At 65.1% G+C, this 55621-nt stretch carries 53 protein-coding genes and 1 pseudogene (2 of these 54 cut by a window edge); 22 read left to right on the forward strand and 32 right to left on the reverse strand.

Annotated features, from left to right (window positions below):
* A protein-coding gene (locus tag AAG821_RS06020) for a hypothetical protein (protein WP_341911849.1) crosses the window boundary here: on the forward strand, nucleotides 1-141 show its end. The gene continues 435 nt to the left of window position 1, outside the view; 141 of the gene's 576 nt are visible here — the last part of the coding sequence; the start codon falls outside the window, past its left edge; the stop codon is at nucleotides 139-141.
* Between the two features lie 7 nt (nucleotides 142-148).
* On the opposite strand, the gene AAG821_RS06025 is transcribed toward AAG821_RS06020, so the two are convergent.
* The gene (locus tag AAG821_RS06025) at nucleotides 149-961 is read right to left on the reverse strand and encodes an SPOR domain-containing protein (RefSeq protein WP_341911851.1); all 813 of its coding nucleotides are present in this window, start codon (nucleotides 959-961) and stop codon (nucleotides 149-151) included.
* A gap of 84 nt (nucleotides 962-1045) precedes the next feature.
* Here AAG821_RS06025 and AAG821_RS06030 point away from each other — a divergent pair, with 84 nt between their 5' ends.
* A complete protein-coding gene (locus tag AAG821_RS06030; protein ID WP_341911853.1) occupies nucleotides 1046-1267 on the forward strand; it encodes an acetyl-CoA carboxylase biotin carboxyl carrier protein subunit in 222 nt (73 codons plus the stop codon).
* Between the two features lie 18 nt (nucleotides 1268-1285).
* Here the strand turns inward: AAG821_RS06030 and AAG821_RS06035 are convergent, their stop codons facing one another.
* The 4 genes from AAG821_RS06035 to mtnA all read right to left on the reverse strand — a co-directional run bounded on the left by AAG821_RS06035 (nucleotide 1286) and on the right by mtnA (nucleotide 5815).
* On the reverse strand, nucleotides 1286-2005 hold the full coding sequence (locus AAG821_RS06035; protein WP_341911855.1) for a formylglycine-generating enzyme family protein: 720 nt from the start codon (nucleotides 2003-2005) through the stop codon (nucleotides 1286-1288).
* A 64-nt stretch (nucleotides 2006-2069) separates the two neighbouring features.
* The gene (locus tag AAG821_RS06040; protein ID WP_341911857.1) at nucleotides 2070-2642 is read right to left on the reverse strand and encodes a septation protein A; all 573 of its coding nucleotides are present in this window, start codon (nucleotides 2640-2642) and stop codon (nucleotides 2070-2072) included.
* A 6-nt stretch (nucleotides 2643-2648) separates the two neighbouring features.
* Nucleotides 2649-4703 (reverse strand): bifunctional aldolase/short-chain dehydrogenase, encoded by a 2055-nt coding sequence (locus AAG821_RS06045; protein ID WP_341911858.1) that lies wholly within the window; start codon nucleotides 4701-4703, stop codon nucleotides 2649-2651.
* Nucleotides 4704-4720: 17 nt separating this feature from the next.
* Nucleotides 4721-5815, reverse strand: a complete 1095-nt coding sequence (gene mtnA / locus AAG821_RS06050; protein ID WP_341911861.1) for an S-methyl-5-thioribose-1-phosphate isomerase — start codon at nucleotides 5813-5815, stop codon at nucleotides 4721-4723.
* 108 nt (nucleotides 5816-5923) lie between these two features.
* On the opposite strand from mtnA, the gene AAG821_RS06055 reads away from it, so the two are divergent.
* Both AAG821_RS06055 and AAG821_RS06060 read left to right on the forward strand, forming a co-directional pair.
* Complete coding sequence (locus AAG821_RS06055; RefSeq protein WP_341911863.1) at nucleotides 5924-7096, forward strand: MFS transporter; 1173 nt, start codon at nucleotides 5924-5926, stop codon at nucleotides 7094-7096.
* Nucleotides 7093-8064, forward strand: coding sequence for an NADPH:quinone oxidoreductase family protein (locus AAG821_RS06060; protein ID WP_341911865.1), 972 nt, complete (start codon nucleotides 7093-7095; stop codon nucleotides 8062-8064). The genes AAG821_RS06055 and AAG821_RS06060 overlap by 4 nt, the downstream gene beginning before the upstream one ends.
* A gap of 30 nt (nucleotides 8065-8094) precedes the next feature.
* Here AAG821_RS06060 and AAG821_RS06065 read toward each other — a convergent pair.
* The 3 genes and pseudogenes from AAG821_RS06065 to AAG821_RS06075 all read right to left on the reverse strand — a co-directional run.
* Nucleotides 8095-9636: pseudogene (locus tag AAG821_RS06065) on the reverse strand (ATP-binding protein); the annotation flags it as partial.
* A 358-nt stretch (nucleotides 9637-9994) separates the two neighbouring features.
* The gene (locus AAG821_RS06070; RefSeq protein ID WP_341911889.1) at nucleotides 9995-11125 is read right to left on the reverse strand and encodes a type III PLP-dependent enzyme; all 1131 of its coding nucleotides are present in this window, start codon (nucleotides 11123-11125) and stop codon (nucleotides 9995-9997) included.
* Between the two features lie 507 nt (nucleotides 11126-11632).
* Nucleotides 11633-12274 (reverse strand): FecR domain-containing protein, encoded by a 642-nt coding sequence (locus AAG821_RS06075; protein ID WP_341911867.1) that lies wholly within the window; start codon nucleotides 12272-12274, stop codon nucleotides 11633-11635.
* A 368-nt stretch (nucleotides 12275-12642) separates the two neighbouring features.
* On the opposite strand from AAG821_RS06075, the gene AAG821_RS06080 reads away from it, so the two are divergent.
* From AAG821_RS06080 to AAG821_RS06100, 5 genes are all read left to right on the forward strand, one after another.
* On the forward strand, nucleotides 12643-14742 hold the full coding sequence (locus tag AAG821_RS06080; protein WP_341911869.1) for a TonB-dependent hemoglobin/transferrin/lactoferrin family receptor: 2100 nt from the start codon (nucleotides 12643-12645) through the stop codon (nucleotides 14740-14742).
* A gap of 65 nt (nucleotides 14743-14807) precedes the next feature.
* Nucleotides 14808-15860 (forward strand): ChuX/HutX family heme-like substrate-binding protein, encoded by a 1053-nt coding sequence (locus tag AAG821_RS06085; protein ID WP_341911871.1) that lies wholly within the window; start codon nucleotides 14808-14810, stop codon nucleotides 15858-15860.
* Nucleotides 15857-16762 (forward strand): ABC transporter substrate-binding protein, encoded by a 906-nt coding sequence (locus tag AAG821_RS06090; RefSeq protein ID WP_341911873.1) that lies wholly within the window; start codon nucleotides 15857-15859, stop codon nucleotides 16760-16762. The genes AAG821_RS06085 and AAG821_RS06090 overlap by 4 nt, the downstream gene beginning before the upstream one ends.
* A complete protein-coding gene (locus AAG821_RS06095; protein ID WP_341911875.1) occupies nucleotides 16759-17808 on the forward strand; it encodes an iron ABC transporter permease in 1050 nt (349 codons plus the stop codon). Before AAG821_RS06090 ends, AAG821_RS06095 begins: the two co-directional genes overlap by 4 nt.
* Nucleotides 17805-18599, forward strand: coding sequence for a heme ABC transporter ATP-binding protein (locus tag AAG821_RS06100; RefSeq protein WP_341911877.1), 795 nt, complete (start codon nucleotides 17805-17807; stop codon nucleotides 18597-18599). Before AAG821_RS06095 ends, AAG821_RS06100 begins: the two co-directional genes overlap by 4 nt.
* Before the next feature lies 1 nt (nucleotide 18600).
* On the opposite strand, the gene upp is transcribed toward AAG821_RS06100, so the two are convergent.
* Genes upp through AAG821_RS06120 form a run of 4 tightly spaced genes read right to left on the reverse strand, consistent with a single transcriptional unit; the run spans nucleotide 18601 to nucleotide 23324 of the window.
* Nucleotides 18601-19239 (reverse strand): uracil phosphoribosyltransferase, encoded by a 639-nt coding sequence (gene upp / locus AAG821_RS06105; RefSeq protein WP_341896705.1) that lies wholly within the window; start codon nucleotides 19237-19239, stop codon nucleotides 18601-18603.
* Nucleotides 19240-19261: 22 nt separating this feature from the next.
* Nucleotides 19262-20494 carry a URC4/urg3 family protein gene (locus AAG821_RS06110; RefSeq protein ID WP_341911879.1) on the reverse strand — a complete coding sequence of 411 codons (1233 nt, stop codon included), beginning with the start codon at nucleotides 20492-20494 and terminating at the stop codon, nucleotides 19262-19264.
* A gap of 5 nt (nucleotides 20495-20499) precedes the next feature.
* Nucleotides 20500-21780 (reverse strand): GTP cyclohydrolase II, encoded by a 1281-nt coding sequence (locus AAG821_RS06115; RefSeq protein WP_341911881.1) that lies wholly within the window; start codon nucleotides 21778-21780, stop codon nucleotides 20500-20502.
* Nucleotides 21777-23324: a carboxyl transferase domain-containing protein gene (locus tag AAG821_RS06120; protein WP_341911883.1), complete on the reverse strand. Its 1548-nt coding sequence runs from the start codon at nucleotides 23322-23324 to the stop codon at nucleotides 21777-21779. Before AAG821_RS06120 ends, AAG821_RS06115 begins: the two co-directional genes overlap by 4 nt.
* Nucleotides 23325-23546: 222 nt before the next feature.
* On the opposite strand from AAG821_RS06120, the gene AAG821_RS06125 reads away from it, so the two are divergent.
* Entirely contained in the window at nucleotides 23547-24014 is a 468-nt protein-coding gene (locus tag AAG821_RS06125; protein WP_341911885.1) for a carboxymuconolactone decarboxylase family protein, read from the forward strand.
* Nucleotides 24015-24020: 6 nt separating this feature from the next.
* Here the strand turns inward: AAG821_RS06125 and AAG821_RS06130 are convergent, their stop codons facing one another.
* The 7 genes from AAG821_RS06130 to AAG821_RS06160 all read right to left on the reverse strand — a co-directional run bounded on the left by AAG821_RS06130 (nucleotide 24021) and on the right by AAG821_RS06160 (nucleotide 29968).
* Nucleotides 24021-24443 carry a PaaI family thioesterase gene (locus AAG821_RS06130; RefSeq protein WP_341916231.1) on the reverse strand — a complete coding sequence of 141 codons (423 nt, stop codon included), beginning with the start codon at nucleotides 24441-24443 and terminating at the stop codon, nucleotides 24021-24023.
* Entirely contained in the window at nucleotides 24440-25030 is a 591-nt protein-coding gene (locus AAG821_RS06135) for a TetR/AcrR family transcriptional regulator (RefSeq protein WP_341912726.1), read from the reverse strand. The genes AAG821_RS06130 and AAG821_RS06135 overlap by 4 nt, the downstream gene beginning before the upstream one ends.
* Before the next feature lie 78 nt (nucleotides 25031-25108).
* A complete protein-coding gene (locus AAG821_RS06140) occupies nucleotides 25109-25891 on the reverse strand; it encodes an SDR family oxidoreductase (RefSeq protein ID WP_341912728.1) in 783 nt (260 codons plus the stop codon).
* Nucleotides 25892-25942: 51 nt separating this feature from the next.
* Nucleotides 25943-27178: a Zn-dependent hydrolase gene (locus tag AAG821_RS06145; protein ID WP_341912729.1), complete on the reverse strand. Its 1236-nt coding sequence runs from the start codon at nucleotides 27176-27178 to the stop codon at nucleotides 25943-25945.
* A 114-nt stretch (nucleotides 27179-27292) separates the two neighbouring features.
* On the reverse strand, nucleotides 27293-28417 hold the full coding sequence (locus AAG821_RS06150; protein ID WP_341912731.1) for a CaiB/BaiF CoA-transferase family protein: 1125 nt from the start codon (nucleotides 28415-28417) through the stop codon (nucleotides 27293-27295).
* Nucleotides 28414-28815, reverse strand: coding sequence for a rhodanese-like domain-containing protein (locus tag AAG821_RS06155; protein WP_341912733.1), 402 nt, complete (start codon nucleotides 28813-28815; stop codon nucleotides 28414-28416). The genes AAG821_RS06150 and AAG821_RS06155 overlap by 4 nt, the downstream gene beginning before the upstream one ends.
* A gap of 34 nt (nucleotides 28816-28849) precedes the next feature.
* Nucleotides 28850-29968 carry a hypothetical protein gene (locus tag AAG821_RS06160; protein WP_341916232.1) on the reverse strand — a complete coding sequence of 373 codons (1119 nt, stop codon included), beginning with the start codon at nucleotides 29966-29968 and terminating at the stop codon, nucleotides 28850-28852.
* A 122-nt stretch (nucleotides 29969-30090) separates the two neighbouring features.
* Here AAG821_RS06160 and AAG821_RS06165 point away from each other — a divergent pair, with 122 nt between their 5' ends.
* A complete protein-coding gene (locus AAG821_RS06165) occupies nucleotides 30091-30966 on the forward strand; it encodes a transglycosylase SLT domain-containing protein (RefSeq protein WP_341912737.1) in 876 nt (291 codons plus the stop codon).
* Between the two features lie 13 nt (nucleotides 30967-30979).
* Here AAG821_RS06165 and AAG821_RS06170 read toward each other — a convergent pair whose 3' ends face one another.
* Nucleotides 30980-31918, reverse strand: coding sequence for a 2-hydroxyacid dehydrogenase (locus tag AAG821_RS06170; protein ID WP_341912739.1), 939 nt, complete (start codon nucleotides 31916-31918; stop codon nucleotides 30980-30982).
* Nucleotides 31919-32002: 84 nt separating this feature from the next.
* Nucleotides 32003-33043: a glycosyltransferase family 1 protein gene (locus tag AAG821_RS06175; RefSeq protein ID WP_341912741.1), complete on the reverse strand. Its 1041-nt coding sequence runs from the start codon at nucleotides 33041-33043 to the stop codon at nucleotides 32003-32005.
* A 208-nt stretch (nucleotides 33044-33251) separates the two neighbouring features.
* On the opposite strand from AAG821_RS06175, the gene AAG821_RS06180 reads away from it, so the two are divergent.
* The 4 genes from AAG821_RS06180 to AAG821_RS06195 are packed head-to-tail and all read left to right on the forward strand — an operon-like array spanning nucleotide 33252 to nucleotide 37104.
* Nucleotides 33252-34364 (forward strand): polyamine ABC transporter substrate-binding protein, encoded by a 1113-nt coding sequence (locus tag AAG821_RS06180; protein WP_341912743.1) that lies wholly within the window; start codon nucleotides 33252-33254, stop codon nucleotides 34362-34364.
* Nucleotides 34365-34367: 3 nt separating this feature from the next.
* On the forward strand, nucleotides 34368-35453 hold the full coding sequence (locus tag AAG821_RS06185; RefSeq protein ID WP_341912745.1) for an ABC transporter ATP-binding protein: 1086 nt from the start codon (nucleotides 34368-34370) through the stop codon (nucleotides 35451-35453).
* Nucleotides 35450-36313 carry an ABC transporter permease gene (locus tag AAG821_RS06190; protein WP_341912747.1) on the forward strand — a complete coding sequence of 288 codons (864 nt, stop codon included), beginning with the start codon at nucleotides 35450-35452 and terminating at the stop codon, nucleotides 36311-36313. Before AAG821_RS06185 ends, AAG821_RS06190 begins: the two co-directional genes overlap by 4 nt.
* The gene (locus tag AAG821_RS06195; RefSeq protein ID WP_341912749.1) at nucleotides 36310-37104 is read left to right on the forward strand and encodes an ABC transporter permease; all 795 of its coding nucleotides are present in this window, start codon (nucleotides 36310-36312) and stop codon (nucleotides 37102-37104) included. The genes AAG821_RS06190 and AAG821_RS06195 overlap by 4 nt, the downstream gene beginning before the upstream one ends.
* On the opposite strand, the gene cobD is transcribed toward AAG821_RS06195, so the two are convergent.
* On the reverse strand, nucleotides 37101-38144 hold the full coding sequence (cobD, locus tag AAG821_RS06200; protein WP_341912750.1) for a threonine-phosphate decarboxylase CobD: 1044 nt from the start codon (nucleotides 38142-38144) through the stop codon (nucleotides 37101-37103). The two genes, AAG821_RS06195 and cobD, sit on opposite strands and share 4 nt — an antisense overlap.
* Between cobD and cbiB the strand changes: the two genes are divergently transcribed.
* Nucleotides 38125-39141 carry an adenosylcobinamide-phosphate synthase CbiB gene (gene cbiB / locus AAG821_RS06205; RefSeq protein WP_341912752.1) on the forward strand — a complete coding sequence of 339 codons (1017 nt, stop codon included), beginning with the start codon at nucleotides 38125-38127 and terminating at the stop codon, nucleotides 39139-39141. The two genes, cobD and cbiB, sit on opposite strands and share 20 nt — an antisense overlap.
* Here the strand turns inward: cbiB and AAG821_RS06210 are convergent.
* The 6 genes from AAG821_RS06210 to glmU are packed head-to-tail and all read right to left on the reverse strand — an operon-like array spanning nucleotide 39125 to nucleotide 46272.
* Nucleotides 39125-40585 (reverse strand): cobyric acid synthase, encoded by a 1461-nt coding sequence (locus tag AAG821_RS06210; RefSeq protein ID WP_341912754.1) that lies wholly within the window; start codon nucleotides 40583-40585, stop codon nucleotides 39125-39127. The two genes, cbiB and AAG821_RS06210, sit on opposite strands and share 17 nt — an antisense overlap.
* Before the next feature lie 7 nt (nucleotides 40586-40592).
* Complete coding sequence (cobU, locus tag AAG821_RS06215) at nucleotides 40593-41126, reverse strand: bifunctional adenosylcobinamide kinase/adenosylcobinamide-phosphate guanylyltransferase (protein ID WP_341912755.1); 534 nt, start codon at nucleotides 41124-41126, stop codon at nucleotides 40593-40595.
* Complete coding sequence (gene gor / locus AAG821_RS06220) at nucleotides 41123-42478, reverse strand: glutathione-disulfide reductase (protein WP_341912757.1); 1356 nt, start codon at nucleotides 42476-42478, stop codon at nucleotides 41123-41125. The genes cobU and gor overlap by 4 nt, the downstream gene beginning before the upstream one ends.
* Entirely contained in the window at nucleotides 42465-43070 is a 606-nt protein-coding gene (locus tag AAG821_RS06225; RefSeq protein ID WP_341912759.1) for a protein-tyrosine-phosphatase, read from the reverse strand. Before AAG821_RS06225 ends, gor begins: the two co-directional genes overlap by 14 nt.
* A complete protein-coding gene (gene glmS, locus AAG821_RS06230) occupies nucleotides 43067-44893 on the reverse strand; it encodes a glutamine--fructose-6-phosphate transaminase (isomerizing) (RefSeq protein ID WP_341912760.1) in 1827 nt (608 codons plus the stop codon). Before glmS ends, AAG821_RS06225 begins: the two co-directional genes overlap by 4 nt.
* 11 nt (nucleotides 44894-44904) lie before the next feature.
* Nucleotides 44905-46272 carry a bifunctional UDP-N-acetylglucosamine diphosphorylase/glucosamine-1-phosphate N-acetyltransferase GlmU gene (glmU, locus tag AAG821_RS06235; protein ID WP_341912761.1) on the reverse strand — a complete coding sequence of 456 codons (1368 nt, stop codon included), beginning with the start codon at nucleotides 46270-46272 and terminating at the stop codon, nucleotides 44905-44907.
* Nucleotides 46273-46400: 128 nt separating this feature from the next.
* Here glmU and gph point away from each other — a divergent pair, with 128 nt between their 5' ends.
* A complete protein-coding gene (gene gph / locus AAG821_RS06240) occupies nucleotides 46401-47069 on the forward strand; it encodes a phosphoglycolate phosphatase (RefSeq protein WP_341912762.1) in 669 nt (222 codons plus the stop codon).
* 5 nt (nucleotides 47070-47074) lie between these two features.
* Here the strand turns inward: gph and AAG821_RS06245 are convergent, their stop codons facing one another.
* From AAG821_RS06245 to maiA, 3 genes are read right to left on the reverse strand one after another with little or no spacing between them, the layout of a single operon-like run.
* Nucleotides 47075-48466, reverse strand: a complete 1392-nt coding sequence (locus tag AAG821_RS06245; RefSeq protein WP_341912763.1) for an ATP-binding protein — start codon at nucleotides 48464-48466, stop codon at nucleotides 47075-47077.
* Nucleotides 48467-48480: 14 nt separating this feature from the next.
* On the reverse strand, nucleotides 48481-49527 hold the full coding sequence (locus AAG821_RS06250; protein WP_341916234.1) for a TAXI family TRAP transporter solute-binding subunit: 1047 nt from the start codon (nucleotides 49525-49527) through the stop codon (nucleotides 48481-48483).
* On the reverse strand, nucleotides 49517-50158 hold the full coding sequence (maiA, locus tag AAG821_RS06255) for a maleylacetoacetate isomerase (RefSeq protein ID WP_341912767.1): 642 nt from the start codon (nucleotides 50156-50158) through the stop codon (nucleotides 49517-49519). Before maiA ends, AAG821_RS06250 begins: the two co-directional genes overlap by 11 nt.
* 230 nt (nucleotides 50159-50388) lie before the next feature.
* On the opposite strand from maiA, the gene thiS reads away from it, so the two are divergent.
* On the forward strand, nucleotides 50389-51378 hold the full coding sequence (thiS, locus tag AAG821_RS06260) for a sulfur carrier protein ThiS (RefSeq protein WP_341912769.1): 990 nt from the start codon (nucleotides 50389-50391) through the stop codon (nucleotides 51376-51378).
* Nucleotides 51379-51398: 20 nt separating this feature from the next.
* Nucleotides 51399-52031, forward strand: coding sequence for a DedA family protein (locus AAG821_RS06265; protein WP_341912770.1), 633 nt, complete (start codon nucleotides 51399-51401; stop codon nucleotides 52029-52031).
* Nucleotides 52032-52040: 9 nt separating this feature from the next.
* Here AAG821_RS06265 and AAG821_RS06270 read toward each other — a convergent pair whose 3' ends face one another.
* Nucleotides 52041-52484 carry a MarR family winged helix-turn-helix transcriptional regulator gene (locus AAG821_RS06270; RefSeq protein ID WP_341912772.1) on the reverse strand — a complete coding sequence of 148 codons (444 nt, stop codon included), beginning with the start codon at nucleotides 52482-52484 and terminating at the stop codon, nucleotides 52041-52043.
* A gap of 118 nt (nucleotides 52485-52602) precedes the next feature.
* Between AAG821_RS06270 and hppD the strand changes: the two genes are divergently transcribed.
* The 3 genes from hppD to AAG821_RS06285 form a co-directional block, all read left to right on the forward strand.
* Nucleotides 52603-53670 (forward strand): 4-hydroxyphenylpyruvate dioxygenase, encoded by a 1068-nt coding sequence (gene hppD, locus AAG821_RS06275; RefSeq protein WP_341895976.1) that lies wholly within the window; start codon nucleotides 52603-52605, stop codon nucleotides 53668-53670.
* A 27-nt stretch (nucleotides 53671-53697) separates the two neighbouring features.
* The gene (locus AAG821_RS06280) at nucleotides 53698-54849 is read left to right on the forward strand and encodes a homogentisate 1,2-dioxygenase (protein ID WP_341912773.1); all 1152 of its coding nucleotides are present in this window, start codon (nucleotides 53698-53700) and stop codon (nucleotides 54847-54849) included.
* A gap of 122 nt (nucleotides 54850-54971) precedes the next feature.
* On the forward strand, nucleotides 54972-55621 hold the 5' portion of the coding sequence (locus tag AAG821_RS06285; RefSeq protein WP_341912774.1) for a fumarylacetoacetate hydrolase family protein. Its footprint extends 337 nt past the window's final position; the window shows 650 of its 987 coding nt (coding positions 1-650); the start codon lies at nucleotides 54972-54974; the stop codon falls past the right edge of the window.

Raw genomic sequence — 55621 nt, forward strand, 5'->3', positions numbered from 1 at the left:
GACCAGAACAAGACAACGCCGGCCGGTATCGCCGAACTGCTAGCCGGCCTGCGGAAGATCGTGGCGAGATATCCGCGCCCCCTGCCGCCGCCCAGACCACCCGGTCAGTCCCAGGCCCGGCCAGCCGAAGCGTCGCACTGAACTCTGATCAGTCCTTCACGCTGGCGCAGTAGCGCGTCGAGGAGCGGATCTTGGCGCAGGCCGCATCGGCATCCTTGCGCTCGGCAAAGCCGACCAGCATCAGGCGCGCAAACGTGCCGCGATTGGGCGTATCGACCCATTCGACCTGCGGATCGAACTGGCCATAGAGGGCCGGATTGGCCCGCAGCAGCTCTTGCCATTCATTGATGGCGGCCGATTCCGTGCGGTGCGAGGCCAGATGCGCGCGCCAGCCCGTGAGCCCGGCGCTGGTCATGTCCTTCATGCTGCCGGCCATCTCCGGCGGTGTGGGCTGGGCACCGGTGGCGGCAGCCATCTGCTGCTGTTCTGCCGCCAGGGCCGGATTGTCGGCCGCAGCTGGCGATGGCCGGTAGCCCGCGGGCAGTGCCGGCGCGATAGCCACCACGGTGGCAGCGGCCGGCGGCATGGCTGCAGCGGATGTGGACGACGCGGCCGCCGGTGCGCGCGCAGCCTGCCGCGGAGCAGGAGCTGGCGGCTTCGTGGCCGGTGACGGCACCAGCGCCATCTCGGCGGCCCGCTTGGCAGCCTCTTCCTCGGCCACCTTCTCCGGATCCCTGTAATTCACCGGGGTGGTGTTGGTCTGGTTCAATGCCTGGTTGGTGGTGGCGCGCTGGCCGGCCCAGTTCGCCTGCGACACGCTGCCGGGCGGCGGCAGCAGCACCTCGGGGGCCGGCGGATCGGACGGATACATGCCAAGCTCGACCTGCAGTTCCTGCCAGCTCTGACAGGCACTCAGCAGGCCAGCGGCCAGTATCACCGCTATGACGTTACGGCAGGGCATCGACTCGTTCTCCACAGCCCGCATTTTAGGCTGACGCAGGATGACGGGCCAAGGTAGAAACATGGTTAAGACCATGGAGGATCAATGCCCGTACTCGATATCAAGGCCGACGTCACCGGCAAAGTCTGGAAGCTTGAGGCCGCCCTGGGCGCCAGCCTAGCGGCCGGCGACATCGTGATGATCCTGGAATCGATGAAAATGGAAATCCCGGTCGAGGCGCCGAAAGCGGGCCGGCTTGCCACGCTGACCGTGGCCGAGGGCGACAGCATCAAGGAAGGCCAAGTGCTGGCCAGAATGGAAATCTAGGGCTGGAGATTTGAGGCGTCAGGCCGGCGCGTCGTAGGCGCAGCGGAAGCCGACATAGACCGCATAGAAGGCCGCCGGCTTGGAATAGTTCGCCTCGGCCTTCATCTGCTCCGGGCCATACCACCAGGAGCCGCCCATGGTGCGCTTCTCGCCGCCACCCGTGTCATTCGGATGATCGGCCACCCATTCCCAGACATTGCCGCCCATATCATAGAGGCCGTTGACGCCAGGCGCCGTCTGTCCCACCGGCGCGCTGCGTGGCCAGCGGTCGGGCGTCGACATGTTGGCGCCATCCGGGCTGTCGCCGGTGGGAAAGGTATAGCGCTGGCCAGTGACGAAAGGCGTCGGCGGGTCGCGCCGCGTCTCCACATAGGCGGCCTGCAGCCATTCCTGCACGGTGGGCAGGCGACCGCCATGGGCGCGACAATAGGCCTGCGCCTCCGCCCAGGTAACATGCACGGCGGGATGCGCCTCGGTATCGGGCGCTTCGCCGAAAGGCCAATAGACGGTCCAGCCCGCACGCCGGACCCAGCCGGCGGCATATTCATAGCCGCCGCCCTCGCGCTCGGCCGCAGTGACCATGCGCGCCGCCTCGGCATGGCGGCGGAACTGCGCGATGCTGACCTCGATGCGGTCGATCAGAAAAGCGCCGATGCGCTGCTTGTCGGCCGGCTGCGCAAGCGCGACACCCGGGGCCAGCAGGCCTGCAAAGATGTATGCAACTGCCTTGATCATCATGGCCCGAATGGTAGGGCGCAGGCAGCGCTCGTCAAATCGCAAACCAGTGAACGGAACGGCGGTCTCAGCCTTCGCCCTGTCCCGACTTTTCCATCGGCTTGTGGCGCAGGATCAGCGGTGTCTGCGCCAGCATGAAGGCCACCGTCAGGCCGATCAGGCCAAAGACCTTGAAAGCCACCCAGAAATCCGTGCTCTGCGTGCGCCAGACGATTTCGTTCAGGCCGGCCATTGCGGCGAAGAACAGGCCCAGCCGCAGGGTGAGCTTGCGCCAGCCGTTCTCCGTCATCTGCAGCGATGTGCCCAGCACATACTGCAGCGGATGCCGGTTGATGGCATAGCCGCCGAGCAGGATCACGGCGAAGATGGCATTGACGATGGTCGGCTTCATCTTGATGAAGGTTTCATCCTGCAGCCACAGCGTCAGGCCGCCGAAGATGCCGACCACCACGGCGGTTACCAGCGGCATCATCGGCACGCGCCGCAACAGCACCAGCGACACCAGCAGCCCCACCGCCGTCGCCGCCAGCAGAACGGCCGTGGCCGGCAACAGCCCCTCGGCACTGTAGACGATGAAGAACAGCGCCAGCGGGCCGTATTCGGTGGCGGGCTTGAGCCAGCGCGGGGCAGTGCGGGTCATGGCAGCTTAACGCAATGCGGCGGCGATATTGCCGCCATCCACAGTGGCGACCGCCGCCGTGGTCTTGGCGGCCACCGCCAGCTGCACGAAAGCCTGTGCCACATCGGCGGCCTTCACTTCGCGCGCCAGAAGATTACCCGACATATAGTCCTTCTCGCTGACACCGCGAGCCTTGGAACGCTTGGCCACCATCTCGTCGGTGAGCAGGCCCGAGCGGATGCGGTCGGCATTCACCGCCGAGGAGCGGATGCCCTGGGCGCCGTAATCGAGCGCATACTGGCGCGACAGGAACAGGGTGGCCGCCTTCGGGAGTCCATAGGGGCCGAAATCGGGGCCCGGATTCACCGCCTGCTTGGAGGCGTTGAACAGCAGGCAGCCGCCGGTCTTCTGCTGCAGCATGACTTTCACGGCAGCCTGCGCCACCGACTGGTGGCTGAAGAAATTCAGCTCGAAGCTCTGCCGCAGCAGCGCATCGGGCACCTCGCCGATCTTGCCGCCCCAGGCATTGCCGGCATTCGACACCACGATATCGACACCGCCGAAATGCTGCACCACTTTCGCAAACGCCGCCTGCACCGCGGCAGGCTTCGTCACGTCGCAGGCAATGCCGATACCGCCAAGCTTCTTCGCCACGGCAGCCGCTTTCTCACCATCGAGGTCGAACACGGCAACTTCGGCGCCCTCGGCCGCAAAGGCTTTGGCCGTGGCCGCACCGATGGCGCCGGCACCGCCGGTGACCACCACGACCTGGCGCGACAGCGGCTTCTCGCCACCCTTGCCCAGCTTGGCCTGTTCCAGCGACCAGTATTCGACATCGAAGATGTCGCGTTCCTTGATGCTGGTGAAGCGGCCAATGGCTTCCGCGCGCGTGATAATGCTGACCGCCATCTCTGCCACATCACCGGCGATCACGGCATCCTTGCGGGTCTTGCCGACGCCGACCAGGCCGAGGCCGGGGATCAACAATGCGCGCGGCATCGGATCGAGCATGATCTTCTTCGGCACCGCCTTGGCATTGTGGCGCTCGAAATAGGCCTTGTACTTCTTGATATAGGTCTCGAGCGCCTTCTGCGCCGCCGCAGCAAAGACATCGAGTTTGCCGGCTTCCGGCGCCGGCAGCACCAGCGGCCAGGGCTTGGTGCGGATCACGTGATCGGGCGTCACCGTGCCCGCCTGGCTGTAGCGCATCACATCCTTGCCGCGCGCGAAGGCCTGGATCTCGTCGCTGTTGCGCAGGTTGAAGACCCAGCGCTTCACCTCGCCGTCATCGCCGACGGGGATGCTAAGCAGGCCGCGCAGGATGGGCAGCACATCCTCAGGCGAGGCAACCTTCTTCGGCAACGCCTTGCCCGATACGAACACCGTCTTCTTGCCCTTGGCCAGATGACGTTCGGCCTTGGAGACAAACTCGATCATCAGATCGTAGGCTTCCTTCGCTGTCTCGGCGAAGGTGAAGATGCCATGCTTGAGCAGGATCAGACCCTGGCAGTCCGGATTGGCCTTGAAGGCGGCAGCCGCCTTCTTGGCCAGGCCAAAGCCCGGCATTTCATACTCCACCAGCGCAACGCGCTTGCCATAGAGCTTGCGGCAAATCTCATCGCCGTCGGGCTGGTCGGTGATCGCCAGCACGGCCGAGGCATGGGTATGGTCGATGAACTTGTGCGGCAGGAAAGCGTGGAACAGGGTTTCGACCGAGGGATTCGGCGAACTGGAGTCCAGCAGATTGCAGCGCTGGATATTGACCATGTCTTCATCAGTCAGGGTCTTGAGCGCGATCAGCTCCTGCAGCGGCGCCAGCTTCACCGCCGGCAGGCCCGGCGGCTCGATCACCGCCATATCCCAGCCCGAGCCCTTCACGCAGAGCACATCCACCGGCTTGCCCAGCGGATCGGGCATCGTGGTCTTCACCGAGGTGTTGCCGCCGCCATGCTGCACCAGATCCGGCACACCGCCGAGCAGGCGGGTGGTGTAGGTGCGCAGCGCCAGATCCTTGTTCACGCCCTGCTTGGCGTAATGGGCAATGGCGGCCTTGGCGTCGCGGTCGGACCAGAGATTCTTCATGGGGCAGTTCCTGAGATTTACGCGAATTCGGGATAGAGTTTGGTCAGGCCGGCTTCCGAGGCGGCGCAGACGCCGCGTTCGGTGACAAGGCCCGTGACCAGGCGCGCCGGCGTGACATCGAAACCGAAATTGGCCGCCTTGCTGCCTTCGGGCGTGATGGTCACCGGCACCACCTCGCCAGAAGCCGTACGGCCGCTCATGATGGTGACCTCTTCCTGGGCGCGTTCCTCGATCGGGATTTCCTTCACGCCGTCGCGGAGCGTCCAGTCGATGGTGGAATGCGGCAGCGCCACATAGAACGGCACGCCGTTGTCATGGGCAGCCAGCGCCTTGAGATAGGTGCCGATCTTGTTGCAGACATCGCCCTCGCGCGTGGTGCGGTCGGTTCCGACGATGCACATATCGACCTGGCCATGCTGCATCAGGTGGCCGCCGGCATTGTCGACGATCACGGTATGCGGCACGCCATGGCTGTTCAGTTCCCAGGCGGTCAGCGAGGCGCCCTGGTTGCGCGGCCGCGTCTCGTCGACCCAGACATGCACCGGAATGCCGGCATCATGCGCCTTGTAGATCGGCGCAATCGCGGTGCCCCAGTCCACCGTGGCAAGCCAGCCGGCATTGCAATGGGTCAGGATGTTGATGGTGCGTTTGCGACCGGCCTTTTCGTAGAGACCGGCAATGATCTTATGGCCGTGGTCGCCGATGGAAGAGCAAGTGGCGACATCGTCCTCGGCGATCTCGGATGCGACCTTGTAGGCGATGGCGGCGCGGTTGGCGGCCGGCTGGTTGTGCAGCGCATTGCGCACGCGATCCAGCGCCCATTTCAGGTTGATCGCGGTCGGCCGCGTCTCGTTGATGATGTGATAGGCTTGTTCCAGCGTGGCATCCGTAGGGTCAGCGCGCATCGCCAGCGCCATGCCATAGGCACCGGTGGCACCGATCAGCGGCGCGCCACGCACCACCATGGCCTTGATCGCATGGGCGGCCTCTTCCCAGGTGGTCAGGGTGGTGGTGACGAAGGCATGCGGCAGCTTGGTCTGGTCGATGATCCCGACCGACCAGCCGTCGCCGTTGACCCAGATGGTGCGGTAGGCTACGCCCTTGACCTTCATGTCTCGCCCTTCAAACGGCCCGAAAATTGCGCGGAAAGTAGCGGACCCGGCCTTGCTGAGCAATGCCGGAAGCCGGCCCAAACCGGCTTGTCACACAGGTTTTGCCTGATGTTGGCTGTTCTGCTTTTGACCGTCGTGATCGACCTGATCGGCTTCGGCCTGATCCTGCCACTCCTGCCATTCTACGCGACCAGTTTCGGCGCCTCGCCCTTCACAATCGCCCTGCTGGCCGCCGTGTTTTCCATTGCCCAGTTCCTGTCGGCGACGCCGCTGGGCGGGCTGTCGGACCGCGTCGGCCGCCGCCCGGTTTTTCTGGGCTGCATGGCGCTGACCGTGATCGGCTATGTTTCCCTCGCCTTTGCCGACACCCTGCTGACCATTTTCCTCGCCCGTATCGTCGCCGGCATCGGCAGCGGCAAGATCGGCATCGCCCGGGCCATCATCGCCGACAGCACGCCGCCCGAGCAGCGGGCGCGCGGCATGGGCCTGATCGGCGGCGCCTTCGGCATCGGCATGATCCTCGGGCCGCTGATCGGCGGCCTGCTGATTGGCCCCGATCCGCTGCACCCGAACTATGCCCTGCCGGCCCTGGCGGCGGCCGGCACCTCGGCCATAGCGCTGTTGCTGGCCGTGCTGACCGTTCGCGAAACGCGGCCGGACGCACCGCATACCCTGTCTGGCATACCGCTGTGGCGAAATCCCTTCGCCCCCCTGTCGCACCTGGGTCCGGCGGTGCTGGCGCTGATCGCGATCAATTGCAGCATAAACTTCGTCTTCTCCCAGATCGAAGTGCTGTTCCCCCTCTTCGCTGCCGCGCGGCTCGACTGGCATGCTTATGAAGTCGGACTGGCCTTCACCTTTATCGGCATCATCGTCCTGTCGATGCAGGGGTTCCTGATCGGGCCGCTGACCCGCCGGTTCGGCGAGCGCCGGCTGCTGACGATCGGCATCATCAACCTCGCCATCGGCACCGCGATGGCGCACTGGATCGTTTCCACGCCAACCATGGGCCTGTCGATCCTGCTCACCGCATCCGGCGTTGCCATGATCGGCCCGACCATCAACAGCCTGGCCTCACGCAGCGCCGGAGCGACCCAGCAAGGTATCGCGCTGGGCACGATGGAATCACTCGCTGCGCTCGGCCGCACCTTCGGCCCGCTGTGGGGCGGCTGGCTGTTCGATCATGTGGGCATCGACATTCCCTACTGGATCGGCGGTGCGATCCTGGTGGCAACGCTGATGATGGGCTGGCGATACATCCATCCGAAGCAGGCGCCATGACGGCCGGCAGCTACCACGCCATGCTGTGCCAGCGGCTCGGACCGCCGGATGTACTGGAGATGGCAGAGCTGCCGCGCCAGCCGCTGAAACCCGGCGAGGTGCGCATCGCCGTGCGCGTGGCCGGTGTCAACTTCCCCGATCTGCTGCAGGTGGCCGGCCAGTATCAGCACAAGCCGCCTCTGCCCTTCGTGCCCGGCTTCGAGGCGGCCGGCGAGATCATCGACCTGGCGGGCGATGTTCAAGGTTGGCAGGCCGGCGATGCCGTGCTGCTGCGCGGGACCGGTGCCTATGCCGAAGAGATGATCGCGCCTGCCGCCGCGCTGCTGCCCAAACCGGCCGACTGGAGCTGGGACGAGGCTGCCGCCTTTCCGGTCGCCGCATCAACCGCCTGGGTGGCGCTGCTGCCGCGTGGGCGGCTGCAGGCCGGTGAAACCCTGCTGGTACTCGGCGCTGGCGGCGGCACCGGGCTTGCGGCGGTCAGCCTTGGCGCCGGCTGCGGCGCCCACGTGGTGGCCGTGGCCTCGTCGCCGGTGAAACGCGCCGCAGCCCAGGCCGCTGGCGCAGCGATCTGCCTTGATCCGGCGGTAGCCGGCTGGGAACAGGCCGTGCAGGCTGATCTGGTGTTCGATCCGGTCGGCGGCGCGCTCTTTACCACCGCCTGGAAGGCCCTGAAACCGGGCGGCCGCTGGCTGGTGGTCGGCTTTGCCGGCGGCACCATTCCGCGTCTGCCGGCCAATCGCCTGCTGCTGAAGGAAGCCGAACTGATCGGCGTGCGCGCCGGCGAACAGGGGCGCCGCAATCCGGCAGCGGCGAAGGCGCTGGATGCCGGCCTGCGCGCCTGGCTAGTCGGCAGCGAGCGGCGGCGTCCGTTGATCGGGGCCGTCTATCGGCTTGATGAAGCTGCTACCGCCCTGCGCCAGCTGGCCGACCGCAAGGCCGTCGGTAAACTGGTTCTGCACCCCCGCTAGCGGACCCGGGCGATGGCGCTCCGGCGGCAGCGTCACGCTGACCGTGGTGCCCTCACCCAGCTTGCTTTCAATGAACAGCTCGCCGCCATGCAGCTCGACCAGGCTGCGCGACAGCGACAGGCCGAGCCCGGTGCCTTCATGGCTGCGCGACAGCGCGTTGGCCACCTGGCTGAACGGCTGCTGCACGCGCTCGATATCCTCATCAGCGATACCGATACCGGTATCGGCCACCGATATCTCCAGCTGGCCATCGGCCTGCAGGGCACAGCGGATCTCGACACTGCCGCCCTGCGGCGTGAATTTCACCGCATTGCTGACCAGATTGATCCACACCTGACGCAGGCGCCGCATGTCGCCCCACAGGGCCGGTGACGGCTCGGGCAGTCGCTTTTGCAATGTGATGCGGTTTTGGGTGGCACGTTCGCGCACCAGCAGGATCGCGGCTTCCAGGCTTTCGTTCAGATCGATCCACTCGTCATCCAGCGTCATCTTGCCGGACTCGACCTTGGCCATGTCGAGGATGTCGTTGATCAGGGCCAGCAGATGCTCGCCGCTCTGCACGATATCGCGGCAGTATTCGCGATACTTGGCATTGCCCAGCGGCCCCATCATCTCGTCCAGCAGCACCTGGCTGAAACCAAGGATGGCATTCAGTGGCGTGCGCAGCTCATGGCTCATATTCGCCAGGAAATCGGACTTCGCGCGGTTCGCCGCTTCCGCCTGTTCCTTGGCCAGCATCAGTTGCTGCTCGTTGCGGCGCTGCAGGCTGACATCGCGGAACATGCCCTCGATCATCACCAGGCCGCCGGATTCATCCGTCACCCGGCGCAGCGTCTTGGACACCCAGACCGAACTGCCGTCACGGCGCCGCATCTCCGAGCGGAAGTCGCGCGCCAGGCCATGGCGCTCCAAGTGCTTGATCAGTTCCTTGCGGCGCTCGGGGTTCACATACAGCTGGTCGCCGGCCCGGGTCACGGTGGCCAGCATCTCTTCCGGCGAAGAGAAGCCAAAGATGGCGGCACCGGCGCGGTTGATCGCCAGCACGCGGCCTTCCGGCGTCACCTGCACGATGCCTTCATGCACGTTGTCGAAAATCTGCCGGTATTTGGCCTCGGCCTGGCGCAGGCGGATCTGCGCCCGCTTGCGCACGGTGATATCGGTGAAGACCGAGACATAACCGATGCTGCCATTGGTCGAGGGCAGCCGGCGCCAGTCGAAATTCAGCCAGGTGCCATCGGTGAGGCGCACCTCCTGCTTGCGGTCGGCCTTGGTCGAGGCATCGATATAGGCATTGACCCAGGCCGAGGCCTCTTCGGCCCGGATGGTCAGCACGCCGCGCGAAATCAGCAGGCCGAGGAATTCCTTCGCCGGCAGGCCCGGCTGCATCAGATGCTCGGGCAGGCCGAACAGTTCCGCCAGGCGACGGTTGACCTGGACCAGGTTGGGGCCGGCATCCCAGACGGCGAAACCCTCGCCCATGGTGTCGAGCGCCGCATGCAGCAGGTGATTCTCGGTGGCGACGGCTTCGGGAGTTTCGTCCACGGCATCGCGATGGCGTGCCAGCGACGCCATGAATTTGTCTTCGCCGAATGGCGGGTGTGTCACCAATCTCCCCCTGCCCGAACTGTCGCGCGGATCGGCAAGCCTGTTTTCCAACGGCACTGCAACCGCTGCATCCCACCAAGCTCCCGACCTGTTAAGCCGATTCTTATCGTTATACGCGTTTTTCGAGCGCAAAATTTGTCACACAGGCAGCCCGCCATCGCAACAGAAAAGCAGCAATTTCACTGATTGCTTCGGTATTTAGGCAAACGCCAGTTGGGCATTTTCGGCGCGCTATACACACGCAGGTAGCAAAGCCCACGAAAAAAGGCCGGCCGCTTGCGCGGCCGGCCCTTTCAAACCCACTCGGAACCGTCGAAACGCTTGCTTAGATGCAGTAGCTCTTCAGCGGCGGGAAGCCGTTGAAGCCGACCGACGAATAGGTCGTCGTATAGGCCCCGGTGGACAGGATCTGGATCTTGTCGCCGACTTCCAGCGCCAGCGGCATCTGGTATTCGGCCTTCTCGTACAGGATATCGGCGCTGTCGCAGCTCGGGCCGGCGAGCGACACCGGGCCGGTCGGCCCGCCGTCGCGCGGCGTCACGATGCGATACTTGATCGCCTCATCCATGGTTTCGGCCAGACCGGAGAACTTGCCGATATCGAGATAGACCCAACGACGGTCGTCGTCATAGTCCTTCTCCGAGATCAGCACCACTTCAGCCTGGATCACGCCGGCATCACCCACCAGGCCGCGGCCCGGCTCGATGATCATTTCCGGCAGATTGTTACCGAAGTGATCGGTCATGGCATTGCTGATGGCCTGGGCATAGGCCTCCAGCATCGGGATGTCCGTGCGATACTTCGCCGGGAAGCCACCGCCGAGATTGACCATGCGCAGGTCGACATCAGCCTGCTGCAGCACGGTGAACATCTGCGCCACCTGCGCGACAGCCTTGTCCCACTGATTCAGGTCGGTCTGCTGCGAGCCGACATGGAAGGAAATGCCATAGGGGTCGAGACCCAGCTCACGCGCCTTGACCAGCAGGTCGGCCGCCATGCGCGGGGCGCAGCCGAATTTCTTCGACAGCGGCCATTCGGCACCTTCGCATTCCATCAGCACACGGCAGAACACCTGTGAGCCCGGCGCCACTTCAGCCAGCTTCTGCAGTTCGCAGAGCGAGTCGAAGGCGTACAGGCGCACGCCCTGCTCATAGGCCCAGGCGATGTCGCGCTTCTTCTTAATGGTGTTGCCGAACGAGATGCGGTCCGGCGTCACGCCCTGGTCCATGCACTGCTTGATTTCGTTCGCCGAGGCGGTGTCGAAATTCGAGCCGAGGGTGCGCAGGCGGCGCAGGATTTCCGGGGCCGGATTGGCCTTGATCGCGTAGTAGACCTTGGCGATCGGCAGCAGGCGGCGCAGTTCGCGGTAGTTGTGCTCGACGACATCGACGTCGACAACCACGAACGGCTCGGCGTCCTTCGCTTCCGCGAGGAAACGCTGGAGCTTCGGGGTCAACTGACCCTGCTCGACACGCTTTTGCGAGTTGCGTCGCAGACGGGTATTGGTGCGGCCACCATTGGCTGCAAGCATCGAAACCTCCCTCTCGGACCGGCTTTGAACCGGCACAGCTCAAGCGCTGTGCGACCAAAAAGGACGCGTTCGTCGTTGCATAACCTGCCAGGGGCCATCGGCACGTGCGGGTGCGTCGTTGAAGCGGTATTTACAACATCTCCCCCCCATTGCAATAGGAAATTGCCCCGCGGGGAAAATTTTTTGCCCGTGCCGTGCTTTGCGTGTCACAGCGGCGCAGTGGCGACAGGTCAGCCCGCTACAAAAAAAGCCGCATGGATTGCGGCTTTTTTGCATCTCGGTCTGCTGCAAAAGGCGGCCTGCGCGCAGTTGGCGGCAGCAGATAAAATTTCGGTAAGCGGTCGTGTCGCGGACCTTGGGAGATGCCGTGACGCGGCGGCAGCGGCCTCGCCGGCCCGAGACTCTGGCACGAGTCTCTCGGCCGGCAGGCGCTCAGCGCGAGGCGATCTGGCTGGTCAGGCCGATGAAATCCTGCAGGCGCTGCGGTGCCAGCGTCGTCGGCTGGCTGGGTACGGCATAGCCGGTCAGCCGTGTCGCATCGCCGATCTTCTCCAGCTTGACGGTGTGGCCACCCAGGCTGGCAACTTCGGCGCGACCGGCGCTCAGCAGCGCGATTTCCGTGCAGTCGGGCAGGATATGGCCCGCTACGGTAGCCGTCCGCACCGTCACGGTGCCGCCCGGCAGCACAACATAGACCCGGCCCGGATTGGCGGAGTCGAGGTGGAAGCTGCCGCGCTCGAGCCGCAGCACCACGCGGTCGGCGGCAAATTCGTCGACGGTGATGGCGCTGTTCGGGCCGATGATCACCGAAGTGCGGTCATCCAGCGTGAACTTCATCCCCGAACCGGGACCGCTGGTCAGCCGGTGGCCGAGCACAACCGGCAGGCCGCGACGGCTTTCCTGACCGACCACGCGGGCAGCCGGGCTGACGACGGCGACGGGCGCTACCAGCAGGTCGGTGGGCGATGCAGCCCGGGCCGAGCCGGCCCAGGCAGAAGCCGCGATGCCGGCGACGGCGGCAACAGCGACGGTAAGAGAGACGCGCAAAGCGCGATTCAGAAGATTGGCAGCCATGACGCGGCACCTCGGGTTGTCGGATTGCGCGACTATGCCGGGGGCGCGGTCAGAATGCTGTGATGGCGGATACGAGACGACACAATGCTGCAATCGCCCTTGCAGGGCCTTCCCCGCCGACAGGCGGCACGCGGACCCAATGCTGCCGGACCTGCCCCGGGGCTCCTCGTCGCCTGCATGGGATCTCCGGCTCAAGTCCTACATTCCAATGGTCTTTTTCATTGTTAATAATGATTCGTAGTTGCAAATCAATTCTGATCGTAATATGACCCCCACAGCCAGCCCCCCAGCCGCGTCAGCGCGCCAGGCAGCCAGCCTCTGCACAACAGCATCGGCGCCGCCCGCGCGGCCAAATATGGGGAAGCACTGTGTCCAAGACATCAGACCTGAATCCGTCTCGCAATCCGCGGCTGGGCCCGCATCTGGGCCGCTTCGCCATGGCGGTATCCCTGCTCGGCGGCAGCAGCCTGCAGCCGGCCTTCGCCCAGCAGGTCGCCGATGCGATGCTCAACCCGGTCACCATCACGGCAACCAAGACCCCCCATAATGTCGACGAGGTTCCGGCGCACGTCACCGTGCTCGACAACGAATACATCGAGAACCGCAACCCGACAAAAATGGACGACCTGCTGCGCGATCTGCCCGGCGTCGAGATGTCGGGCGGCCCGCGCCGTCTCGGCCAGGATGTCAGCATCCGCGGCATGGGCGGTCAGCGCGTGGTCACCACGCTGGATGGCGCACGACAGAACTTCAATGCCGGCCATAAAGGCCGCTTCTTCCTCGACCCCGACCTGCTGCGTCAGGTGGAAATCGTGCGCGGCAGCAATTCGGCATTACATGGCTCGGGTGCCATCGGCGGCGTGATCGCGATGGAGACCAAGGAGGCTGGCGATTTCCTGAAAAGCGGCCAGACCATGGGCTTCCGCACCAAGTATGGCTACAGCGACGGGTCGAACGAGAATTACTACAGCGCCGGCGTCTTCGGCCGCTACGAAGATAAGGTCGATATCCTCACCAACTACTCGTATCGCGACACCAACACCCTGAAACAGGGCGATGGCCGCGAGCTGCCGATGTCATCGGAAGATCTGCGCGACTTGATGTTCAAGGCGACCCTGCGGCCCGCGGAATTCCACAAGGTCAGCATCACCGCCCTCAACTTCAAGGAAGACGGTCTGACGCTGACCAATCCGGATGGCACGTTGAGCGCGACTGAAAATCCGGCCGTCGATCGCCTGACGCGCATGAGCACTCAATCGCTGAACTACGCTTTTGCCAACCCTGACATGCCGCTTTTCAACCCGACCTTGAAGGTTTACCGCAACAGCCTGCATATCAACGAGCGGCGCGTACCGACCTACCGTTTCGATACCACGCACCTGCTGACCAACGGCTTTGATGTCTATAATACCAGCTACTTCGATACCGGTGCGCTAAAGCACGCGATCACGTTTGGCACCGAGTATTATACCGATACGCAAAAAGCGACCCGGCAGAATTCGGCCACGACTGTGAACGGCCTGCGCGCCGGCTATCCGAATGCACAGAGCGAGGTACACGGCTACTACATCCAGGACGAGATCGAGATCCTGCACGGCTTGACTGTCACTCCCTCAGGCCGGTTTGACACCTATGAGGGCCGCTCGAATGCTTCGCGCGACACCGATGCAGATGCCTTTTCGCCCAAGATTGCCGCCAACTGGCAGGCACTGCAGTGGCTCAGCGTCTATGGTTCCTATGGTTATGGCTTCCGCGCCCCCAGCCTGCTGGAAACCTATGTCTCAGGTGCCCATCTGGGGCCGGGCAATCAGTTCGTACCGAACCCCAACCTGCGCCCGGAAACCACCGAAACCACGGAAGGCGGTTTTCGCCTGAAGTTCGATGACGCCTTCACGGCGAAGGATGCCCTGCGCTTCAACGCCACCTATTTCTATACCCGGGCGGAAGACTTCATCGAAACCGTCGTCACCGGCACGGCCGCATCAGGCAGCACGACAAACACGAACATTCCCAATGCCATCATCCAGGGCGCTGAGCTGTCGGCGGCCTATGACCTGCCATATGCCTTCTCCAGCCTCGGCTATGCCCGCATCCGCGGCGAGAATGACAATACCGGTAAGCCGCTCGACTCCATCCCGGCCGACAAGTTCACCGCCGTGCTGGGCGCCAAGCTGCCGGACTATGGCGTCCGCTTCGGCTGGCGCGGCGAATTCGTCGCCGAGCAGGATCGCGTCAGCGGCGTGCCCTTCGTATCGAACACGCCAAGTTCGGCGACCTCGAAGACCGGCGGTCACGCCGTGCACAGCATCTTCGCGACCTGGTTCCCGCTGCCGGACTACCTGCAGGGCGTCCGCGTCGATGCCGGTGTCGAAAACATTTTCGATACCACTTATCGCCGCCACCTCGCCTCGCTTTACGAGGAAGGTCGCGATTACCGCGTTTCCGTCAGCTACACCAAAGGCTTTTGATAACCGCCGGCCGGCAGCGCCCCCTGCCGGTCGGTTACCTCTCTGCCAAACTCAAGGATCACGCCATGACCAGCATGTCTATTTCCGATCTTGCCGCCCGCTGGGCCGAACTCCGCACCACCGAGCCCAACCTGCGCATCCGCGATGCCGCGCTGCGCCTCGGAACTTCCGAAGCCGAGCTTGTCGCCACCCGCCTTGGCCAGGGCGTCACCCGCCTGCATGGCCCCTGGCCCGAAATCATCGGTGCCGTGGGCGGTGTTGGCGAGGTGATGGCGCTGACCCGCAACGACTCCGTGGTGCATGAACGCCACGGCATCTACGGTAAGCTCTCGGTTGACGGCCATGTCGGGCTGATCGTGGGCGAGGATATCGACCTGCGCATCTTCTTCGGCCCCTGGGCCTATGGCTTCGCCGTCACCGAGGACACCAAGGCCGGCCCGCGCAGCAGCCTGCAGTTCTTCGATGGCGCCGGCCAGGCCGTGCACAAGATCTACGCCACCGAGAAGACCGATGCCGCCGCCTTCAAAGCCCTGGCTGAACGGTTCCGCGCGCCGGAACAGTCGGCCGGGCTGGCGATCAAGCCGGCCGCGCCCAAGGCGCCGCCGCGGCCGGATGCCGAGATCGATACCACCGCCCTGCGCACCGAATGGGCCGCATTGCAAGATACGCATGATTTCTTCCCGCTGCTGCGCAAGCACAAGGTGGCGCGCGAGCAGGCCTTCCGTCTTGCCGGCCGTGACTTCGCCGTGCCGGTGTCCAATGACAGCACGCGACGCATGATGGAGGCTGCGGCCGCCTCCGACCTGCCGATCATGGTCTTTGTCGGCAATCCCGGCATGATCCAGATTCACACCGGCACGGTGAAACGCCTGGTGCCGACTGGGCCGTGGTTCAATGTCCTGGATCCGATGTTCAATCTGCATCTGCGCGAGGATGCCATTGCCTCGAGCTGGCTGGTGCGCAAGCCCAGCGTGGATGGCACCGTCACCTCGCTGGAGCTGTTCGACAAGGCTGGTGAACTGATCGTCTCCTTCTTCGGCAAGCGCAAGCCGGGTCACCCCGAACTGCAGGACTGGCGTGCACTGGCTGAATCGCTGGTCACCAAAGCCGCGGCATGAGCGTCTCGCGCCGCTTCCTGCTGGGGGCGATGGCAGCCGCAACGCTGCCGCGCTTCGGCTTTGCCACCGCGCCCGCACGGCCGCAACGCCTGGTCGTCGCCGGCGGTGCCCTGACCGAGATCGTGGTCGCACTCGGCGCCGCCCACCAGCTGGCCGGCGTCGATACCACCAGCCTCTACCCGGAAGCCGCCGTGAAACGGCTGCCGCAGGTCGGTTACCTGCGCACGCTGGGCGCCGAAGGCATCCTGTCGCTCTCGCCCAGCCTGGTGATCCTGTCCGATCATGCAGGACCGCCCACCACGATCGCGCAGTTGCGATCGGCTGGCGTGCCGCTGCTGGTGGTGGCGGAAAGCTATATCGAGCCGGCCGTCCCCAGAAAGATCATCGCTATCGCCGAAGCCGTCGGCCGAGCTGTCGAAGGCAAGGCCATCGCCGCTGCGGTAGAGGCCGACCAGCAGGCGGTGCAGCGCATGGTGGCGCCGCTGCGACGGCCACGCGTGCTGTTCGTGATGAGCACGAGCAATGGCAATATCCTCGCCGCCGGACAGGAGACCGCTGCCGACGCCATGCTGCGGCTGGCTGGCGCCGAGAATGTCATCCGCGACTACAAGAACTTCAAGCCGCTGAATGCCGAGGCAGCCCTGGCCGCCGATCCGGATGCGATCCTGCTGCCCGGCCATTCCTTCGAGGCCCTGGGCGGCAAGGCTGGCGTTGCCAAACTGCCGGCACTGGCAGCCACCGCCGCCGGCCGGGCCGGCCGCATCCACGCCATGGACACGCTTTATATGCTGGGGCTCGGCCCGCGCATTGCCCATGCCACCCGCGATCTGGCCGCACTGCTGCATCCGGATGCTGTCCTGCCGGTACTGCCGGCGCGCCCCTGGGCCAAACCCGCGACATGAGCGTGCTGGAAGCCTCAGCCAGCACGCCGCTGCGCCTGCGCTTTCCGCTGCTGCTGGGCGCGGCGCTGGCTTTGCTGGCAGTCGCGATGATCGCCGGCATGAGCATCGGTGCCGTGAAGCTGTCACCCGGCGAAGTGCTGGCGACCCTGTTCGGACAGGCCGCCGAAAGCCGGCATGAAACCATCGTGCTGTATCTGCGGCTGCCCCGCGTGCTGCTGGCCGGACTGGTGGGCGCCGCGCTCGGGGTTTCCGGCGGCATCATGCAGGGCCTGTTCCGCAACCCGCTGGCCGATCCCAGCCTGATCGGCGTCTCGGCCGGCGCCACGGTGGCGGCTGCCAGCGTGATCGTGCTGACCGGCTGGATCTTTCCGCCGGCCTGGCAGCCGGTGCTGCTGCCGCTCGGCGCTTTCGGTGGTGGCCTGCTGGTGATTGCGATGATCTACCGCGTCGCGCTGGTCAACGGCACCACGGTCGTACCGATGCTGCTGCTGGCCGGCATCGCCTTCAATGCCATCGCGCTGGCGCTCACCGGCTTCCTGATCTTCCTTGCCAACGACGCCCAGCTGCGCGACATCTCGTTCTGGACCTTCGGCAGTGTCGGCGGGGCACGCTGGCAGACCGTGATGATGCTGGCACCCTTCGTGATCCTGCCCTTCATCGCCCTGCCCTGGTTTGCCCGTGCGCTGGATGCCCTTAACCTGGGCGAGCGCGAGGCCGGACATCTGGGCTTCCGGGTCGAGCGCGTGAAACGACTGGCCTGTCTGTGCACCGCGCTCGCCGTCGGCGGCGCCGTCGCCGTCAGCGGCACGGTCGGTTTCGTCGGCCTGCTGGTGCCGCATGTGGTGCGCCTGCTGGCCGGTCCGCAGCATGGTCGCCTGCTGCCGCTGGCCGCCATCCTCGGTGCTGCCCTGCTGATCGGCGCCGATCTGGTGGCGCGTACCATCGTGGCGCCGGCGGAACTGCCGCTCGGCCTGCTCACCTGCCTGATCGGCGCGCCGGTTTTTCTCAGCCTGCTGTGGCGGGCTCGGGGGGAGTTCGCCGCATGAGCCTGCAGGCCGAAGCCCTTAGTGTCGAACGGCGCGGGCGCCGCCTGCTGGACGGTGTCTCTGTCGCGCTGCGTCCGGGCGAACTGCTCGCCATCGTCGGCCCCAACGGCGCCGGCAAGACCACGCTGCTCTCGGCCATGGCCGGCGATCTGGCGCCCAGCACTGGCAGCGTGCGGCTGGATGGCCGGCCGCTGGTGCACTGGACACCGTTGGCGCTGGCGCGCCGCCGCGCCGTGATGCCGCAGGCGTCAAGGCTCGGTTTCTCGCTCTCGGTGCGCGCCGTCGTGGCACTGGGCCGGTTGCCCTATCGTGACCGCGTCGATCCGGCAACCGACGCGCAGGCCGTCGACCGTGCCCTGGAAGCCGCCGATATGCTGCACCTGGCGCAACGTGCCTATGGCACGCTGTCAGGTGGCGAGCAGCAGCGCGTGCAGCTGGCCCGCGTGATCGCCCAGCTGGATATGGAAACGTCCAATGCAGCGCCCGTGCTGCTGCTGGACGAACCGACCGCCAGCCTCGACCTGGCCCATGCCTATGGCGTGCTGCAGCTGGCGCGCGACCTGGCCAAGCGCGGCGTCGCCGTGGCGGCAGTGCTGCACGATCTCAGCCTGGCCTATCGCTACAGCGACCGCGTGCTGGTGCTGAACAATGGCCGCGCCGAGGCGCTCGATACGCCGCGCGAGGTTCTCGAGGCCGCCCTGCTCCGCCGTGTTTTCGGCGTCGAGGCGCAGGTCCATGACGATTGTCTGGTGATCCGCGGCCCCGTGCTGCCGGCGCGCCGCGTCGCCTGAGCTACTTGGTGCCGTAGATCCGGTCGCCGGCATCGCCCAGGCCGGGGCGGATATAGCCGTGGCTGTCGAGCTGGCGATCCACCGAGCAGGTATACACCATCACATCCGGGTGGTTGTCCTGCATCACCTGCAGGCCTTCGGGCACGGTGAGCAGGCAGACGAACTTGATCTGGCTGGCGCCGGCTTCCTTCAGGCGGGTGACGGCGGCGGCAGCCGAATGGCCGGTCGCCAGCATCGGATCGACCACGATCACCAGGCGCTCGCGCACATCCTCGGGCAGCTTGAGATAATACTCCACCGGCACCAGCGTCTCGGGATCGCGATAGAGGCCGACATGGCCGACACGCGCCGAGGGCACCAGGTCGAGCATGCCATCCAGGATGCCGTTGCCGGCGCGCAGGATGGAGACGAAGCACAGCTTCTTGCCGGCCAGCAGCGGCGCCTGCATTTCCTCCAGCGGCGTTTCGATGCTCACCTTCTCCAGCGGCAGGTCGCGGGTCACCTCGTAGCAGAGCAGCAGGCTGAGTTCGCGCACTAGGCGGCGGAACTCCGCCGTCGAGACCTCCTTGCGGCGCAGCAGGGTCAGCTTGTGCTGCACCAGCGGATGGTTGACCACGGTGGCATTGGGAAACGCGTTCATCGATGACTCCCCCGAGATAAAATCAGAAAACCGTGCCGTCGCTCGCCACCGTCAGCGGCGGCCCGCCATCGGCGCGCTTTTCTTTGGCGATCTTGCGGCCGGCGGCCCAGGTGCCGCCTTCCAGGATGCGGGCCAGCGGCATCTCGGCCGCCGTCTTGCCCAGCCGGACCCGCACCGGATCGGCAATATGGTCGAGCAGCGCCAGCGTCAGCGCCCGCCATTCCACCACGGCTTCGTCTTCCACCGGGATGAGGAACTTGGCCAGCGCATCGTGCCGGATGCTGAGCACGCCCAGATCGATGAACAGGCCGCCATTGCGATATTCCGGCAGGCCGGTCAGGTCGTCCAGCCCGGTCACCGCGATGCCGGCATCCTCGAAGATTTCGACAAGGGAATAGGTCAGCCACTGCGACAGCTTGTGGAACGGGATCAGGCCCGAGGTGAGATCACCGCTCATCAGGCCGCGATGCCGCCAGACATCGCCGAGATTCTGCCCATCCAGGGTGATGCGCGACGGCCAGATCGGACCTAGGCCCTCCAGCACGGCTGCGAGTATCGCGGTGGCCGCCACCTTGCCGTCCTGCACCGCATGGGCCTTCAGGTAATCATACAGGCCGCCGATGCGCGCATCGGGCCCGAACAGGTCCGGCCGCGCCTTGAGCGCCTGGCCGAGATTGCGCATCAGCGCAGCGCGGCCCTCGACGCCGATCAGCGGATTGAAATCCGAGACCTGGAAGGCATGCGCGATGGCATTAGGGGCCAGCGACACCAGGCCATGGGCATCGGCGCGCAACGGATGCGCCTTGTCGCCAGCGAACAATCCGGCCTTGAAGGCATGCAGGCTGGCCACTGCCAGGCCCTCGGAGCGCGCCACCGGGCGGCCTTCCTCATTGTACTTCCACTGTGGGCCGGCACCGGCATCGAGCAGCACGCTGACCACGCAGAGATCGAAGCGGATGCGGGCGATCTCGTCGGCATTCACGCTGAGTGTCTTGGCTAACTGGCCCCAGCGGTCGATGCCGTTCGCGGCAAAATGCCGCCAGCGTGCATGATAGGGGATCTGCAGCGTCGGATAATTCTCGCGGATCACCTGCGCCACGTAATCGGCGGCGGCCGGCAGCTTATCCAGATGCAGGGTGAAATTCGGCATCGCATCGCGCTCGGCCAGGCCGAACATGGCATGGCAGCGCTCGCGTACCGCCCCGGTGGTGCGCAGCCAGGCAACCGCCTGCGCCGGATCGTTCAGATTACCCAAGCAACTTACTCCTCAAGACCGCGGCCCTTGGCCTTCTTCAACTCGTCCTCGTCCGGCACCTTGTCGGTGAAATAGCCGGCCGCCTTCTTGGCATCCATCTCGACCCGCGCATCAGCCGGGATCAGTTCGTCGGGGATCGGCACGCGCTCGACCACCTGGATGCCGCTGGCGACGATGGGTTCGAATTTCATGTTGCTCATCGACACCAGCCGGTCGATGCGGCTGATGCCGAGCCAGTGCAGCACATCGGGCATCAATTCCTGGAAGCGCATATCCTGCACGCCGGCAACACATTCGGTACGCTGGAAATAGGTCTCGGCGCGGTCACCCATCTCCTGGCGCTTGCGCGCGTTATAGACGAGGAACTTGGTCACTTCGCCCAGCGCCCGGCCTTCCTTGCGGTTATAGACGATGACGCCGACGCCGCCCTGCTGGGCTTCCTCGATGCAGACCTCGATGCCATGCGCCAGATACGGCCGGCAGGTGCAGATGTCGGACCCGAACACATCGGAGCCATTGCATTCGTCATGAATGCGGCAGGCGATCCGGGTCTGCGGCTTGCCCAGCTTCGACACATCGCCAAAGAGATACACCGTCATACCGCCGATCGGCGGCAGGAACACTTTCAGGTCGCTGCGGGTGACCAGCTCGGGGAACATGCCGCCGGTCTGCTCAAACAGGCCACGGCGCAGCTCGGTTTCGCTGATGTTGAAACGCCGGGCCACGCCGGGCAGCCACCACACCGGTTCGACCGCCACCTTGGTCACCTTCACATCGCCATTGGCCGCCAGGATGTTGCCATCCGGCTTCAGGCGGCCGGCGCGCATAGCGTCTTGCAGCTCCGGCATGTTGATATGCGCCTTGGTCACCGCAATCGTCGGCCGGATATCCCAGCCGGCCTTGATCTGCTCGGCGAAAACCTGGCTGGTGATATGCCCCCAGGGATCGAGCGACACGATCTTTTCCGGATCGGCCCATTGCGGGAACGGGCCCAGCGGTTCGGCCGGCGCGGTGTTGGTTAGGTCCGGCTTGTGCTCGGCCTTGAGCTGGCCAGAGGCAATTGCCAGCGCACGATAGAGCGAATAGGCGCCCGAATGGGTGCCGACAGCATTTTTGCCGCCGGGATTCTTCAGCGTCGCCACCACAGGCCCGCGCTGCATCGGATCGGCGGCGCCCCATTCCACCGGCAGCGGCTTGCTGCCCACGGAGGTGCTGGGATGCGAGGTCAGGACGATCGACTTCGGCGCCGGCTTCTTTTCGTTCGGGAGATTCGGAATGTCACTCATGGTCTGTACCCAAAGCTAGGAGGGCCCGCCTGACGCAGCGGGGCAGCAAGGTTGGCGAATTCACACAGCAGCTGACGCGTATCGCGCGGGTCGATCAGTTCCTCGACCAGGAAAGCCTCGGCAGTGCGGAACGGCGAACGCACGCGGTTGAGGCGCTCTTCGATATCTTTCAGCAGCGCGGCGGGATCATCGGCCTTTTCCAGATCGGCGCGATAGGCCGCCTCGATGCCGCCTTCCAGCGGCAGGCTGCCCCAGTCGCCGGACGGCCATGCATAACGATAGCGCAGCCGCGTGTGATTGGAATGGCCCGCACCCGCCACACCGAAGGCCTTGCGCATGATGATCGAGCACCAGGGCACGGTGGCCTGATACACGGCGGTGAGTGCCCGCGCACCGTGGCGGATGGTGCCGGTCTGCTCGGCCTCGGGACCGATCAGGAAACCGGGGATATCGACGAAATGCACCACCGGCAGATGGAAGGTCTCGGCCAGGTCGACAAAGCGCGTGATCTTGTGCGCCGCATCGGCGGTCCAGCCGCCGCCATAATGATAGGGATCGCTGGCCAGGATGGCGACCGGCCAGCCATCCAGCCGGGCCAGGCCGGTAATCACCGAGCGGCCATAGAGCCGGCCCATCTCCATGAAGCTGCCGGCATCCACCGTCATTTCAAGAATGTCGCGCGTCTTGTACACGCGGCGCCGGTCGCGCGGCACGATGGAAAGCAGCTTCTCCTCGCGGCGATTGGGATCGTCCTGTGGCGCGATGCGGGCCGGCAGGTCATAGACCGACTGCGGCAAATACGACAGGAACCGCCGCGCGGCGGCAAAGGCCTCTTCCTCGCTGGCCACCGCCAGGTCGATGGCACCGGCGCGTTCATGGATTTCCGTACCGCCGAGTTCTTCCTTGGTCATGGTCACGCCGGTGCGCGCCACGACAGGGGGCCCGGCGATGAACATCTGCGAGATGCCCTCCACCATCACCGAGAAATGGCTGCTGACCGTGCGCGCCGCGCCAAGCCCGGCCACCGAACCAAGAGCCAGCGCCACCACCGGCACGGTGCTCAGGTTCGCCACCACATGTTCCCAGCCTGGCATCAGCGGCACATAGGTGCGGCCTTCCATCTCCAGCGACTTGACCGATCCGCCGCCGCCGGTGCCGTCCACCAGCCGCACCATGGGGATGCGCAGCTCGCGGGCCATCTGCTCGGCATGCACCTGCTTCTGCCAGATCGCCGCATCGGCGGCGCCGCCGCGCACGGTGAAGTCGTCGCCGCCCACCACCATGGGTCGGTTGCCGATGCGGCCGCGGCCGAAAACGAAATTGGTCGGGCTGAACTCTTCCAGGCTGCCATCGGCGCCATAGCGCGCGCGGCCTGCGATGGCGCCAACCTCATGGAAGGACCCGGCGTCAAGCAGGCGGTCGATGCGCTCGCGCACCGTCAGCTTGCCACCGTCATGCTGGCGCTTGATCTTGTCGGCTCCGCCCATCTGGCGGGCCATCTCTTCGCGTCGCCGTAGTTCGGCGATCTCGGCTTCCCAGCTCATAAATCAGGCCTCTTGGCACTGGAAAGCGATGGAGTGTAACGCCGGGCCGGGCGCTTCACAACCACCCCGTGGGGCTGACCGCCCGTCGTCGCCAAACCTTAACGTCACGGAAAGCCTGCCCTTTCCGGCCGGCGCTGATTTTTCCACGCTGCCCTGTCACAAGCCGGATTGGCGGCCCGTCTATGCGTCGTAAGATTGATGGACAAACCCCAGGAGAGATCCATGCAACCCCGACTGACCAATCCCCACAAACTGGCGCCGGACGGCATCAAGGCGATGATGGCGCTGGAAGCCAGTATTGCCGCCAGTGGCCTGGAAGAAAACCTGCGCCACCTGGTGAAGCTGCGCGCCTCACAGATCAATGGCTGCGCCTTCTGCATCCACATGCATGCGACCGATGCGCGCAAGCATGGGGACAGCGAGATGCGCCTTTACATGCTGAATGCCTGGCGGGAGTCGACGCTTTACAGCGCGCGTGAACGCGCAGCACTCGCCTGGACCGAGGCGCTGACACTGGTGGCGCAGACCGGCGCGCCGGATGCCGATTACGACCTGGTGAAGGCGCAATTCACGGAAGCCGAACAGGTGCAGCTGACGCTGATGATCGGTGCGATCAATACCTGGAACCGGCTGCAGGTCGGCTTCCGTGCTGCCCATCCGGTGAGCGAGAAGGACAAGGCAGCAGCCTGACCTAGCCTAGACCCGGGCGATCGTCGCCAGTGCCGTGGCGACGATCTTCTCGGCGCCATCTTTCACCGCAAAGACATCGGCGCGCGTTACCACCTGGCGCCCGCCGGCCTTGATCACCGTGCCGATGGCGGTCAGTTCCTCGCCCACCGCCGGCGACAGCAGATTGAGCTTGTATTCCGACGTCACCACGTCGCCGACCACAGAGGCCGCTGCCCAGGAGCAAACCGTATCGGCCATGTAGCCGACGATGGCGCCATGGGCAAAGCCGTGATGCTGCGTCATCTCCTTGCGGATCGCGGCGGCAATGCGCACCCGGCCGGGATCGAAATCGAGCAACCTGGTGCCGACCCAGTTGGTGAAGGGGCTGAAGGCAATCGCCTGTTCCATCATCGCGCGGGTGAGCTGTACCTTGGCAACGGCGTCGTTCATGTGAGGGCCCTCTGCAGCAGTTTGCCGATGCGGCGCAGCGGCTCGGCGGAATGCTGGGTGCGCGCCAGCACGATGGCCCCTTCCAGCGAGGCCACGGCCCAGAGCGCCAGATCGCTGGCTTCCTTGGCCGGCTTGCCGTCGCGACGCAGCTGGTCGGCCAGCGCATCGGCCCAGGCCTGATAGCCGCGCTGGCAGGCGAGCCGCAGCGGTTCGACAAAGGCGCCGGTCTCGACCGCAACGATGGTGAGCGGCGAACCGTCCTTGCAGCCGGACTCCTCCATCCACACGGCGATCTGCGCGGCCAGCGCCCCGACAGCGGCGGCGGCCGAACCGGATCTGGCGATGGCCTCGGTCAGGGTTGCGAGAAAACGGCCCGCCGCCCAGTCCACGGCAGCCGCCGCAAGCTGCTCCTTGCCGGCGGGGAAGAAGTGATAGAGCGAGCCTTTCGGCGCACCGCTTTTCTCGACGATTTCATTCAGGCCGGTGCCAGCATAGCCGCGCCGCGACATCAGCTTCGCCGTCATCGACACGAAGCGCTCGCGGGTAGTGGCCGGCTTGCGCGCCGGCAGGGCAGTGGTCTTGGCCATGCCAAGATTATATAGACTGGTCTAGTGACTGCAAGGATAAAAAAGAAGGGGACCGAAGCCCCCTTCCCTGCGGAAAGCTCAGAAGCTGCCGGGATAGTTGCCGCCATCCAGCAACACATTCTGGCCAGTCATATAGGCCGCCTGCACCGAGCACAGGAAGGCGCAGACCTGGCCGAACTCTTCCGCCGTGCCGAAGCGGCCGGCCGGAATAGTGGCCGCCTGTTTGGCGAATTCGGCTTCCAGTTCGGCACCCTCCTTCTTGCTGGCGGCACCGATGGTGGTCTTCAGACGGTCGGTGAGGAAACGGCCGGGCAGCAGGTTGTTGATGGTGATGCCATCCTTGGCCACCTGCCGCGACAGGCCGGCAATGAAGCCATGCAGGCCCGAGCGTGCACCGTTGGACAGGCCGAGCACCGGGATCGGCGCCTTCACCGAACTGGAAGTGATGTTGACGATACGGCCAAACTTGCGCGCCGCCATCTTGTCGACCACCGCCTTGGCCAGCAGGATCGGTGTGATCATGTTGGCATCCAGCGCCTTGATCCAGTGTTCGCGGTCCCAGTCGCGGAAATCGCCCGGCGGCGGACCGCCAGCATTGTTCACCAGGATGTCGATCTCGCCGGCCGCGGCCAAGGCCTGCTCGCGGCCTTCCGCGGTGGTGATGTCGCCGGCCACCGTCTTCACGTTCACGCCCGGCGCGGCCTCGCGGATTTTCTTGGCGGCAGCTTCCAGAGTCTCGGCGCCGCGCGCCGTGATGGTGACATGCACGCCCTCTTTCGCCAGTGCCAGCGCGCTGCCGTAACCAAGCCCCTTGCTTGCCGCGCAAACCAGTGCGTTGCGGCCCTTGATGCCGAAATCCATGCTTGAACTCCCTAGACGCTTGAGTGATGTCCGGGGAGAGTCATAGCGCCATCAGGCGGCGTGTTCCAGCATCGCCCGCAGCAGCACATTGCAGCCCGCCGCCAGGTCGGCCGGCTTGGCATCTTCCACCTCGTTATGGCTGATGCCGTCGGCACAGGGGACGAAGACCATGCCGGTGGGCGCCACGCGGCTGATATAGCCGGCGTCATGGCCGGCGCCCGAGGTGATGTCGCGCCAGGCATAGCCGGACTCTTCCGCCGCCTTGCGCACGGCAGCGACGCAGTCCTTGTCATAGTGGGTGGCCGGCGAATGCCAGATTTCCTTGCATTCATATTGCAGCCCGAGCGCGCCGCAAATCTCGGCACAGGCGGCATGCAGCTCTTCGGTCATGACGGCAAGCTGGTCATCGAAGGGATGGCGCAGGTCGACACTGAAGAACACATTGCCCGGAATGGTGTTGCGTGAATTCGGCATCACCTTGACCAGTCCCACGGTGGTCACTGCCGGCGCGTGATCCAGCGCAATCTGGTGCACGCGCTCCACGATGCGTGCGCAGCCCAGCATGGCATCCTTGCGGCGGTTCATCGGCGTGGTGCCGGCATGGCTTTCCGCGCCGGTGATGGTGACCTCGAACCAGCGGATGCCCTGGATGCCCTGCACGACGCCGATGGTCTTGGCCTCGGCCTCCAGGATCGGCCCCTGCTCGATATGTGCCTCGAAGAAGGCTTTGAATTTACGGCCGCCCACTGGCTGGTCGCCGAAATAGCCAATGCGCTTCAGCTCTTCGCCGATGGTCTTGCCGTCCATGTCGGCACGGCTGAGGCCATAGTCCTCAGTGAAGACGCCGGCAAACACGCCGGATGCCACCATGGCCGGCGCGAAACGCGAGCCTTCCTCGTTGGTCCAGACCGAGACTTCCACCGGTGCCTCGGTTTCGAATTTGTGGTCGTTGAGGGTGCGGATCACTTCCAGGCCGGCCAGCACGCCATAAACGCCGTCGAACTTGCCGCCGGTCGGCTGCGTATCCAGATGACTGCCGGTCACCACCGGCGGCAGATCGTTATTCTTGCCCGGCCGACGCGCGAAGATATTGCCCATGCGGTCGATACTGATCGTGCAGCCGGCATCCTTGCACCACTGCACGAAGAGGTCGCGGCCCTGCTTGTCGAGATCGGTGAGCGCCAGACGCGCGCAGCCCCCCTTGGGCGTGGCGCCGATCTTGGCCATTTCCATCAGGCTGTCCCACAGACGGTCCTGGTTGACCCGGATGTTACGCACCTCGGCCATGCTCTTACTCCTTGCTGGATTTCAGAGCTTAGAAAATGCAAGGCGCATGCCGCAACCGGCAGCTATGGGATTTCCTCGACTCTTCGTACAGGAATGCCCAGAAAGCGCGCAGGACTACTCGGCTGCCGTCGCCTTTTTGGTCACGCCCCACTCCGCCACTGCCGCCTCACCGCCCTCGCCGCGCGCCGGCGGCTTACGGCGGATGGCGCCGGGTGTGCGCGAAAAGCGCGGTGCCGGCGCCGGCTGGGTGACGCCGTCGGGTGCGACAAAGGTTTCACGCGCCGCCATATGGTCGTGGTTTGGCGCCTCGTCGAGGCCGAGCACCGGCGCGAAGCAGATGTCGCTGCCCTCCATGATGGCGCACCACTCGGCGCGCGTCTTTGTCTTGAAGGTGGCGGCGATGGCGGCGCGCAGGCTGGCCCAGCGCTTGCGGTCATGCTGTTTCGGCAGCGTAGCAGTATCGAGGCCAAGCTTCTCGATCAGCTCCGCATAGAACTTGCCCTCAATAGACCCGATGGCAACAAAGCCGCCATCGGCACATTCGTAGGTGTCATACCATGGCGCGCCGGAATCCAGCATGTTGGCGCCACGCGTGTCGCTCCACAGGCCGGCGCCCTTCATGCCGTAGAACATGGTCATCAGCGAGGCGGCGCCATCCACCATGGCGGCATCGATCACCTGGCCCTGGCCGGACTGCTGCCGCTCGAACAGGGCAGCAAGCACGCCCATGGCGAGATAGAGCGAACCGCCGCCGAAATCGCCGACCAGATTGAGCGGCGGTACCGGACGGCCATCCTTGTGACCCATCGCATGCAGCGCGCCGGTCAGCGCGATATAGTTGATGTCATGGCCCGCCGCCATTGCCATCGGGCCCTGCTGGCCCCAGCCGGTCATGCGGCCATAGATCAGCTTCGGATTCTTCGCCTGCGCCACATCGGGGCCAAGACCCAGCCGCTCCATCACGCCGGGGCGGAAGCCTTCGATCAGCACATCGGCCTTGGCAATCAGGTCGAGTACCAGCGCGATGGCCTGCGGATTTTTCAGATCCAGCGCCAGCGAGCGCTTGCCGCGACCGAGCAGTTCGTATTTCGGCTCGATCGGCAGACCGAGATCGACATCGCCTTCGCGATCGATACGCAGCACATCGGCGCCCAGATCGGCCAGCAGCATGCCGCAGAAGGGCACCGGCCCGATGGCCGGCATCTCGATGACTTTCAGCCCACGGAGAGGTCCGCTCATTTCTTTTCCTTCGGCTTCCATTCGCTCACCGGCAGGCCGGCCTTCTTCCAGGCGCCGAACCCGCCTTCGATATGCGCGATCTTCTCCAGCCCCATATCCAGCGCCGTCTTGGTGGCGAGCGCGGAACGCAGGCCGCCGGCGCAGAAGAAGATGAACCGCTTGTCCTCGGCAAATACCGGCTTGTGATAGGGGCTTTCCGGATCGATCCAGAATTCCAGCATGCCGCGCGTAGCATGGAAGGCACCGGGGATCATGCCGTCGCGCTCCAGCTCGCGCGGGTCGCGGATATCGACGAACACGACATCCGGCTTGTTGTACTCTTCAGCCGCCTGTTCCGGCGTCAGCGTGACGATAGCCTGCATGGCCTCGTCGAGCATGGCCTTGTAGCCCTTGCGCATGGTTTCCTCCGCATACTGTGGCGGAGAGTATAGGTCAGTCGCGGAAACTGCGCCAAGCCTGCTCGAACCATGACAGCGACACCACCGGCAGCAGCACCGGCTGCCAGGTCCAGCCGGCTTCCGTTACGGCACTGCGCACGGCCAGCAGCAGCGCGTCGTCGGCCTCGATCAGCAGCGTGTTGTTATGCCAGCGCTTCGGCGGCGGCGGCGCGGCCCCCAGCCGTTCGGCCTCGCCGCTGCGGCCGACCAGCGGCAGGGCCTTCACCGTGTTGCGTTCGCGGTCGAACACCAGATCGAAACCGGTGAGCCAGTCGCGGCCGGCCAGCAGGCCGAGATCGCGGTGGCGCAGGTCGTCGCCGCGACCGGCGATGGTCATGCCGCCGGGCCGCAGGATGGTGGCCACACGCTGGCCGCCGGTATTCAGGCTGTTCAGGCGCGCGCGCAGCTCCGCCGTCGATACCGGCGTGCCCTCGCCCGGGCGCTGTGCCGTCAGTTCAAGACACCGGCCAGCGGCGAACAGCAGCAGGCCGAGCCAGAGCAGCACGATCAGCGCATGGCCGCCGCGGCTGTGCAGCAGGCGCAGCGGACCGGGAAAGCGCCGTGCACGCAGGGCCGGGACGGCATGGCGGCGGCGGGCCAGCGCCGCACTGTCAGCGCCGTAGAAGGCAAACAGCGTATCGCCGATCACCAGCCACTGGCCGCGTGCATAGCCACGGCTCTTTTCATTGGCACCGGCGGTCTGGAACGAGATACCGGCATCGGCATATTCCACGCCGGCCGCGGCGAAGCTGCCAAAGCGCTGCTCGGCCGCTGCTGCCGCGGCTTCAGGGGTGCGGAAGCGTGCGGCGATGCAGGCGGTGCCATCGTGGAAGCGCGCCAGCTCGGCGGCCTGTGCCTCCGGGAACAGCGGCCGCAGGTCGCGATACTCGCTGGCATGGCGGCCGAACACCGCCCAGGAATTCATGTAGCCGCCATAGCGGGTGGCGAGCGCGATGGTATCGATGCGCAGTCGCGAGGCGGCCCAACGGTCGAACAGCGCGTAAAAGCCGGCCGGCAGGCCGATTCCGCCGGCCAGCAGCAGCAGCAACGCCAGCCAGGGACCGTCCTTCGACCAGTCCAGCTGCGTCATCAGTCCCGCCCAGCCTTCAGCCATGCCGTTTGTTTGCCCGTAAATCCGTGCCGAAACAAGGGGATACCATAAGCTACCGATGTTAACTGAATCTTTCCCCTGGGCCGGTTAAAGGATATTTCGGCTCACATCAGGTATTCTGCCGCATGGCCCCCGTCACGCCGTTTCCACCGCCTTCTGCTAAAGCTGACAGCTATCGCGTCGGCGGCCATCAGGTCAGCTACGAGCTGCTCAGCACGCTGAAGCAGGCCAGCAGCCGCACCGGCGTCGATTTCGCCTATCTGGTCGCCCAGGCCGGGCAGGAAAGCGGCTTCAAGGCCGATGCCCAGGCCAAGACCAGCTCGGCACGCGGCCTGTTCCAGTTCATCGAAAGCACCTGGCTGGAAACCGTGCGCGATCATGGCGCCAAGCATGGCCTGGCCGAGCAGGCGCAGAAGATCGGTACCGGCAGCGACGGCAAGCCGCGCGTCAGCGACGCCGAAACGCGCCGCGATATCCTTTCCTTGCGCGACGATCCGCGCATCGCCTCGGCCATGGCCGCCGAGTATGCCCGCAGCAACCAGCAGATCCTGTCGCGCGAATTCGGCGTCGATGTGAAGAAGGTCGATCTCTATCTCGGCCATTTCCTCGGTGCCACAGGCGCCACCAAGTTCCTCACCGGCCTGAAGGACAATCCGGCGCAGAGCGCCGCCGCCTTGCTGCCCGATGCCGCCGCCACCAATCAGGGCGTCTTCTATACCCCCGACGGCAAGCCGCGCTCGCTGGGCGAGATCTATGCCTTCTTCAACACCAAGCTGGACAACAAGGCGGTCGGCCTCGACACCGTGCCGCTGGATGGCCAGGCCACGGCACTGGCCACGGCCCAGTCCTACGGCAATTCAGCCGTACAGGCGCAGATGGACGAGCAGCGCCGCTTCATCGACCAGAACATGAAGATGATGGCGATGGAAATGCTGCACAAGATCATGCTCGGCAACAAAAACCGGCTGATGGCCCTGGGCAAGCCCGACAGCGAAAGCTGATCCCTCCGCCGCCTCACACCACCTTGGTCAGCACCGGCTTGCCGGCGAACCAGGCTTCCAGATTCTTCAGCATCAGGTCGCCCATCGCCTGCCGCGTTTCATGGGTGCCGGAACCGACATGCGGCGCCAACGCCACATTGTCCAGGTTCCACAATGCTTCAGGCACATTCGGCTCGTTCTCGAAAACATCGAGGCCGGCACCGGCGATCTTGCCGTCCACCAGCGCCTGCACCAGCGCGGATTCCACCACCACGCTGCCGCGCGCGATATTGACCACATAGCCTTTGGGGCCCAGTGCCGCGATCACCGCGGCATTGACGATCTGGTGCGTCTCCTTGCCGCCGGGGCAGGAGATCATCAGGATATCGACATCCTTTGCCATGGCGACGAGATTGTCGTAATAGCGCCAGGCCAGATCGGCTTTCTTGCGCGGGCCGAAATAGCGGATCTCCATGCCGAAGGCCTCGGCGCGCTTGGCAATCGCCTGGCCGATGCGGCCGGCACCGACGATGCCCATGATCTTGCCGCCCAGCTTGTCGGTCAGGGGGAACTTGTCCTTCGGCCAGCGGCCCTCACGCACGAACTGATGCGCCTGCGGCAGCCGGCGCAGCATCCCCAGCGTCAGCCCCATCGCCGTATCGGCGACACATTCGGTCAGCACATCGGGCGTATTGGTGACGGTGACCTTGCGCTCCTGGGCGCAGGCAATATCGATGGAGTCATAACCGACGCCGAAGCTGGAAATGATCTCCAGCTTGGGCAGCGCCTCGATCAGGTCGCGCTTGGCGCCGGCAGCGCCGGAGGTGGCCATGCCGCGCACGCGCGGGCCGATCTCTTTCAGTAGCGCCGCCTTGTCCTTGGCTTCCCACAGCTTGTGCACGGTATAGCTGCTGTCCAGCACCTGCTGGATGGCCGGCGGCATGGCGGTGGTCTGTACGATCTCGGCGCCCATTCGGGTTTCCTCCAACTCATATATGAGTTGCAAACCCTAGCGGGGGGACGCCGCCCCCCGCAAGCCGCAGGACCACTGAACCAATCAGGCCGCCTTCGGTGCCGTCGCAGCCTGTGCCAGCGGCTGGCGCAGCGGCGCCAGGTTGCGCAGGAACTGGTCGGTGCAGGCCTCCCAGGAATACTGCAGGGCCAGGTCGCGGCAGGCTTCGGCCGATTTGCCCAAAGCCCCGCGGATGGCAACGGCCAGATCCGCATCCAGATGGCCGACTTCGGGATGCGGACCGACGATGTCGATCGGACCGGTCACCGGATAGGCGGCGACCGGCACACCGGATGCCAGTGCCTCCAGCAGCACCAGGCCAAACGTGTCGGTCAGGCTGGGGAAGACGAACACATCGGCGGCGGAGAAATAGCTGGCGAGATGGCCGTTCTCGAGATAGCCGGCAAACACCGCTTCAGGATACTTGGCGCGATAGCCTTCCAGATCGGGGCCGATGCCGACCACCAGCTTGGTGCCATCGAGTTTCAGCTTGAGGAAGGCCTCGATATTCTTGTCGACCACGACGCGGCCGGCATAGAGATAGATCGGCCGCGGCAGGTCGAGAATGTCCTTCGGCCGCGGCTTGAACCGCTCCACATCGACGCCGCGCGACCAGGTGCGCAGGTTCTTGAAGCCATGCTCGGTCAGGCTTTTCGCCAAGCTGTCGGTCGCCACCATGACGCCGGCGCCACCATTATGGAACCAGCGCATGAAGGCATAGCTCCAGCTGAGCGGCAGGCCGCTGCGCTCATGCACATATTCGGGAAATTTGGTGTGATAGGCGGTGGTGAAGATCAGGCCGTTGCGCTTGCAGTATTTGCGCGCCGCCATGCCCAGCGGACCCTCGGTGGCGATATGGATCGCATCGGGAGCGAAGCTCTCGATCATCCGCACCAGCTTGCGGTAAGGCAGGATCGCCAGCTCGATTTCCGGATAGGTCGGGCACGGGATGCGGCGGAACTCACCGGGCCCGATCACCTCGACCACATGGCCGCGCTTTTCCAGCACCTCCCGGGTCTTGGTCAGGGTCCGCACCACGCCGTTGACCTGCGGGTGCCATGCATCGGAAACGATCAGGATACGCATGCCGGTTCTTCCTCCCTGGCCCCGCCGGGGGCCGAATCACCGAGTCCCGATTTCATCGCGATTCGGTGACGGGGCGATGACAGGCTGGGGATAAGTCGGAGACAGAGATGAAGCTTCCATGACAATCCACAGCTGTGGACCATCCCATCGACGGCGTTGCCGGGCAAATCGCGGATTGTCATAATCCGGCAACCCACTGGAGACTCGCATGCGCCTGACCCGCCTCCCCCTGCTCGCCCCCATGCTGTTCGCCGCCCTGCTGGCCAGCCTCACCCTCGGGGCGCCGGCCCAGGCCCAGCCCAAGGTGGTCAACGTCTACAACTGGTCGGACTATATCGACCCGCAGGTGCTGAAGGATTTCGAAGCCGAGACCGGCATCAAGGTGCGTTACGACGTCTATGACTCCAACGACACGCTGGAAGCCAAGCTGCTGGCCGGCAAGAGCGGTTATGACGTGGTGGTGCCGACGCAATACTACATGGCGCGCCAGGTACAGGCGAAACTGCTGCGTCCGCTCGACAAGGCCAAGCTGCCGAATTTCAAGAACCTCGATCCGGCGCTGATGGAACGGCTGGCGAAATACGACCCCAATAACCAGCATGCCGCGATCTACCTCTGGGGCACCAGCGGCATTGGGCTCAACCCCGACAAGATCAGGCAGCGCATGGCCAATCCGCCGGCCTATTCGCTGAAGATGCTGTTCGATCCCGAGCTGGCGGCGAAATTCGCTGATTGCGGCATCGTCATGCTGGATGCACCGGATGAAATCATTCCGGCGGCGCTGAAATATCTTGGCCTCGATCCCAACGCCAAGGATGCCGCCAGCATTGCCAAGGCCGAAGCCGTGCTGATGAAGGTGCGCCCCTTCATCCGCAAGTTCCACTCCTCGCAATACATCAACGATCTCGCCAATGGCGATGCCTGCCTGGCCTATGGCTTCTCGGGCGATATCCTGCAGGCCCGCACCCGCGCCGAAGAGGCGAAAAAAGGCGTGCGCGTGCAGTATCTGCTGCCCCGCGAAGGCGCCCAGCAGTGGTTCGACGTGATGGTGATCCCGGCCGATGCGCCCAATGCCGACAATGCGCATGTCTTCATCAACTACATCCTGCAGCCCAAGGTGATCGCCAAGATCACCAACAACGTGCAGTATCCCAATGCGGTGCCGGACTCGCTGACGCTGGTCTCGAAAGAGGCCATGGCAGACAAGGATGTGTTCCCCGGTGCCGAGACGATCAAGACCCTCTACACCGTGATCCCGTCCAACCAGGCCGAGCAGCGCCTGCTCACCCGCGCCTGGACCCGCATCAAGGGCGGCAACTAGATCGTGCCATTGCTTCAGCTTGCCGGCGTCAGCAAATCCTATGGCGCCGAACCCGCGGTAGACTCGCTCGACCTCAGTGTCGAGGAGGGCGAATCCCTAGTGTTGCTCGGCCCCTCGGGCTGCGGCAAGTCCACGTTGCTGCGCATGATCGCCGGGCTGGAAGCGCCGGACAGCGGCACGATCCTGCTCGATGGCCGCGACATCACCGCTCTGCCGGCGCATCAGCGGCCGGTCAACATGATGTTCCAGTCCTATGCGCTGTTCCCGCATTTGAATGTGCGCGACAACATCGCCTTTGGCCTGCGCCGCGAAGGGCTGGCGGCGGCCGAGATCGCCACCCGCACCAGCGAGGCGATGGCGATGCTGGAGATCACCGCCTTCGCCACCCGCAAGCCGCACCAGTTGTCGGGCGGCCAGCAGCAGCGCGTGGCCCTGGCGCGCGCGCTGGTGAAGCGTCCCCGCATGCTGCTGCTGGACGAGCCGCTCGGCGCGCTGGACAAGCGGCTGCGCCAGCAGACCCAGGCCGAGTTGCGCAAGCTGAACCGGCAGACCGGCATCACCTTCGTCTTCGTCACCCACGACAACGACGAAGCGATGGCGCTGGCCGACCGCATCGCCGTGATGCAGCACGGCCGTTTCCGCCAGATCGACGCGCCGCGCCGCATCTACGACCGGCCGATCGACCGTTTCGTCGCCAACCTGATGTGCGACACCAACCTGTTCAACGCCGCCGTCGAAAGCGGCAGCGGTGGCCTGGTGGCGGCGCGTAGCGGCACCCTGCTGCTGCATTACAGCGCCGATACCGACCGCCCCACCCGAAACGGCCGGCAGGAACTGGCGCTGCGGCTGGAGCAGATCGAGATTTCGCGCGACCCGCTGCCGCCTGCCCCCAACACGGCCTGCGGCATCATCACCGATATCGACTATATCGGCGACATGACCGGGATTGCCGTGCGGCTGGATGACGGCCAGATCCTGAAAGCCTCGCAGCTCAACGCCCTGCATGAACCGCTGCTGGAACTCGACCAGCAGGTCTGGCTCACCTGGGACGCGGATGCGCTGGTGCCGCTGCGGGCCGAAGCGACATGACGATGCGGCGCATGGGCCTGCTCTCCCTGCCGTTACTGTGGGCGGCGGTGTTCGTCGTGGTGCCGCTGCTGCTGATCCTCAAGATCAGCTTTGCCGAACCGCTGCTGGCCCAGCCGCCATTCACCCCGCTGTTCGACAATGGCGCGATGATGGCGCAGACCGGCAACTATGCCCTGCTGATGGAAGACGGCCTCTATGCCCGCGCCCTGGGCAACAGCCTGCTGTTCGCCGGGCTGGCGACGCTATGCTGCCTGGTGCTCGGCCTCGCCATTGCGCGGGCGGTGACGCAGGCACCGAAGGGCTGGCAGCCCGTGCTGCTTACCCTCATCATCCTGCCCTTCTGGACCTCGTTCCTGATCCGCGTCTATGCCTGGATCGCACTGCTCAAACCCGAGGGCTTGATCAATGCCGCCCTGCTCGGCCTCGGCGTGATCGATACGCCGCTGGTGCTGGTGAATACCGGTTTCGGCGTGGTGCTGGGCATGACCTACAGCTACCTGCCGTTTGCCATCCTGCCGATCTATGCCAGCCTGGCCGGCCAGTCGCCCAAGCTCACCGAGGCCGCCATCGATCTCGGCGCCACGCCGCTGCAGGCCTTCTGGCTGGTCACCATCCCGCTGGCCCGCCCCGGCATCCTCGCGGCCGGCCTGATGGTGTTCATCCCGATGGTCGGCGAATTCGTCATCCCTGACCTGCTCGGCGGTTCGGCCACCGTGATGCTGGGCCAGACGCTATGGACCGAATTCTTCTCCAACCGCGACTGGCCGATGGCCAGCGCCCTGGCCGTGCTGCTGACGCTGCTGCTGTTGCTGCCGGCGATGGCGCTGCAGCGGCTTGAACTGGGCAAGGCCAGCCGATGAACAGGTTGAGCCGCCTCAATCTCGCAGCGCTGGCCGTTGGCCTCGCCTTCCTCTACCTGCCGATCCTGCTGGTGGTGGTGTTCTCGTTCAACGCCTCCAAGCTGGTCACCGTCTGGGGCGGCTTTTCGCTGCACTGGTATGGCGTGCTGTTTTCCAGTCCGGCCTATCTCGAAGCCGCGCTGCATTCGCTGCAGATCGGCGCCGTCGCGGCAACACTGGCAACACTGCTGGGAACACTCGGCGCGCTGGCGCTCACCCGGCTGGGCCGCTTTCCCGGCCGGCAGGTGTTTGCCGGCCTGATGCTGGCGCCGATGGTGTTGCCGGAAGTGATCCTCGGCGTCGCCACTTTGCTGCTGTTCGTGTCACTGGATATCGAACGCGGACTGACCACGGTGATGCTCGCCCATGCCACCTTCGGTGCCGCCTTCGTGCTGGTGATCGTGCAGGCCAAGCTGGTCAGCATCGACCCCGATCTCGAAGCCGCTGCGCGCGACCTCGGTGCCGGCCCGGTGCAGGCCTTCCTGCTGGTCACCGTGCCAGCGCTGGCGCCGGCGCTGGTCTCGGGCTGGCTGCTGGCGTTTACGCTGTCATTGGACGACGTGGTGCTGGCCTCGTTCGTCAACGGCCCCGGCGCCACTACATTACCGGTGCGGGTCTACAGCGCGGTGCGGCTCGGCGTCTCGCCTGAGATCAATGCGATCTCCACGCTGCTGATTGCGCTGGTCAGTGTTTTCGTCATCGCCGCCAGCCTGCTGTACAAGCGCACGCTGCTCCGCAATCAGGCCAGCTAGAGGCTGAAACCCTTCAGCACCAGATCGAGGCGGCGCCAGAATTCCGCTTCATCGGCCGGCAGGCCGAAACGCATCCACTGCGGCTGCGCCTCGAAAATCCGCGTGTGAATCCCCTGCCCGCGCAGGGCCAGGGCGAAACCCGCCGCATCATTGATCTTGGCCAGCCGGAACAGCGGTGTACCGCCCAGCACATGGATGCCGCGGTCGCGCATCGCCTGATCGAACCGCCGGCTGCGCACCCGCAGCTCATCGCGCATCGCGGTTTGCCACGCAGTGTCTCTGAGCGCTGCCGTACCGATCTCCAGCGCCGGGCCATTCACCGCCCAGGGCCCGAGCGCCGCGGCGATCGCATCGGTCAGCGCCGGCGGCCCCAGCACGAAACCCAGCCGCAGGCCGGCAAGACCGAAAAACTTTCCGAAGCTGCGCAGGATCACCAGGCCGGGTTTGCCGGCATCCATGTCCAGCGATGCTTCCGGCACCACATCGGCAAAGGCTTCGTCCAGGATCAGCCAGCCGCCGCGAGTGCTCAGTTCGGCATGCCAGCGCCGCAGCAGCGGCAGGCCCAGCGTGCGGCCATCGGGATTGTTGGGATTGACCGCCAGCAGCACATCGATGCCATTCAGGTTGCCCGGCAGGCTGTCGAGTTCCGTGACATCGTGGCCGGCAGCGCGCCAGACATGGGCATGTTCGGCATAGGTCGGGCCCAGGATGGTGATACGGCTTTTGGCTGAGAGGCGCGGCAGCAGCTGGATCGCCGCCTGGGTGCCGGGCACGGCCACGATGCCGGCCTCGACCGGTGCACCATAGGCCTGTCGCGCGGCCTCCAACAGCATCGCCAGTTCCTCGGCGCCCGGCAGGCGCGTCCAGGCCTCGGCCGTCAGCGGCGGTACCGGATAGGCCACCGGGTTGATGCCGGTGCTGAGATCGAGCCAGTCGCCGGCATATGCGGCCCGCAGGCCGCTGAGATCGCCGCCATGCGCAACCGTCTGCACTGGTTGACGAACCGGCGCTGCCGCCGCCATGGTGGAATCCTGTTTCATCGGTGGCGATCTTACGGTGTACCCGGCTGCGATCAACCTCTGGCTCCTTGTTGTCGCGCTTGGCGTGGAGGCCGCGCTCGGCTGGCCGCAGCCGCTGTTTCGCGCCATTCGCCATCCCGTGGTGTGGATCGGCGCGCTGATCGGCGTGCTGGAGCGGCATCTGAACCGGCCGGCTTGGCGCGGCTGGCAGCGCCGGCTGGGCGGCATCATCGGCCTGATCGTGCTGCTGGTGGCGGTCTGGTATGCCGCCAGCCTGATCCGCAGCGTCATTCATGCCCTGTTGCCCGGCGATGGCTGGATCGTGGAGGCCGTGCTGGCCGCCAGCCTGCTGGCCCAGCGCAGCCTCTGGGACCACGTGATCGCCGTGGCGCGCGGCCTGGAACAGGGTGGACTCGATGGCGGCCGCGCGGCGGTCTCCATGATTGTCGGCCGCGATCCGCAAAGCCTGGATGAGCCAGGCATCTGCCGCGCCGCCATCGAAAGCCTGGCGGAGAATTTTTCCGATGGCGTGGTGGCCCCGGCTTTCTGGCTGGCCATCGGCGGCCTGCCCGGCATCGCGCTCTACAAGGCGATCAACACCGCCGACAGCATGATCGGCCACAAGAGCGAGCGGCACCGCGATTACGGCTGGGCGGCGGCGCGGCTGGATGATCTGGTCAACCTGCCGGCCTCGCGGCTGTCGGCCCTGCTGCTGGTGCTGGCGGCAGCAGTCCTGCCGGGCGCTTCGGCCGGCACTGCCTTCGCCTCCGTCGAACGCGATGCCGGCAGGCATCGCTCGCCCAATGCCGGCTGGCCCGAAGCCGCCATGGCCGGCGCGCTGGGCCTGAAGCTCGCCGGGCCGCGCCGTTATGCCGAGGGCTGGGTCGAGGATCACTGGATGGGCGATGGCAGCAGTGAAGCAACGGCCAGCGATATCCGCCGCGCGCTGAAGCTCTATGCCGTCGCCGGGCTGCTGCTGTTCGGCACCGCGCTGCTGGCGGCTATCGCGCTGCCTTGATCAGGGCTTCCATGTCGAGATACCGCTCGATGCCATCAGCCAGGGCATCCAGTGCATTGTCCACCCCGGCCTCGTAGCTGCCGGCGGCGATATCGCGGCCACTCAGGTTCGACAGGAATGCCGCCCGAAATGCATCGGCGCTGAACAGGCCATGCAGGTAGCAGCCGGCCACACGGCCATCGGCCGATACCGCGCCGTCATGGCGGCTCTGCAGGCGCAGGAAGGGGCGCGCCGCGTCAGCACCGGCGGTGCTGCCGACATGCATCTCGTAACCCTGCACCAGCTCGCCGGTGAAGCGCTCGAAGCCCTGCACCTGGGTCAGGGTCTTGGCTTTGGTCAGCACGGTATCCACCGCCAGCAGGCCAAGCCCCTCGACCGCTTCGGCCGGACCCTCGATGCCGTTGGGATCGCTGATACTGCGCCCCAGCATCTGGTAGCCGCCGCAGATGCCCAGCACGCGGCCACCGCGGCGCAGATGCGCCGCCAGATCGACATCCCAGCCCTGCGCGCGGAAAAATTTCAGATCGGCGATGGTGGCTTTCGAGCCCGGCAGGATCACCAGCGCCGCTTCGGCCGGCAGCGGCTGGCCCGGATTGACGAAGACCAGCCGCACGCTGGCATCCTGCCGCAGCGGATCGAAATCGTCGAAATTGGCGATATGGGCCAGCCGCGGGATGGCGATGACGATCTCGCCGCTGCTGCTGTTGGGCTTGTCCAGCCCGAGAGCATCCTCCGCCGGCAGGCGGGCCACCTCGGGCAGATGCGGCAGCACGCCGAAACTCTGCCAGCCGGTGCGCTGGGTGATGATCTTCAGGCCGTCATCGAACAGCGATGCATCGCCGCGGAATTTGTTGATCACATAGCCGGCCACCATCGCCAGCTCTTCCGGCTCCAGCAGGGCGGCCGTGCCGACCAGCGAAGCGATCACCCCGCCGCGGTCGATATCGCCCACCAGCACCACCGGCACAGCGGCGCGGGTGGCAAAGCCCATATTGGCAATGTCGTTGGCGCGCAGGTTGATTTCGGCCGGCGAGCCCGCGCCCTCGACGATGACGAAATCCGCATCGGCTTTCAGCTTGCCGAAGCTTTCGGCCACGAAGGGCCACAGCTCGGCCTTCTTCGCCAGATAGCCGCGCGCATCCGACTGCGCATAGATTTTGCCCTGCACCACGATCTGGCTAGTGCGGTCGCCCTGCGGCTTCAGCAGCACGGGATTCATATGCACGCTGGTCGGCACATTAGCGGCGCGCGCCTGCAGGGCCTGGGCGCGGCCGATCTCGCCGCCATCGGCAGTGACGGCGGCATTGTTCGACATGTTCTGCGGCTTGAATGGCAGCACGCGGTGGCCGCGCCGCACCAGCGCGCGGATCACGCCGGCGCAGAGGACCGACTTGCCGACATCGGAGCCGGTGCCCTGGAACATCAGGCTGCGCGCTTGCTTCATGCGGCGCTTACTTCAGCACAAGCGGCAGGCCCGCAGCCATGAAAATCGCGTGATCGGCAGCCGCCGCCACCGCCTGGTTGAGCCGGCCCTGGGCATCGCGGAAATCGCGCGCCAGCTTGTTGTCGGGCACGATGCCCAGCCCCACTTCATTCGACACCAGCAGGACGGGGAACCTGGCGGCGTTCAGCGCGGTCAGCAGGCCTGCGGTCTCGGCGGCCAGGTCGCGCCCGGCATGCATGAGATTCGACAGCCACAGCGTCAGGCAGTCGACCAGCACCGCGCCGGTTTCAGGCGGCAAGGCCTGCAGCACTTCGGCCACGGCCACCGGCGCTTCGATATTGTGCCAGCGGTCATTGCGGCGCGCCTTGTGCTCGGCGATGCGCGTCCGCATCTCGTCATCCCAGGCTTCGGCGGTGGCGATATAGACCAGCCGGCCATCCCGCTTTTGCGCCAGCTGTTCCGCCAACCGCGACTTGCCCGAACGCGCGCCACCCAGGATCAAGGTGATCCGGGCATCCGCGCGCGGCTGCGCCTGCGTCAAGCTTTGACCTTCTCGCGCATGGTGACGAATTCCTCCGCCGCCGTCGGATGGATGCCCACTGTGGCATCGAAATCGGCCTTCGTCGCACCGGCCTTGATGGCGATGGCAATGCCCTGCAGGATTTCGCCGGCTTCTGCTCCAACCATATGGGCGCCGACCACGCGGTCGGTTTTCGCATCCACCACCAGCTTCATCATCACGCGCTCCTGCCCGCCCGATACGGTGGCGCGCAGCGGCTTGAAGCTGGTGCGGTAGATATCGACCTCGCCATACTTTTTGCGTGCATCCGCCTCGCTCAGGCCCACGGTGCCGACCGGCGGCTGGCTGAACACGGCCGCCGGCACATCCGCATGATCGGGCGAGCGCGGCTTGTTGCCGAACACGGTATCGGCGAAGCAATGGCCTTCGCGGATCGCGACAGGTGTGAGATTGATGCGGTTGGTCACATCGCCCACCGCGTAGATATTCTCCACGCTGGTGCGCGAATACTCATTCACCACCACGGCGCCGGCGGCATCGGTTTTGACGCCGACTGCTTCAAGGCCCAGACCGTCGGTATTCGGTTTGCGGCCGGTCGCCGCCATCACGGCATCGACCTCCAGGGTCGAGCCATCGGTCAGATGCAGCAGCAGCGCCGCACCTTTTTTCTCGACCTTGGTCACATCGGTCTTCAGCTTGAGGTCGATGCCGGTCTTGACCAGTTCGCCGGCCAGATGGTTGCGGATATCGTCATCGAAGCCGCGCAGAATCTGCTCGCCGCGATAGAGCACGGTCACGGCCGAACCAAAGCCGTTGAAGATGCCGGCGAATTCCAGCGCGATATAGCCGCCGCCGAGAATGGCGATGCGCTTCGGCTGCTCCTTGAGATGGAACACCTCGTTCGAGGTGAGCATCAGCTCGGCGCCGGGAATAGCCGGCTTGACCGGATGGCCGCCGCTGGCGATCAGAATCTTGTCGGCCGTCACGGTCTTATCGTTGATCAAGACGGTATGCGCGTCTTTCAGCGTCGCGCGACCGTCGAAGGTCTTGGCGCCGGCATTCTCGAACAGGCCACGATAGATCTTTTCCAGGCGGCCGATCTCGATGTCCTTGGCGGCAATCATCTTCGCCCAGTCGAAGCTGGGCTCACCCAGCGTCCAGCCGAAGCCGGCGGCCTCTTCAAAGGCATGGGCATATTCCGAGCCGTAGACCAGCAGCTTCTTCGGCACGCAGCCGCGGATCACGCAGGTGCCGCCATAGCGGTATTCCTCGGCCACGCCGACCTTCGCGCCATACCCCCCCGAAATACGGCCGGCGCGCACGCCGCCCGAGCCGCCGCCGATTACAAAGAGGTCGAAATCATACGGGCTCATTCGGGTCGGATCCTTCCGCAGCATATTCCGCAGGCAATTCATGCCCACGACCGACGCTGGAGATCAAGGTCCGGACCTCGGGATGGCGATGGGCCACGGCAATGTGGTGCAGCCGGAGCGCTTCGACAAGCGTGCCGCCCAGGTTCAGCAGGCGGTCGGCATGGCCGATCATCACCGAATTGGGCCAGGCCTTGGGGCGAATATCGCCCAGGGCGGCAAAGATATCGGCCGCCCGGCCCGGATTGCGCTGGGCCATCAGGGCGACGGCCGAAGCCGTCGAGCGCGACACGCCGGCATAGCAATGCACCAGCAGATGGCGCACCGGCTGGGCCGCCAGCCTCTCACCCACCTTCAGGATGGCGGCCATGTCATGCTCCGTCGGCATGCTGCGACCATCCTGCTCGGTCACGATATCGTAGAAGCGGAATTCGTCGCGCAGGGCCTTGGGATGATGCACATAGCCATCAGGTTCCGGCGTACCGGGATCGAGGATGCCCAGAATATGCGTCACGTCGCCGGCGAACTGCTCCAGTTCGGCGACACCACAGATGCTCACCTTGAACGGCAGCAGGCCGCGCTCGACAACACTCATTCTACGGTCACCGACTTGGCGAGGTTGCGCGGCTGGTCCACATCGGTGCCCTTCAGCACGGCGACATGATAGGCCAGCAGCTGGACCGGGATGGCATAGAGGATCGGCGCCACGAAGGGCTCCACCTGCGGCAGCACGACGGTGGCAAAGGTGCGCTCGTCCACATGCGCCAGCCCCGCCTTGTCCGACATGAAGATCACCTTGCCGCCCCGCGCCATCACCTCCTGCATGTTGGAGATGGTTTTCTCGAACAGGCTGTCGCTCGGCGCGATCACGATCACCGGCACCTGTTCGTCGATCAGCGCAATCGGCCCATGCTTCAGCTCGCCGGCGGCATAGCCTTCGGCATGGATATAGGAGATTTCCTTCAGTTTGAGCGCGCCTTCCAGCGCCAGCGGGAAGCACGGACCGCGGCCGATATACAGCACGTCGCGCGCATCCATGATCTTCTCGGCGAGTGCCTGCAATTCCTCGTCATGGTTGAGCACTTCGGCGGCATGCGCCGGCACCTCGATCAGAGCCGCCATCAGCCGCGCGCTTTCCTCTTCGCTCAGGGCCTTGCGCGCGCGCGCCACCGCCAGGCTGAACGCCGCCAGCGTCACCAGCTGGCAGGTAAACGCCTTGGTGGAGGCGACGCCGATCTCAGGGCCCGCCTTGGTCGGCAGCACGCCATCGGCCTCGCGCGCCATGCTGCTCTGCGGCACGTTGACAATCGCCAGCGTGCGGCCGCCATTGGCCTTCACATAGCGCATGGCCGCCAGCGTATCGGCGGTCTCGCCCGACTGCGAGATGAAGATGGAGAGGCCGTTGGGATCGACCGGCGCCTCGCGATAGCGGAATTCCGACGCCACATCGACCTCGACGCCGATGCGGGCATAGCGTTCGAGCCAGTATTTCGCCACCAGGCCCGAGTAATACGAGGTGCCGCAGGCGACGATGGTGATGCGGCTGAACTTGGCGAGATCGATTCCCAGGTCGGGCAGATGCACCCAGCGATCGGTCGGGCTGACCACGGTGTTGATGGTATCGCCCATCACCGCCGGCTGCTCGTAGATTTCCTTCAGCATGTAGTGGCGGTAGTTGCCCTTGCCGATCATCGCACCGCTGATCGCCGTCGGCCGCACGATACGCTCCACCGCCTTGTTCTCGGCATCGTAGAACTGCGCGGAACCGCGGCTCAGCACCACCCAGTCGCCCTCTTCCAGATAGGCGATCCGGTCGGTCAGCGGCGCCAGCGACAGCGCATCCGAGCCCAGATACATCTCGCCATTGCCGAACCCGACTGCCAGCGGCACGTTGCGGCGGGCGCCGATCAGCAGGTCATCCTTGCCATGGAACAGGATGGCGAGCGCAAAGGCGCCGCGCAGACGGCCCAGCGTCTGCTTCACGGCTTCTTCCGGCCCAAGCCCCTCGATCAGGCACTGGTCGATCAGCCGCAGCGCCACTTCGGTATCGGTCTGGCTCTGGAATGTATGGCCCTTGGCGATCAGCTCGTCGCCCAACTCGCGGTAATTCTCGATGATGCCGTTATGCACCAGCGCGACGCGCTCGGTGGCATGCGGATGCGCATTGGCCTCGTTGGGCACGCCATGGGTGGCCCAACGCGTATGGGCGATGCCGATCAGGCCCTGCAGCGGCTGTTCCTGCAGGCGCGCTTCCAGGTTGACCAACTTGCCTTCGGCGCGGCGCCGCTGGATGGTGCCGTCTTTCACCAGCGTCGCCACGCCGGCGGAATCATAGCCGCGATATTCCAGCCGCTTCAAGCCATCGACCAGCAATGGCACCACATCGCGCGTTCCGATCACGCCGACAATTCCACACATACGCGATACTCCTACTTCTTATTGCGGGCGGCGGTCTTGCGCCGGCGGAACACGGCGGCGACGCCGGGCTTGTCTTCCTGGCGGCCGCGCGCGACGCTGAGCGCATCGGCCGGCACGTCGCGGGTGATCACGCTGCCCGCCGCCACCATGGCGCCATCGCCGATCTTCACCGGGGCGACGAGGGCTGAATTCGAGCCGATGAAGGCGCCCGCGCCGATATCGGTGTGATGCTTGTCGAAGCCGTCGTAATTGCAGGTGATGGTGCCGGCGCCGATATTGGCCTTCGCGCCCACGCGGGCATCGCCGATATAGGTCAGGTGATTGACCTTGGCGCCCGGCTCGATGCTGGCATTCTTCACCTCGACGAAATTGCCGATATGGGCGCCCTCGGCGATCGTCGCGCCGGGCCGCAGCCGCGCGAACGGGCCGATCGTGGCGCCTTTGGCAATCGTCGCGCCCTCAATATGGCTGTGGCTGCGGATCACCACATCGTCGGCCACGCTCACCTTCGGGCCGAACACCACGAAGGGCTCGATGGTAACATCGCGGCCCAGCTTTGTATCGCTGCGCAGATACACCGTCTCCGGCGCCGTCATGGTGACGCCGGCAGCCATCGCGGCGGCGCGCAGGCGCTGCTGCATCGCCGCTTCGGCAATGCTGAGTTCACCGCGCGTGTTGATGCCCATCACCTCGACCGGATCGGCCTCGACCACGCGGCAGGTCCAGCCTTTGGCATTGGCATGCTCGACCGTATCGGTGAGCAGGAATTCGCCCTGCGGGTTTTTGTCAGAGAGTTTTTTCAGCAGCACCGGCAGTCGTGCGCCATCGAAGGCCATCAGCCCGGCATTGCACAGGCGCACCGCACGTTCATCGGCGCTGGCATTCTTGAATTCGACAATCTTCTGCAGCGCGCCTGTCTTGGCATTGACGATCAGGCGGCCATAGGCGGCCGGATCGACCGGGCGGAAGCCGACGATCACCGCGGCCGGATCGGCTTTGGCGCGGCGGGCGGCGAGCAGGCTTTTCAGCAGATCGGCGGTCAGCAGCGGCGTATCGCCATACAGCACCAGCACGTCGCCGCTGAATCCCTTCAGCGCCGGCAATGCTGCCATCACCGCATGACCGGTGCCGCGCGCCGGATGCTGGATCGCCACCGTCGCCGGCGCCACAGCAGCAGCGACATCGTGCTGGCCCTTGCCGGTCACCACCACGACGCGGTCGGGCCGCAGCGCGGCGGCCGCGTTCAGCACATGGCGCAGCATCGCCTGCCCCGCCACCGGGTGCAGCACCTTGGGCAGTGTCGACTTCATCCGCGTGCCCTGGCCGGCGGCCAGAATCACCACGGCCAATGCTCGCGTCTTGGATGGCCGTTTCGCCATGCTTCGGTTCCGTGTACAAAAAACCCGATTCGCCGCATTTACGCGGGCGGACAGTGTCATAGCCGTGATAGGCAACGGAAATCAAATCGTCTTTCCGTCTGTTTCAGGGTCTTTCGAATTGTAACACCATGACTCGCAAGGCAATTCTCTTCGATCTCGATGGCACTCTGGTGGATACGGCGCCCGATCTGGCGGCTGCCACCGATTATGCGCTGGACCGCGCCGGCCGGCCGGCCATCGGCCTGGATGCGGTGCGCAGCATGGTGGGCGATGGCGCGCGCGCCCTGCTGGAAAAAGGGTTCCGGGCCAGCGGCGGCATGCCGGAGCCGGACCTGTTTGAAACGGCGTTCAATGATTTCCTGATCTATTACGGTCGCCATCTGGCCAGCACCAGCCGGCCGTTTCCCGGCGTGGTCAGCTGTCTGGCTGCGCTGGCCGAGCGCGACTATGCGCTGGCGGTCTGCACCAACAAGCCGGAAGGGCTGAGCCGCAGCCTGCTCGACCAGCTTGGCCTCAGCGATTTCTTCGGTGCCGTGGTCGGCGGCGACAGCCTGGCCATGCGCAAGCCCGACCCCGGCCATCTCCATGGCACACTGGAACGGCTCGGGCCGGCATTCGACTGGGCCGCCATGGTGGGCGATTCCGCCAATGACGTGAATGCGGCGAAAGCCGCCGGCCTGCCCTGCGTGGTGGTCAGCTTCGGTTATACCCAGATCGCGCCGCACCAGCTGGGCGGCGATCGCCTAATCGACCATTTCGCCGACCTGCCCGCAGCCATCACCGCACTGGGTGGTTGAAACGCTCAGTTGCCGGCAGTCTGGAAGCCTGCGATGACGCGTGACGGCGGCAGATGCACGCTGACGCGCGTACCCTGGCCCGGCGTGCTCTGAATCTCCAGCCAGCCGCCATGCAGGCGCACCATGCGGTCGCTGAGCGGCAGGCCAAGCCCGGTGCCCGGTTGTGCACGGGTCAGCGCATTCTGGATCTGGCCGAAGGGCTGCAGTGCGATCTTGATCTGCGCTGCGGTCATGCCGATGCCGGTATCGGTCACACTGTAGGCGAAGCCGCCGCCCTCGGTGCTTTCACCGGCCAGCACGATGCTGCCCTCTTCGGTGAACTTCACCGCATTGGCCAGCAGGTTGATCAGCACCTGCAGCAGGGCGCGACGGTCGGCATGCAGCTGAACCAGGCCGGCCCGCGGTCGCATCTGCAGCTGGACATGGCTGCGTTCGATCTTTTCACGCACCAGGCGCACGGCCGCCGTCATGATCTCGTCGGCATCGAAGTCCTGCTCGGCCAGTTCATACTTGCCGGCCTCCACTTTGGACAGGTCGAGGATGTCATTGATGATGGCCAGCAGATGCTCGCCGCTGGAATGGATGTCGCCGGCATATTCGCGATAGCGCGCGATGTTCACCGCGCCCAGCATCTCGTTGCGGATGATCGACGAGAAGCCGATGATCGCATTCAGCGGCGTGCGCAGCTCATGGCTCATATTGGCGAGGAATTCCGACTTGGCGCGATTGGCCTCCTCCGCCGACCGCTTGGCGGCCAGCGCCGAGAGTTCGGCCTGCTCCTTCAGTTCCACCACCCGGCGCTCGCGGAACAGCAGCAGGATCAGGCCGATCACCAGCATGGCGGCGAAGGCGGTCAGCAGGCCGACGCCATTGGCGAAACGGTCGAGCCGGTTTTCCTGGGTCTGCAGCATGTCACGCGCCGTGTCGCGCGATTGCTCCAGCAGCGCAATCAAGCGCAATTCGGCATCGCGCGCGCGTGACAGCATCAACGCGATCACCGCTGGCGAACCGGCCGCCTGCCCCGGCACACCTTCATCCAGCCAGCGCCCCAGATCCTGCAGCGCCGGACTGGCGACGGCATGCATGCCGGCCGCGCCCACCATGTTGTCGAAATTGTAGTTCGCGCGCAGCGCATCGGCGCGAGCCCGCGCCGAGATCAGATGCGCCGCCACCCGTGTCTTGCCACTGCCCTGCGGTTCCCGCTGCCAGGCCTCGATCGCCCAGGCCAGGTTGGCGATCTCGCGGATCATGGTTTCCGCATCACGTTCCTGGTCCAGCAGCGTCACCGGCAGATCACGTGCCACCGAGCTGAGCGTATTCTGGACATAGAGCGCGACGCCGAATGCGCCCAGAACGATCAGGACGATGGCGATGGTGATCTGGCGGCGCCCCAGCATGGCGATGCGCGATCTCAGTTCGTAATCAGGCCGCGCGCGCGATAAAAGCGCTCGGCACCGGGATGCAGGGGAATGCTGCGGCCGGTCAGGGCCGCATCGAAGCGGATATCGCTGCCGCGCGGATGCCCGCCGGCCAGGATCGCACCGCCGCGCGGGCCCCACATCGCCTCCAGCATGGCAAAGATCAGATCGTCGGGCAGGTCGGCGCGCACGGCGAGCTGGGCGCCCACCATCAGTGTCGTTACGGCGGGCTGACCCGGATAGGCGTTGGCCGGGATGCTGCCATAGCTGAGGAAGGGATTTTGCCGGATCAGCCGGTTGGCCGCCTCGGCATCGATGCCGAGCAGACTGGCCTGGCCGCCGGCCAGCGCATCGCTGACGGCACGCGTCGGCCAGCCGGCAACGATGAAGAAGACGTCCAGCTGGTCGGCCTGCAGACGCGGCAGGGCCAGGTCCGGCTTGATATAGACCGGTTTCAGGTCGGATTCGGACAGGCTGTAGACGCGCAGCAGGTTGCGCACATGCACCAGGGTGCCCGAGCCGGGCTCGTCCATCGCCACCGTGCGGCCACGCAGACCGGCAAGGGCGTTGATCCTGGCCGCGCGGCGCGTCACCACATGCATGGCTTCCGAATACAGATGGGCGACAAAGCGCAGGCGGTCCTGCGGCGGTTTGCCGGCAAAGATCTCCTTGCCGTTATAGGCCCAGTCAGCGACATCGGCCTGCACCAGCGCCATCTCGATCTCGCCATTCTGCAGTGCGGCGACATTGGCGACCGACCCATTGGAGGTCTGCGCCACGGCCACCACGCCGGGCAGGCCGCAACGGCCATCGCGCGCATCCGCTGCCGCGCAGCCGGCCCCCAGCGGGGTCTCGCTGACTGCGCGGGCGATCAGATTGCCGATCGGAAAATAGGTGCCGCTCTGGCCGCCGGTGCCGATCCGCAGCAGGCCTGCAGGGCTCTGGGCTCCCGTATTCTGGGCCCAGGCCGCCGGAACGGCCAACAGCAGCACCAGCAGCGCGACAGCGGCGACGCGGCGCCCCATCGGCTTATTCGGCATCCGGCTGCTTGGCCGGCGATGCACTGGCAAAAGCCTCGAGCGCCTGGCAGGCAGCATCGATCCGCACTACGGTGGGGCAGCGCGAGAGATCGGCCTTGAAACGGCGACCGTTGGCCACCTGCGGCACCAGGCAGAGATCGGCCAGCGTCGGCGTATCGCCATGGCAGAAGCGGCCGGTCTGCGGACTGGCGGTCAGCATCGCCTCCACCGCCTCCAACCCCTCTTCCACCCAGTGCCGATACCAGGTGTCTTTCTGCGCCTCGCTGACGCCCAGCGTGCCGGTCAGGTAGCGCAGCACGCGCGGATTGTTGAGCGGATGGATTTCGCAGGCCACCGCCAGCGCCAGGGCACGCACCCGGGCCCGGCCGAGCGGATCTTTGGGCAGCAGCGGCGGGTCTGGCTGGATTTCCTCGAGATATTCGATGATCGCCAGCGACTGGGTCAGCGAAGCACCGGCATCGGTCACCAGCACCGGCAGCAGCTTCTGCGGGTTGATCGCGGCAAAGGCGGCGGACAGCTGTTCCAGCTTGGCAAGGTGGACAAAGGTCTGATCGTAGGAGAGGCCCTTGAGATTGAGCGCGATCCTGACCCGATAGGCGGCCGAGGACCGGAAATAGCCGTACAACAGCATGCTTGCCTCCTGCTGACCCGGATTCTAGCCCAGTCGCCGTTATGTTACAAAGCCTTGATGGCTTTGGCAGTCCGCCCGAAAGGGTTGCCGCGACGGTGCGGCGCGCTCTATTGTCGGCGCGCCGCCGCGCCCCCATCTCAAGGGGGCCCGGGACCGGCGCGGGGGAGGCCGGGACCAGACCGGCTAAACGTGAGCAGCCAAACTTGGGACAGACAGGGTAACTTTTGGATATGCGCCTGACGATCAACGGCGAGACGCGGGACATGACAGGATCGGCCACCGTGGCCGAACTGCTGTCGGTGCTCGACCTCGACGCACGCAAGATTGCCATTGAATTGAACCGCGAAATCGTGCCGCGCTCGGCTTATTCCGCCACCGGCCTGAACGACGGCGACAAGATCGAGATCGTGCATTTCATCGGCGGCGGCAACGCGCCCCTCCCTCCCGGCAGCGACGATTATTTCGAGGTAGCGGGCCAGCGTTTCCGCTCGCGCCTGCTGGTCGGCACCGGCAAATACAAGGATTTCGAAGAGACCAGGCTGGCCATCGAGGCTTCCGGGGCCGAGATCGTCACTGTTGCGGTGCGGCGCGTGAATGTCACCGACCGCAACAAACCGATGCTGGTCGATTTCGTCGACCCGAAGAAATACACCTACCTGCCAAACACGGCCGGCTGCTACACCGCCGATGATGCGGTGCGCACGCTGCGGCTGGCGCGCGAGGCCGGCGGCTGGAAGCTGGTGAAACTGGAAGTGCTGGGCGACCAGAAGACGCTCTATCCCGACATGGAAGCCACGCTGGCCGCCACCAAGCTGCTGGTGAAGGACGGCTTCGACGTCATGGTCTACTGCGCCGACGATCCGATCGCGGCCAAGAAGCTGGAAGACCTCGGCGCCTGTGCCATCATGCCCCTGGCCGCACCGATCGGCTCCGGGCTGGGCCTGCAGAACCCGGTCACTATCCGCATCATCATCGAGAATGCGAAAGTGCCTGTGCTGGTCGATGCCGGCGTCGGCACCGCGTCGGACGCCGCCGTGGCGATGGAACTGGGCTGTGATGGCGTGCTGATGAACACCGCGATTGCCGAAGCGAAAGATCCCATCCGCATGGCGCGCGCCATGAAACTGGCCATCGAGGCCGGCCGCCTCGCCTACCAGGCCGGCCGCATGCCAAAGAAACTCTATGCCGACCCATCATCGCCGCTCGCCGGCCTGATTTGACCGAGCGAGGCTGATCGACCGTGCCAGATATCGATATCTACCAGCTGATCGAACAGTATCGTGAGTGGTTCTACATCATCACCTTCGTCTGGACCTTCCTGGAAGGCGAGACCTTTGTGATCTTCGCCGGTGCCGCGGCCAGCCAGGGCCTGCTGCACATGTACTGGCTGATCGCCGCCGCCTGGCTGGGCAGCTTTTCCGGCGACCAGCTCTATTTCTGGATCGGCCGCAATTATGGCCACCGCCTGCTGAAGCGCTTCCCCAAGCTGCAGGGCGGCGTCAATGTCGCGCTCGACATGCTGCACAAATATCATGTCGGCTTCATCCTCAGCTTCCGCTTCATCTATGGCGTGCGCAACTTCTCCTCGCTCGCCATGGGCATGAGCCTGATCTCCTGGCCGCGCTTCGCCGCGCTGAACTTCATCGCCGCCGGCCTGTGGGCCAACGCGTTTTCCTGGGGCGGCTACCTGCTCGGCGTCGCCTTCGAGGCGGTGCTGGGCGATATCGCCAAGGATTTTGGCCTGATCATGCTGGGCATCTTCGCCCTGGTCGGCACCGTGCTGTTCTTCGTGCATCGTCGCGGCAAGAAGAATTTCGAAGCCAAGGTCGCCGCCCAGCAGCAGAAGCAGGTCACGCCGCCGACCTCGGAGTAAGACAGCAGCCTAGAGGCTGTCCATCTTGCCGTTCAGCTTGTCGATGATGCGGTCCAGCTGGGCTGCTTCATCCGCCGTCAGCACGGTCAGCAGGTCGCGCTCGAAGCCCAGCGCCAGCGGCGCGATCTCCGCATAGACCGTCTGGCCTTTGGCAGAGAGCGTCAGCCGCGACTTGCGCTTGTCGCCCGCATCGCGCTCCCGGCTCAGCAGGCCCTTGTGCTCCAGCGCCGCCACCGCGCGGCTCACCGTCACCTTGTCCATTGCCGAGCGTTCGACCACATCGTTGGCGGTCAGGCCCGGCGTGCGGCCCAGATTGGCGATCACCCGCCATTCTGGAATGCCGATGCCGAAGCGGTCGGCATAGTGGCGCGACAGCGCGCCGCTGATGCGGTTGGTCACCACCGACAGCCGGTAGGGCAGAAAGCGGTCGAGCTGCAGTGTTGTTTTCGCCATTTCCCCTGCTTTTGCCGCCGGTCAAAGCGATCCGACACGGCCATGCTTGAATTTAGTTTCAATTGTAACTAATATGCGACTCAACCGCAATATCGCATTCCCGGGAGGATAGTTCCCCATGGCCGACCTGTTCGACAACCCGATGGGCACCGACGGTTTCGAATTCATCGAATATGCCGCACCCGAACCCGCTAAGCTGGCCGCGCTGTTCGAGCGCATGGGCTTCCAGGCCGTGGCGAAGCACCGCTCCAAGAACGTGACGCTGTATCGCCAGGGCGATGTGAACTTCATCCTGAACGCCGAGCCAGCCAGCTTCGCCCAGAGCTTTGCCCGCATCCATGGCCCCTCCATCTGCGCTATGGCTTTCCGCGTCAAGGATGCCGCCAAGGCCTACAAGCGCGCCGTCGAACTCGGTGCCTGGGGCGTCGAGAACCATGCCGGCCCGATGGAACTGAACATCCCCGCCATCAAGGGCATCGGCGACAGCCTGATCTATCTGGTCGACCGCTATGGCGCGCGCGGCACCATCTATGACGTCGATTTCGTGCCGATCGAAGGTGTGGAGCGCAATCCGAAGGGCGTCGGCCTCACCTATGTCGATCACCTGACCCATAACGTGCATCGTGGCCGCATGGGCGAATGGGCCAGCTTCTACGAGCGCCTGTTCAATTTCCGCGAGATCAAGTATTTCGATATCGAGGGCAAGCTGACCGGCCTGAAGTCGAAGGCGATGACCAGCCCCTGCGGCAAGATCCGCATCCCGATCAACGAAAGCTCCGACGACAAGTCGCAGATCGCCGAATACCTGAACGCCTATCACGGCGAGGGCATCCAGCATGTGGCGATGGGCACCGACGATATCTACAGCACGGTCAGCGCGCTGCGCAGCCGCGACCTGCCCTTCCAGTCGACCAACGACACCTATTTCGACCAGGTCAACGACCGCCTGCCCGGTCATGGCGAGGATGTCGCCCGCCTGAAGGAATTGCAGATCCTGATCGACGGCGCGCCGACCAAGGGCCAGGGCCTGCTGCTGCAGATCTTCACCGAGAATGCCATCGGCCCGATCTTCTACGAGATCATCCAGCGCAAGGGCAATGACGGCTTCGGCGAAGGCAACTTCAAGGCGCTGTTCGAGTCGATCGAACTCGACCAGATCCGCCGCGGCGTGCTGAAGGCCAACTGAGAAAAAACAGGTCCGGGAGGACATGCCATGGGTAAAAACTGGATTCCGATGAGCCACACCGAGGGCGACGCCGCGAAACAGGCCCATGTCGGCCTGCCCGCAGGCACCTATGAGCGCGAGATGGGCAAGGAGGGCTTCTTCGGCCCCGCCGCCCATCTCTATCACCAGAATCCGCCGACCGGCTGGATCGACTGGGAAGGCCCGCTGAAACCCCGCGCTTTCGATACCGCACAATTCGCCGATGCGGTCGACTGCCCGTGGAAGGCCAGAACCCTGATGAGCAACAGCCATGTGAAATACCGCCACATGCTGATGGTGCAGGCGATGGATCATCTGGTGCGCAACGGCGACGGCGACGAGCTGCTGTTCGTGCATGACGGCGAAGGCGAGCTGTTCTGCGACTTCGGCCATCTCAGCTACTCAGAGGGCGACTACATCATGCTGCCGCGCGGCACCATGTGGCGCCTGGAGCCGAAGAGCCCGAGCAAGATCCTGCTGATCGAGGCGACCAATGACAGCTACCGCCTGCCCGACAAGGGCATCGTCGGCCCGCATGCGATCTTCGATCCCGCCGTGCTGCAAATCCCGAAGCTGGATGACGCCTACAAGGCACAGCAGAAGAAACCAGGTCAGTGGAAGGTCGTTATCAAGCGGCGCGACCAGCTTTCCACCGTCACCTATCCCTACAATCCCCTCGATGTGGTGGGCTGGAAGGGCGACCTCACCGCGGTCAAGCTGAACTGGCGCGACATCCGGCCGCTGATGAGCCACCGCTATCACCTGCCGCCCAGCGCGCATACCACCTTCCTGGCCTCGCGCTTTGTCATCTGCACCTTCGTGCCGCGCCCGATCGAAAGCGACCCGGAAGCCCTGAAGGTGCCGTTCTTCCACAACAACGACGATTACGACGAGGTGATCTTCTATCACAAGGGCAGCTTCTTCAGCCGCGACAACATCCATCCCGGCATGATCAGCCTGCACCCCTGCGGCTTCCCGCATGGCCCGCATCCCAAGGCCTTTGCCGCCGGCGCCAAGGCCGCGCGCAAGGAGACCGACGAGGTGGCGGTGATGCTCGATACCCGCGATGCACTCGATGTTGCACCGGCCGCCGAAAGCATCGAATTCAAGGGCTATGTGGCGACCTGGAATCCGGACGGGTTCAAGCAGGCCGCGGAGTAAGACACCACATTCCGTCATCCCCGGGCTTGTCCCGGGGATCCACGCCTTTCTTTAAGACGTGGATGGCCGGAACAAGTCCGGCCATGACGATTTAAGATTTTCGACTAGGGAGACCTCACCTCATGAAACTCGCCTCGCTGCGGCATGGCCGCGACGGCCGCCTCTGTGTCGTCAGCCGCGATCTGAAAACCATGCTGCCGGTCGATGCGCTCTGCCCCACCCTGCAGATGGCGCTCGACAGCTGGAGCACCATGGCGCCCAAACTGCAGGAGCAATACGACGCGCTGAACAAGGGCGAAGCCGCCGGCGCCATCGCCTATGATCCACATAAGCTGCATGCGCCGCTGCCGCGCGCCTATCAGTGGTGCGACGGCTCGGCCTATCTCAATCATGTCGAGCTGGTGCGCAAGGCGCGCAATGCCGTGATGCCGCCGGAATTCCTGCATGATCCGCTGATGTACCAGGGCGGCTCGGACGACTTCCTGCCGCCGACGGCCGATATCGAAGTGGCCGACGAGGCCTATGGCATCGACTTCGAGGGCGAAGTGGCGGCGATCACCGGCGATGTGCCGATGGGTTCAACTTCGGCTCAAGCCGCGACACAGATCCGCCTGCTGATGCTGGTGAACGATGTGTCCTTGCGCAACCTGATCCCCGGCGAGTTGGCGAAAGGCTTCGGCTTCTTCCACGGCAAGCCCTCGACGGCGATTGCGCCCGTTGCGGTCACGCCCGATGAGCTGGGCGCCGCCTGGAAAGACAACAAGGTGCATCG

The organism is Ferrovibrio terrae (assembly GCF_943372915.1).
GTDB lineage: Bacteria > Pseudomonadota > Alphaproteobacteria > Ferrovibrionales > Ferrovibrionaceae > Ferrovibrio > Ferrovibrio terrae_A.

Excerpts from the sequence above, each read along its gene's own strand:
- AAG821_RS06075 (WP_341911867.1), bottom strand. The coding sequence starts at position 12,274 with ATGGCTGCCAATCTTCTGAATCGCGCTTTGCGCGTCTCTCTTACCGTC.
- AAG821_RS06190 (WP_341912747.1), top strand. The coding sequence starts at position 35,450 with ATGACGATGCGGCGCATGGGCCTGCTCTCCCTGCCGTTACTGTGGGCG.
- AAG821_RS06115 (WP_341911881.1), bottom strand. The coding sequence starts at position 21,780 with ATGAGTGACATTCCGAATCTCCCGAACGAAAAGAAGCCGGCGCCGAAG.
- AAG821_RS06120 (WP_341911883.1), bottom strand. The coding sequence starts at position 23,324 with ATGAGCTGGGAAGCCGAGATCGCCGAACTACGGCGACGCGAAGAGATG.
- AAG821_RS06155 (WP_341912733.1), bottom strand. The coding sequence starts at position 28,815 with ATGCGCAAGGGCTACAAGGCCATGCTCGACGAGGCCATGCAGGCTATC.
- AAG821_RS06140 (WP_341912728.1), bottom strand. The coding sequence starts at position 25,891 with ATGGATTTCGGCATCAAGGGCCGCAACGCACTGGTTTGCGCGGCAAGC.
- AAG821_RS06040 (WP_341911857.1), bottom strand. The coding sequence starts at position 2,642 with ATGACCCGCACTGCCCCGCGCTGGCTCAAGCCCGCCACCGAATACGGC.
- hppD (WP_341895976.1), top strand. The coding sequence starts at position 52,603 with ATGGCCGACCTGTTCGACAACCCGATGGGCACCGACGGTTTCGAATTC.
- thiS (WP_341912769.1), top strand. The coding sequence starts at position 50,389 with ATGCGCCTGACGATCAACGGCGAGACGCGGGACATGACAGGATCGGCC.
- AAG821_RS06250 (WP_341916234.1), bottom strand. The coding sequence starts at position 49,527 with ATGCCGAATAAGCCGATGGGGCGCCGCGTCGCCGCTGTCGCGCTGCTG.
- AAG821_RS06160 (WP_341916232.1), bottom strand. The coding sequence starts at position 29,968 with ATGGCTGAAGGCTGGGCGGGACTGATGACGCAGCTGGACTGGTCGAAG.
- AAG821_RS06125 (WP_341911885.1), top strand. The coding sequence starts at position 23,547 with ATGCAACCCCGACTGACCAATCCCCACAAACTGGCGCCGGACGGCATC.
- gor (WP_341912757.1), bottom strand. The coding sequence starts at position 42,478 with ATGAGCCCGTATGATTTCGACCTCTTTGTAATCGGCGGCGGCTCGGGC.
- AAG821_RS06195 (WP_341912749.1), top strand. The coding sequence starts at position 36,310 with ATGAACAGGTTGAGCCGCCTCAATCTCGCAGCGCTGGCCGTTGGCCTC.
- gph (WP_341912762.1), top strand. The coding sequence starts at position 46,401 with ATGACTCGCAAGGCAATTCTCTTCGATCTCGATGGCACTCTGGTGGAT.
- AAG821_RS06030 (WP_341911853.1), top strand. The coding sequence starts at position 1,046 with ATGCCCGTACTCGATATCAAGGCCGACGTCACCGGCAAAGTCTGGAAG.
- AAG821_RS06145 (WP_341912729.1), bottom strand. The coding sequence starts at position 27,178 with ATGGCCGAGGTGCGTAACATCCGGGTCAACCAGGACCGTCTGTGGGAC.
- AAG821_RS06130 (WP_341916231.1), bottom strand. The coding sequence starts at position 24,443 with ATGAACGACGCCGTTGCCAAGGTACAGCTCACCCGCGCGATGATGGAA.
- AAG821_RS06100 (WP_341911877.1), top strand. The coding sequence starts at position 17,805 with ATGAGCCTGCAGGCCGAAGCCCTTAGTGTCGAACGGCGCGGGCGCCGC.
- AAG821_RS06045 (WP_341911858.1), bottom strand. The coding sequence starts at position 4,703 with ATGAAGAATCTCTGGTCCGACCGCGACGCCAAGGCCGCCATTGCCCAT.
- maiA (WP_341912767.1), bottom strand. The coding sequence starts at position 50,158 with ATGCTGTTGTACGGCTATTTCCGGTCCTCGGCCGCCTATCGGGTCAGG.
- AAG821_RS06035 (WP_341911855.1), bottom strand. The coding sequence starts at position 2,005 with ATGATGATCAAGGCAGTTGCATACATCTTTGCAGGCCTGCTGGCCCCG.
- upp (WP_341896705.1), bottom strand. The coding sequence starts at position 19,239 with ATGAACGCGTTTCCCAATGCCACCGTGGTCAACCATCCGCTGGTGCAG.
- AAG821_RS06135 (WP_341912726.1), bottom strand. The coding sequence starts at position 25,030 with ATGGCCAAGACCACTGCCCTGCCGGCGCGCAAGCCGGCCACTACCCGC.
- AAG821_RS06095 (WP_341911875.1), top strand. The coding sequence starts at position 16,759 with ATGAGCGTGCTGGAAGCCTCAGCCAGCACGCCGCTGCGCCTGCGCTTT.
- AAG821_RS06225 (WP_341912759.1), bottom strand. The coding sequence starts at position 43,070 with ATGAGTGTTGTCGAGCGCGGCCTGCTGCCGTTCAAGGTGAGCATCTGT.
- AAG821_RS06150 (WP_341912731.1), bottom strand. The coding sequence starts at position 28,417 with ATGAGCGGACCTCTCCGTGGGCTGAAAGTCATCGAGATGCCGGCCATC.
- AAG821_RS06270 (WP_341912772.1), bottom strand. The coding sequence starts at position 52,484 with ATGGCGAAAACAACACTGCAGCTCGACCGCTTTCTGCCCTACCGGCTG.
- cobD (WP_341912750.1), bottom strand. The coding sequence starts at position 38,144 with ATGAAACAGGATTCCACCATGGCGGCGGCAGCGCCGGTTCGTCAACCA.
- AAG821_RS06090 (WP_341911873.1), top strand. The coding sequence starts at position 15,857 with ATGAGCGTCTCGCGCCGCTTCCTGCTGGGGGCGATGGCAGCCGCAACG.
- AAG821_RS06055 (WP_341911863.1), top strand. The coding sequence starts at position 5,924 with ATGTTGGCTGTTCTGCTTTTGACCGTCGTGATCGACCTGATCGGCTTC.
- AAG821_RS06165 (WP_341912737.1), top strand. The coding sequence starts at position 30,091 with ATGGCCCCCGTCACGCCGTTTCCACCGCCTTCTGCTAAAGCTGACAGC.
- AAG821_RS06170 (WP_341912739.1), bottom strand. The coding sequence starts at position 31,918 with ATGGGCGCCGAGATCGTACAGACCACCGCCATGCCGCCGGCCATCCAG.
- AAG821_RS06280 (WP_341912773.1), top strand. The coding sequence starts at position 53,698 with ATGGGTAAAAACTGGATTCCGATGAGCCACACCGAGGGCGACGCCGCG.
- mtnA (WP_341911861.1), bottom strand. The coding sequence starts at position 5,815 with ATGAAGGTCAAGGGCGTAGCCTACCGCACCATCTGGGTCAACGGCGAC.
- AAG821_RS06210 (WP_341912754.1), bottom strand. The coding sequence starts at position 40,585 with ATGAAGCAAGCGCGCAGCCTGATGTTCCAGGGCACCGGCTCCGATGTC.
- AAG821_RS06175 (WP_341912741.1), bottom strand. The coding sequence starts at position 33,043 with ATGCGTATCCTGATCGTTTCCGATGCATGGCACCCGCAGGTCAACGGC.
- AAG821_RS06245 (WP_341912763.1), bottom strand. The coding sequence starts at position 48,466 with ATGCTGGGGCGCCGCCAGATCACCATCGCCATCGTCCTGATCGTTCTG.
- glmU (WP_341912761.1), bottom strand. The coding sequence starts at position 46,272 with ATGGCGAAACGGCCATCCAAGACGCGAGCATTGGCCGTGGTGATTCTG.
- glmS (WP_341912760.1), bottom strand. The coding sequence starts at position 44,893 with ATGTGTGGAATTGTCGGCGTGATCGGAACGCGCGATGTGGTGCCATTG.
- AAG821_RS06025 (WP_341911851.1), bottom strand. The coding sequence starts at position 961 with ATGCCCTGCCGTAACGTCATAGCGGTGATACTGGCCGCTGGCCTGCTG.
- AAG821_RS06085 (WP_341911871.1), top strand. The coding sequence starts at position 14,808 with ATGACCAGCATGTCTATTTCCGATCTTGCCGCCCGCTGGGCCGAACTC.
- cbiB (WP_341912752.1), top strand. The coding sequence starts at position 38,125 with ATGGTGGAATCCTGTTTCATCGGTGGCGATCTTACGGTGTACCCGGCT.
- AAG821_RS06060 (WP_341911865.1), top strand. The coding sequence starts at position 7,093 with ATGACGGCCGGCAGCTACCACGCCATGCTGTGCCAGCGGCTCGGACCG.
- AAG821_RS06180 (WP_341912743.1), top strand. The coding sequence starts at position 33,252 with ATGCGCCTGACCCGCCTCCCCCTGCTCGCCCCCATGCTGTTCGCCGCC.